54 protein-coding genes, 1 other RNA gene and 1 pseudogene (1 of these 56 running past the window's edge) are annotated in these 56,246 nt (G+C 60.2%); 27 read left to right on the plus strand and 29 right to left on the minus strand.

Annotated features, from left to right (window positions below):
- Positions 1-278: 278 nt before the first annotated feature.
- From OKC28_RS16035 to smpB, 4 genes are all read right to left on the minus strand, one after another.
- On the minus strand, positions 279-731 hold the full coding sequence (locus OKC28_RS16035; protein ID WP_270690303.1) for an antitoxin Xre/MbcA/ParS toxin-binding domain-containing protein: 453 nt from the start codon (positions 729-731) through the stop codon (positions 279-281).
- 216 nt (positions 732-947) lie between these two features.
- A complete protein-coding gene (locus OKC28_RS16040; protein WP_104452560.1) occupies positions 948-2,219 on the minus strand; it encodes an integrase domain-containing protein in 1,272 nt (423 codons plus the stop codon).
- Between the two features lie 172 nt (positions 2,220-2,391).
- Positions 2,392-2,751: a transfer-messenger RNA gene (gene ssrA, locus OKC28_RS16045) on the minus strand.
- A gap of 122 nt (positions 2,752-2,873) precedes the next feature.
- On the minus strand, positions 2,874-3,362 hold the full coding sequence (gene smpB, locus OKC28_RS16050) for an SsrA-binding protein SmpB (RefSeq protein ID WP_005312834.1): 489 nt from the start codon (positions 3,360-3,362) through the stop codon (positions 2,874-2,876).
- A gap of 343 nt (positions 3,363-3,705) precedes the next feature.
- On the opposite strand from smpB, the gene OKC28_RS16055 reads away from it, so the two are divergent.
- Both OKC28_RS16055 and OKC28_RS16060 read left to right on the plus strand, forming a co-directional pair.
- Positions 3,706-4,140, plus strand: coding sequence for an SRPBCC family protein (locus tag OKC28_RS16055; protein ID WP_005312837.1), 435 nt, complete (start codon positions 3,706-3,708; stop codon positions 4,138-4,140).
- The gene (locus tag OKC28_RS16060) at positions 4,133-4,492 is read left to right on the plus strand and encodes an RnfH family protein (protein ID WP_005312840.1); all 360 of its coding nucleotides are present in this window, start codon (positions 4,133-4,135) and stop codon (positions 4,490-4,492) included. The genes OKC28_RS16055 and OKC28_RS16060 overlap by 8 nt, the downstream gene beginning before the upstream one ends.
- Before the next feature lie 112 nt (positions 4,493-4,604).
- On the opposite strand, the gene OKC28_RS16065 is transcribed toward OKC28_RS16060, so the two are convergent.
- The 4 genes from OKC28_RS16065 to OKC28_RS16080 form a co-directional block, all read right to left on the minus strand.
- Positions 4,605-5,240: an NAD(P)H-binding protein gene (locus OKC28_RS16065; RefSeq protein ID WP_256688010.1), complete on the minus strand. Its 636-nt coding sequence runs from the start codon at positions 5,238-5,240 to the stop codon at positions 4,605-4,607.
- A 160-nt stretch (positions 5,241-5,400) separates the two neighbouring features.
- Positions 5,401-5,739, minus strand: coding sequence for an outer membrane protein assembly factor BamE (locus OKC28_RS16070; protein WP_011898937.1), 339 nt, complete (start codon positions 5,737-5,739; stop codon positions 5,401-5,403).
- Positions 5,740-5,859: 120 nt separating this feature from the next.
- Complete coding sequence (locus OKC28_RS16075) at positions 5,860-6,579, minus strand: DUF1566 domain-containing protein (RefSeq protein ID WP_256688011.1); 720 nt, start codon at positions 6,577-6,579, stop codon at positions 5,860-5,862.
- Between the two features lies 1 nt (position 6,580).
- Positions 6,581-9,583, minus strand: a complete 3,003-nt coding sequence (locus OKC28_RS16080) for a DUF1566 domain-containing protein (protein WP_256688012.1) — start codon at positions 9,581-9,583, stop codon at positions 6,581-6,583.
- A 221-nt stretch (positions 9,584-9,804) separates the two neighbouring features.
- On the opposite strand from OKC28_RS16080, the gene OKC28_RS16085 reads away from it, so the two are divergent.
- From OKC28_RS16085 to OKC28_RS16145, 13 genes are read left to right on the plus strand one after another with little or no spacing between them, the layout of a single operon-like run.
- Entirely contained in the window at positions 9,805-10,008 is a 204-nt protein-coding gene (locus tag OKC28_RS16085) for a Flp family type IVb pilin (RefSeq protein WP_005312855.1), read from the plus strand.
- On the plus strand, positions 10,005-10,421 hold the full coding sequence (locus OKC28_RS16090) for a prepilin peptidase (RefSeq protein ID WP_256688013.1): 417 nt from the start codon (positions 10,005-10,007) through the stop codon (positions 10,419-10,421). The genes OKC28_RS16085 and OKC28_RS16090 overlap by 4 nt, the downstream gene beginning before the upstream one ends.
- A gap of 8 nt (positions 10,422-10,429) precedes the next feature.
- Complete coding sequence (cpaB, locus tag OKC28_RS16095; protein WP_256688014.1) at positions 10,430-11,320, plus strand: Flp pilus assembly protein CpaB; 891 nt, start codon at positions 10,430-10,432, stop codon at positions 11,318-11,320.
- Between the two features lie 19 nt (positions 11,321-11,339).
- Positions 11,340-12,737: a type 4 pilus assembly secretin FlpC gene (gene flpC / locus OKC28_RS16100; RefSeq protein ID WP_256688015.1), complete on the plus strand. Its 1,398-nt coding sequence runs from the start codon at positions 11,340-11,342 to the stop codon at positions 12,735-12,737.
- A gap of 11 nt (positions 12,738-12,748) precedes the next feature.
- A complete protein-coding gene (locus OKC28_RS16105; RefSeq protein WP_099992327.1) occupies positions 12,749-13,297 on the plus strand; it encodes a pilus assembly protein FlpD in 549 nt (182 codons plus the stop codon).
- A 3-nt stretch (positions 13,298-13,300) separates the two neighbouring features.
- The gene (locus OKC28_RS16110) at positions 13,301-14,425 is read left to right on the plus strand and encodes an AAA family ATPase (protein ID WP_256688016.1); all 1,125 of its coding nucleotides are present in this window, start codon (positions 13,301-13,303) and stop codon (positions 14,423-14,425) included.
- On the plus strand, positions 14,425-15,738 hold the full coding sequence (locus OKC28_RS16115) for a CpaF family protein (RefSeq protein WP_270690319.1): 1,314 nt from the start codon (positions 14,425-14,427) through the stop codon (positions 15,736-15,738). Before OKC28_RS16110 ends, OKC28_RS16115 begins: the two co-directional genes overlap by 1 nt.
- Positions 15,735-16,616 (plus strand): type II secretion system F family protein, encoded by an 882-nt coding sequence (locus OKC28_RS16120; protein WP_256688018.1) that lies wholly within the window; start codon positions 15,735-15,737, stop codon positions 16,614-16,616. Before OKC28_RS16115 ends, OKC28_RS16120 begins: the two co-directional genes overlap by 4 nt.
- Before the next feature lie 3 nt (positions 16,617-16,619).
- Positions 16,620-17,504: a type II secretion system F family protein gene (locus tag OKC28_RS16125; RefSeq protein WP_270690321.1), complete on the plus strand. Its 885-nt coding sequence runs from the start codon at positions 16,620-16,622 to the stop codon at positions 17,502-17,504.
- Positions 17,505-17,523: 19 nt separating this feature from the next.
- Positions 17,524-18,288, plus strand: a complete 765-nt coding sequence (locus OKC28_RS16130) for a tetratricopeptide repeat protein (protein WP_270690323.1) — start codon at positions 17,524-17,526, stop codon at positions 18,286-18,288.
- Complete coding sequence (locus OKC28_RS16135; RefSeq protein ID WP_212539144.1) at positions 18,285-18,758, plus strand: TadE/TadG family type IV pilus assembly protein; 474 nt, start codon at positions 18,285-18,287, stop codon at positions 18,756-18,758. Before OKC28_RS16130 ends, OKC28_RS16135 begins: the two co-directional genes overlap by 4 nt.
- A complete protein-coding gene (locus OKC28_RS16140; protein WP_059167632.1) occupies positions 18,755-19,267 on the plus strand; it encodes a hypothetical protein in 513 nt (170 codons plus the stop codon). Before OKC28_RS16135 ends, OKC28_RS16140 begins: the two co-directional genes overlap by 4 nt.
- A complete protein-coding gene (locus tag OKC28_RS16145; RefSeq protein WP_212539146.1) occupies positions 19,268-20,650 on the plus strand; it encodes a vWA domain-containing protein in 1,383 nt (460 codons plus the stop codon).
- 53 nt (positions 20,651-20,703) lie between these two features.
- On the opposite strand, the gene yiaY is transcribed toward OKC28_RS16145, so the two are convergent.
- Entirely contained in the window at positions 20,704-21,855 is a 1,152-nt protein-coding gene (yiaY, locus tag OKC28_RS16150; RefSeq protein WP_270690327.1) for an L-threonine dehydrogenase, read from the minus strand.
- Positions 21,856-22,247: 392 nt separating this feature from the next.
- Here yiaY and udp point away from each other — a divergent pair, with 392 nt between their 5' ends.
- Positions 22,248-23,003, plus strand: a complete 756-nt coding sequence (gene udp / locus OKC28_RS16155; protein WP_059112604.1) for a uridine phosphorylase — start codon at positions 22,248-22,250, stop codon at positions 23,001-23,003.
- 140 nt (positions 23,004-23,143) lie between these two features.
- On the opposite strand, the gene OKC28_RS16160 is transcribed toward udp, so the two are convergent.
- Positions 23,144-23,872: an RluA family pseudouridine synthase gene (locus OKC28_RS16160; RefSeq protein ID WP_212539148.1), complete on the minus strand. Its 729-nt coding sequence runs from the start codon at positions 23,870-23,872 to the stop codon at positions 23,144-23,146.
- A gap of 164 nt (positions 23,873-24,036) precedes the next feature.
- Between OKC28_RS16160 and rihA the strand changes: the two genes are divergently transcribed.
- Positions 24,037-24,993, plus strand: coding sequence for a pyrimidine-specific ribonucleoside hydrolase RihA (gene rihA / locus OKC28_RS16165; RefSeq protein WP_442865763.1), 957 nt, complete (start codon positions 24,037-24,039; stop codon positions 24,991-24,993).
- A 33-nt stretch (positions 24,994-25,026) separates the two neighbouring features.
- Positions 25,027-25,497, plus strand: coding sequence for a hypothetical protein (locus OKC28_RS16170; RefSeq protein ID WP_021137959.1), 471 nt, complete (start codon positions 25,027-25,029; stop codon positions 25,495-25,497).
- Between the two features lie 211 nt (positions 25,498-25,708).
- Here OKC28_RS16170 and OKC28_RS16175 read toward each other — a convergent pair whose 3' ends face one another.
- The 3 genes from OKC28_RS16175 to OKC28_RS16185 all read right to left on the minus strand — a co-directional run bounded on the left by OKC28_RS16175 (position 25,709) and on the right by OKC28_RS16185 (position 28,332).
- Complete coding sequence (locus tag OKC28_RS16175) at positions 25,709-26,005, minus strand: winged helix-turn-helix domain-containing protein (RefSeq protein ID WP_005312935.1); 297 nt, start codon at positions 26,003-26,005, stop codon at positions 25,709-25,711.
- Positions 26,002-26,532: a DUF1523 family protein gene (locus OKC28_RS16180; RefSeq protein WP_005312938.1), complete on the minus strand. Its 531-nt coding sequence runs from the start codon at positions 26,530-26,532 to the stop codon at positions 26,002-26,004. Before OKC28_RS16180 ends, OKC28_RS16175 begins: the two co-directional genes overlap by 4 nt.
- A 177-nt stretch (positions 26,533-26,709) precedes the next feature.
- Positions 26,710-28,332 carry a methyl-accepting chemotaxis protein gene (locus OKC28_RS16185; protein WP_256688024.1) on the minus strand — a complete coding sequence of 541 codons (1,623 nt, stop codon included), beginning with the start codon at positions 28,330-28,332 and terminating at the stop codon, positions 26,710-26,712.
- Positions 28,333-28,497: 165 nt separating this feature from the next.
- Here OKC28_RS16185 and OKC28_RS16190 point away from each other — a divergent pair, with 165 nt between their 5' ends.
- Together OKC28_RS16190 and OKC28_RS16195 are read left to right on the plus strand one after the other, a co-directional pair.
- Positions 28,498-29,130: a LysE family translocator gene (locus OKC28_RS16190; RefSeq protein WP_021137956.1), complete on the plus strand. Its 633-nt coding sequence runs from the start codon at positions 28,498-28,500 to the stop codon at positions 29,128-29,130.
- A gap of 362 nt (positions 29,131-29,492) precedes the next feature.
- Positions 29,493-30,284: a DUF1460 domain-containing protein gene (locus tag OKC28_RS16195; RefSeq protein WP_256688025.1), complete on the plus strand. Its 792-nt coding sequence runs from the start codon at positions 29,493-29,495 to the stop codon at positions 30,282-30,284.
- Positions 30,285-30,465: 181 nt separating this feature from the next.
- Here OKC28_RS16195 and OKC28_RS16200 read toward each other — a convergent pair whose 3' ends face one another.
- From OKC28_RS16200 to asnS, 12 genes are all read right to left on the minus strand, one after another.
- The gene (locus OKC28_RS16200) at positions 30,466-31,674 is read right to left on the minus strand and encodes a cation:proton antiporter (RefSeq protein ID WP_256688026.1); all 1,209 of its coding nucleotides are present in this window, start codon (positions 31,672-31,674) and stop codon (positions 30,466-30,468) included.
- Positions 31,675-31,706: 32 nt separating this feature from the next.
- Entirely contained in the window at positions 31,707-32,810 is a 1,104-nt protein-coding gene (locus OKC28_RS16205) for a beta-N-acetylglucosaminidase domain-containing protein (protein WP_256688027.1), read from the minus strand.
- A gap of 41 nt (positions 32,811-32,851) precedes the next feature.
- A complete protein-coding gene (locus tag OKC28_RS16210; RefSeq protein ID WP_005312960.1) occupies positions 32,852-34,579 on the minus strand; it encodes a potassium/proton antiporter in 1,728 nt (575 codons plus the stop codon).
- A 279-nt stretch (positions 34,580-34,858) separates the two neighbouring features.
- Positions 34,859-35,005, minus strand: a complete 147-nt coding sequence (locus OKC28_RS16215) for a hypothetical protein (protein WP_017411705.1) — start codon at positions 35,003-35,005, stop codon at positions 34,859-34,861.
- On the minus strand, positions 35,002-35,691 hold the full coding sequence (locus tag OKC28_RS16220) for a M15 family metallopeptidase (RefSeq protein WP_256688028.1): 690 nt from the start codon (positions 35,689-35,691) through the stop codon (positions 35,002-35,004). The genes OKC28_RS16215 and OKC28_RS16220 overlap by 4 nt, the downstream gene beginning before the upstream one ends.
- Complete coding sequence (dapE, locus tag OKC28_RS16225) at positions 35,688-36,815, minus strand: succinyl-diaminopimelate desuccinylase (RefSeq protein ID WP_256688029.1); 1,128 nt, start codon at positions 36,813-36,815, stop codon at positions 35,688-35,690. The genes OKC28_RS16220 and dapE overlap by 4 nt, the downstream gene beginning before the upstream one ends.
- A gap of 18 nt (positions 36,816-36,833) precedes the next feature.
- Positions 36,834-37,184, minus strand: coding sequence for an ArsC family reductase (locus OKC28_RS16230; RefSeq protein ID WP_256688030.1), 351 nt, complete (start codon positions 37,182-37,184; stop codon positions 36,834-36,836).
- Between the two features lie 216 nt (positions 37,185-37,400).
- On the minus strand, positions 37,401-38,312 hold the full coding sequence (locus OKC28_RS16235) for a LysR family transcriptional regulator (RefSeq protein WP_011898932.1): 912 nt from the start codon (positions 38,310-38,312) through the stop codon (positions 37,401-37,403).
- A 315-nt stretch (positions 38,313-38,627) separates the two neighbouring features.
- A complete protein-coding gene (locus tag OKC28_RS16240) occupies positions 38,628-38,942 on the minus strand; it encodes a hypothetical protein (RefSeq protein ID WP_005312982.1) in 315 nt (104 codons plus the stop codon).
- Positions 38,943-39,301: 359 nt separating this feature from the next.
- On the minus strand, positions 39,302-39,958 hold the full coding sequence (locus OKC28_RS16245) for an adenine nucleotide alpha hydrolase (protein ID WP_256688031.1): 657 nt from the start codon (positions 39,956-39,958) through the stop codon (positions 39,302-39,304).
- 162 nt (positions 39,959-40,120) lie between these two features.
- Complete coding sequence (locus OKC28_RS16250) at positions 40,121-41,464, minus strand: anaerobic C4-dicarboxylate transporter (protein ID WP_017411707.1); 1,344 nt, start codon at positions 41,462-41,464, stop codon at positions 40,121-40,123.
- Positions 41,465-41,831: 367 nt separating this feature from the next.
- The gene (gene asnS, locus OKC28_RS16255; protein WP_059112591.1) at positions 41,832-43,232 is read right to left on the minus strand and encodes an asparagine--tRNA ligase; all 1,401 of its coding nucleotides are present in this window, start codon (positions 43,230-43,232) and stop codon (positions 41,832-41,834) included.
- Positions 43,233-43,426: 194 nt separating this feature from the next.
- Here asnS and OKC28_RS16260 point away from each other — a divergent pair, with 194 nt between their 5' ends.
- Positions 43,427-43,777, plus strand: coding sequence for a hypothetical protein (locus OKC28_RS16260; RefSeq protein ID WP_011898929.1), 351 nt, complete (start codon positions 43,427-43,429; stop codon positions 43,775-43,777).
- Here the strand turns inward: OKC28_RS16260 and OKC28_RS16265 are convergent.
- Both OKC28_RS16265 and bioA read right to left on the minus strand, forming a co-directional pair.
- Positions 43,774-44,586 (minus strand): HAMP domain-containing protein, encoded by an 813-nt coding sequence (locus tag OKC28_RS16265; RefSeq protein WP_005312995.1) that lies wholly within the window; start codon positions 44,584-44,586, stop codon positions 43,774-43,776. The genes OKC28_RS16260 and OKC28_RS16265 overlap by 4 nt on opposite strands.
- A 135-nt stretch (positions 44,587-44,721) precedes the next feature.
- The gene (gene bioA / locus OKC28_RS16270) at positions 44,722-45,996 is read right to left on the minus strand and encodes an adenosylmethionine--8-amino-7-oxononanoate transaminase (RefSeq protein ID WP_256688032.1); all 1,275 of its coding nucleotides are present in this window, start codon (positions 45,994-45,996) and stop codon (positions 44,722-44,724) included.
- A gap of 192 nt (positions 45,997-46,188) precedes the next feature.
- Here bioA and bioB point away from each other — a divergent pair, with 192 nt between their 5' ends.
- From bioB to htpX, 5 genes are all read left to right on the plus strand, one after another.
- Positions 46,189-47,289, plus strand: coding sequence for a biotin synthase BioB (gene bioB, locus OKC28_RS16275; protein ID WP_059167645.1), 1,101 nt, complete (start codon positions 46,189-46,191; stop codon positions 47,287-47,289).
- Complete coding sequence (bioF, locus tag OKC28_RS16280) at positions 47,286-48,503, plus strand: 8-amino-7-oxononanoate synthase (RefSeq protein WP_256688033.1); 1,218 nt, start codon at positions 47,286-47,288, stop codon at positions 48,501-48,503. Before bioB ends, bioF begins: the two co-directional genes overlap by 4 nt.
- The gene (bioC, locus tag OKC28_RS16285) at positions 48,496-49,308 is read left to right on the plus strand and encodes a malonyl-ACP O-methyltransferase BioC (protein WP_270690346.1); all 813 of its coding nucleotides are present in this window, start codon (positions 48,496-48,498) and stop codon (positions 49,306-49,308) included. The genes bioF and bioC overlap by 8 nt, the downstream gene beginning before the upstream one ends.
- A gap of 153 nt (positions 49,309-49,461) precedes the next feature.
- Complete coding sequence (bioD, locus tag OKC28_RS16290; RefSeq protein ID WP_096119200.1) at positions 49,462-50,142, plus strand: dethiobiotin synthase; 681 nt, start codon at positions 49,462-49,464, stop codon at positions 50,140-50,142.
- 114 nt (positions 50,143-50,256) lie between these two features.
- Positions 50,257-51,129: a protease HtpX gene (gene htpX / locus OKC28_RS16295; RefSeq protein ID WP_059112584.1), complete on the plus strand. Its 873-nt coding sequence runs from the start codon at positions 50,257-50,259 to the stop codon at positions 51,127-51,129.
- A 75-nt stretch (positions 51,130-51,204) separates the two neighbouring features.
- On the opposite strand, the gene OKC28_RS16300 is transcribed toward htpX, so the two are convergent.
- Both OKC28_RS16300 and OKC28_RS16305 read right to left on the minus strand, forming a co-directional pair.
- Positions 51,205-52,917 carry a methyl-accepting chemotaxis protein gene (locus OKC28_RS16300; protein WP_270690351.1) on the minus strand — a complete coding sequence of 571 codons (1,713 nt, stop codon included), beginning with the start codon at positions 52,915-52,917 and terminating at the stop codon, positions 51,205-51,207.
- Positions 52,918-53,127: 210 nt separating this feature from the next.
- Positions 53,128-54,935, minus strand: a pseudogene (locus tag OKC28_RS16305) (MOSC N-terminal beta barrel domain-containing protein).
- A 352-nt stretch (positions 54,936-55,287) separates the two neighbouring features.
- On the opposite strand from OKC28_RS16305, the gene OKC28_RS16310 reads away from it, so the two are divergent.
- Positions 55,288-56,246, plus strand: partial view of an NAD(P)-binding protein gene (locus OKC28_RS16310; protein ID WP_256688037.1) — the 5' portion only. The gene runs 688 nt beyond the window's last position; the window shows 959 of its 1,647 coding nt (coding positions 1-959); its start codon is at positions 55,288-55,290; the stop codon falls past the right edge of the window.

The raw sequence follows: 56,246 nt of genomic DNA on the forward strand, positions 1-56,246 counted from the left end.
AAAAAATCGGCTCAAACATGAAGAAATGAAATGACTGAGTCAGCCGAGAAGAATTTCCCCGCTTATTCGCACCTTCCTTAGCATATAAGTTGTATGCTCAATATTTAGAAGATGACATTTTTTTTGAAGAGTATGCTCATAATGAGTAATAATGATTTTTATAGATGTTTTTACGGAATGCAAGGGGGGACACCCCCCTTTAATTATAATAAGTCTGGATCTTTTCTCGCAACGCGAGGAAAAACTAAAATTATGGCAGCCAGATGTGTTGTCTTATATTAGTAGACACCATGTTCAATTCGTCCTACTAAGTCTACCACTGCTTGAACTCCTACTGATGTACTCAACAGTTCAGCTGGCATTTTCCCGCCAAGTCCCTTAGCTGGTTGATGTAGCCATGCTATGGATTTGGTATTATCATTTTCATTTAGGGAGCGAGCCGCATCCAGAGCCAATATAACACCATAAACCCTAGAACCTTGTTGAATAGTCAGAGGTGTATTTGTTCTGAGTTTACGTGAAATAGTATTCTTGCTAATGCCGGTGAGGCGGCATATCGTGCCAACATCTGTCATAACCATTTTAGCGAGCTGAGGAATAGTCTCTGGTGCTACGCCAGCAACAATCCATAGGTGAACTCTCAATAGCTCGCTCGGAATGTTAAGGGCATGTGCAAGTGATCTACTTGTGGTGATGTGAGGACTCATACCATCGTCTGCATAGGTTATCACGTAGCTCTCCTATTTCTATGAGCGATTCTACACCAAGATTTCACCTAGAATAGTTTTGTCGTCTAGAGTGGTGGCAGTCACAGTCAATACAATGTGTCGGTCTGCAAATCTCCATATCTTTGACTTTTGTGAGCTGAATATCGGTAGGTGGATAGGGCCTTCAATATTTCTTTACGTCCAAATTCCATATAGTCCGGGCAATTAGTCAGATGTGGGCTACTCGCCCACAACTGTCAATGCTCTAAAACCGCTAGCCAGAGAGAGGTTCCCTTGGCTAGCCTGTTCAATGTGGTTGCTCCACCACATCATCATTATCACTCGTTGCTCAAAGTAATCTGCACGATTATAGGCACGGCGGATCTCGTTCTCGTCTGCGTGAGACAGTGCTGCCTCGATGGCATCAGGGTTGAATCCCTGTTCGTTTAGAGTGGTGCTACCCAGCGAGCGCAAACCGTGGGCCACCAGTCGTCCGCCATAGCCCAGTCGCTTGAGGGCGGCATTCGCGCTCTGGTCGTTGATGTGGCCGAGTGGATCACGGTAGCCAGGGAACACGAAGGGGCGGTGGCCACTAATCGGTTTCATCCGTTCCAGCAGGGATATTGCTTGTGGTGTCAGAGGGACTCGGTGCGGACGTTCCTTCTTCATCCGATCTTCAGGGATGTTCCAGACTTTGGCATCGATATCGATCTCATCCCAGCGAGTACCTGCGGATTCGCCTGGGCGAACCAAGGTATGCAAGCTCCATTCAATTTGGCAGCGTGTTGTGAGGTCTAACCTCCCATTTGCAATGTCTGCCATCAGATGTGGCAACTCGGCTGGCTTGAGGGTCGGCATGTGCTTTTTGGTGGGTTTCTTGAATACCTTACGAATGGCAGAGCAAGGATTAGCCTGGAGAAGGCCATGATTGACGCTATAGTCGAGAATTTCGTTAATCCTCTGGCAGAGGCGACGTACAGTCTCATGTTTGCCATCTGCTTCAATTGGGCGAAGAATTTCAATAACTTTAGGCGCACGTATCTGGTCTATGGGCATTGAGCCAATGAAGGGCAACACATAGAGTTCAAGGGAGCGCCACGAATCGGTGGCATAGGCGTCTGTCACATTGTGGCGTTTCAATTCCAGCCATTTGCACGCCATGCGTTCGAACGTGTTGGCACTGGCTTCTTGCTTGGCTTGAGCTGTGGCGATCTGTTCTTCTTTATGGAGCTTGGGATCAATGCCTTGGGCCAGTAGGGTGCGGACTTCTCGCCGCCGCTCTCTAGCAGCGGCAAGGGAGACTTCTGGATAAGTACCAAATCCCATGTTGGTGCGCTTTTTATCGGCTGGTTTTTGGTACTTGAAAACCCATCTTTTCCCTCCGTTAGGCTTAACTCTCAGCTCTAACCCTTCCCCATCAGGCAAGGTTAACTCTTTGATGTCTGCTTTGGCTGTTTTCACTTTAGTGTCAGAAAGCCGGTTTGTTCCTGTCTTACGCGTCTTCTTGTCCATGCCGCCTCTTAGTACCACTGAATTTAGTACCATCGCCCTTGTGGTACTAGTAATGGTACTAAATGAGCTGGTTTCTGGCGACTTCCTCGGACTACTGAGGACAACAAAAAACCCGCAAAGCCTTTGGCAATGCGGGTTTCTGTACTTCTTCGTTCCCGGCCGGAACATGATTTGGTGGAGCTGGGGGGATTTGAACCCCCGTCCAAAATTACTACATCCTCGGTACTACATGCTTAGTCACTCTTTACATTCGCCAACCCGCTGCGGAGAGACACGCCACGAATTGACTAGCTCGATTGGTTTTAATGCTTCCGCCCCGAGCAGGACTTCCACACGATCCTGTGAAGGATGACCTTCCGATTCCCTAGGACACAGGCAAGCTAGGGTAGAAGGGCTCTATGCAGGTTATTAAGCTGCTAGTGCGTAGTTTTCGTCGTTTGCGACTATTTTTTTGCGGTTTGTTAACGAGGCCTACCGCACCTCGGCATGCACCTTGGGTTTCGTGAATCTTGTCGAATCCAGAATCAGCCCCAAGTTGTCAAAAGCGATTGTACGCAAAAATCCTGTCATGGCAAGGCGTTGATAGCAATCGACCGGCCTTGGCCGGTCGATTGCTGGTTTATTGGACGCCGCGCAAGCGCTGGCGGCGCACAATCAGCCGCGATGCTTGTTCTTCATGATGCGGGCTTTCTCCCGATCCCATTCGCGGGCCTTGGTGTCTTCCCGCTTGTCGTGTTCTTTCTTGCCTTTTACCAGGCCGATCTCGACCTTGACCCAGCACTCTTTCCAGTAAAGTGCCAGCGGCACTATGGTGTAGCCCTGACGTGCAGTCAGGCTCTCCAGCTTGTCGAGCTCATGGCGGCTCAGCAGGAGTTTGCGGGTGCGAGTCGGGTCACACACCACGTGGCTGGAGGCGGCATTCAGTGGCAAGAAGGTGGAGCCGAACAGGAAGGCTTCACCTTGCATGAAGATGACATAGGCTTCGCTGATATTGGCCTTGCCCGCCCGCAGGGATTTGACTTCCCACCCTTGCAGGGACAGACCGGCTTCCACACGTTCTTCGATGAAGTACTCGTGACGGGCGGTTCTGTTGAGTGCAATGGTGCTGGACCCGGCTTTGTTTTTACTGTTCTTTTTGCTCATGACGGGCGCCTTTGGCAATGATTAGGAAGGCGCATTATACGTGGGTGGCGGCGGCTGTAAAACGCGCAACCGCTCAAGTGGCGGCTTTGTGAGCAGTTTCGGCGGTGATTTTGGCCGGGAAGGTGATTTAGAGGTGGGTGGCGGCGGCGGTAAAACGCGCAACCGCTTGAGTGATGGCATTGTGAGCAGTTTCGGTGGCGATGTTGGCCGGGACGGTGATTTATAGGTGGGTGGCGGCGGTGGTAAAACGCACAACCGCTTGAGTGACGGCATTGTGAGCAGTTTCGGCGGTGATTTTAGCTGACAAGGTGATAAAATCGGCCCGATTGGATGAGGAAAACCCATGCCCCGTATTACTCGCAGTGCCCTGGTGATGTTCAGTGCCGAACAAATGTTCCGGCTGGTCAATGATGTTCACGCTTATCCGGAGTTTCTGCCCGGTTGTGTCGGCAGCCGCGTTCACGAAACCGGCAATGACTACATGACGGCCTCGGTGGATGTGGCCAAGGCGGGAATTGCCAAGACGTTTACCACTCGCAACCAGCTCGATGCCAACCGGCAGATCAAAATGGAGCTGGTGGACGGCCCCTTCAGCAAACTGGCTGGCTGGTGGACCTTTACGCCGCTGGATGTGGATGCCTGCAAGGTCGAGTTCGACCTCGATTTCGAATTCACGTCCAAGTTGATCGAGCTGGCATTTGGCCAGATTTTCCGCGATCTGGTGGGTTCCATGGTGCTCGCTTTCTCCAACCGCGCCAAGGTGGTGTACGGTGTCTGATTTACTCAATATCGAGGTGGTGTATGCCCTGCCCGAGCGCCAGACGGTGCTGCGCATCCGGGTTGCCCCCGAGACGAGCGTGCTGGCTGCCATCGAGCAGTCCGGCATCGTGACCAAGCACCCCGAGATCGACCTGTCGGTCAACAAGTTCGGTATCTACAGCCGTCCGGTCAAGGGTTCCGAGTTGCTGCAGGATGGGGATCGCATCGAGATCTACCGTCCGCTCATTGCCGATCCGAAAGAGATGCGCAAGAAGCGGGCAGAGAAGGCCAAAGAAGAAGGGCGCGCCGATGTGGTGACTGGCGGCCGGCCCAATACCAACCGCAAGCGAGGGGATGCAGACTCGGCCTGATGCCGAGCGCTGTGATCATAAAAGGCGCCTGGGCGCCTTTTTGATTTTTGCCGACCGCACTGCTGTCGGGTTGGCGAGTTCTTTAAATCGTCCCCGCCAGAGGGTGAAGAGGTTACATGGCGAGCAGGCGCTCGTTCTCCACCAGATCGATACCATGTTCCTGCTGGCTGAGCACTATCATGGCGTGAGCGACCTGGCTGGCGTCGATGGCGCGCCAGCGGCGCAGCTTGCCGATGAGCAGGGGACGCAGCAGCGGATAGAGTGCCTGAAAAAATTGCTCGGAACGGCGCGGTGGCTGGCGGTTGCCGAGCAGCATGGCGGGGCGCACTATGGCAAGCCGTGGCCAGGATTGTGCCAGCAAGGCCTGTTCCATCTGCCCCTTGGTGCGGGGATAGAGGGCCGGTGAGCGTGGGTTGGCTCCCAGACTCGAGACGACGATGAGGCGTTGACAGCCGTGACGGCGAGCGAGCTGGGCAAAAGCCAGCACATAGTCGTGGTCGACCCGACGAAATGCGTCGTCATAGCCTGCCTGCTTGCGGGTGGTGCCCAGGCAGCAGAAGGCGATATCAACAGGGGAGGGCAGGTCCAGATCCGTCAGTTGTTCGAAGTCGGCTGGCAGCCAGTGATGCCGGGGCCGGGGAGCACCCGCCTTGCGACAAAGGAGGGTCAGTGAGTGAGCGGGAGCGAGCTGACGGAGTAGCTCCCGGCCGATCAGACCGCTGGCTCCGGCGATCAGGATCTGGCTCATGCGTGCCTCCCTGGCTCAACTAGGGCCACCAAGATCTTGCCATCGCGCCGTCCGTGGGTATGGGGATTCTTGGGCTGGTGCATGGAGGCTTCCTCGCGAAGATGGGATGGCGGTGGCTAAATAAAACAAAACCGGCGCTGGGCCGGTTTTGTGAATGCGATCAGAGCGGGGTGTGGAAGGCCGCTGGTAATGGGAAGTCGCCGGTGACCGTGGCCAGCTTGTCGTTGGCGAAGGTCACAGTGAGCTCTTTGCGCTCTTTTTCGCCGCGCCCCGGCTGGAATTCATAGAGGTAATACCAGGTGTTCGGGTCAAAGCCATCGCGCAGCATGGCGGAGCCCAGCACGAACTCGACCTGTTCGCGGGTCATGCCCTGGCGCAGTTTGTCGACCTGTTTTTGTTCCACATAGTTGCCCTGGGGAATATCGATGCGATAGACCAGGCTGCAACCGGACAGGGTGAGGGCGGTCAGGGCCGCGGCAATCAGGTGTTTCATCCGCATATCGAGTTCAGATCATCCATTCAAGTCTTTTACGCTGGCCGAATCATACCTACTCCCTTGGCGGAAGTAAAAGCCATGGAAAAAATAGCCAGAGGGCGCCTGGCCCTCTGGCCGATGGGATTACTCCTCAATGGTGGGGATGGGGCGGACCAGCCGCAGCATGACGCTGGATGTTCCTATTCCGCCAACGTTGAAGGTTTCCCCGCTGCCGGCAAAGTTCAGAAAGTCGTATCCTTCCCCCCCCGAGCTGTCTGAACCAAAGGCGATGTTGGTCAGTGCCCAAAGTTGTTGTTCAGCTGCGCGGCATGCAGTTTTGACATCATCGGGAGCCTCGATCCACTGCTCGGTTACCTTATCCCACTTGGACGCTGCGTCAGCACACAGGGTTTCTTTATCTGCCGCTATCTGTGATTGGAGGGATGTCGCAGGGTAACCTTGTGCCGCATAAATGGCTGGCTGGCACTGGTTGTTGTAGAGGGTAAACAGTTCCTTGATGTCGGGGGCCCGCCAGGGTTGTGCGGGTGTACCAAGCCGGTCGTTGGCCTGTTTGATAACGCCCATCAAGGGATTGTCTTCAGCGTTGGCGCGGGTTGAAATAAACGCGGGTGTGCCTTCGCAGCCGGTGCCATCGGCACTGGCGTGCTGACCATAGGGACAATAGAGCCACTGCAGACCTGTGGCTCTGTCGTTGACCACGTTCAGCTTGCCCTCGGCCGTGTCGACCTGCTCGCTGACGAAACGGTTGTGATCGTCCTGATAGCCAGGCAGACACTCGCGAGCCTGGCTGGTGACCGGCAACAGGGTGGCGATCAGCAATAGGGGGGGGAAATAGCGGTGCATCTTATTCTCCTGTGACCTTGAAGCCATCGCTGACCAGCATGACGTAATGGGGTTGATACTGGCGGGCAATACTGCCTCTGAGGTCAGAGCCTGGCCTTACCTTGTAGGCATCCGGCCCGCCATCATCCAGGCTCCAGGTGCCGACCGGGCGACTCACTGGCATGACATCTGCCGTCCAGAAGCCGTAGAAGATACCTTCCAGCTCGTTCCATTTGCCGTAGGTGTATGTCAAGCCGGAATAGAGCGGGAAATAACGGGTATCGAGCGCTATGGGGTTCTCTTTGGTCAGGGTCATGATGCCGTAGAACTCCTGCTGGCTCGGGGCGCGCCAGTTATCCAGGCCGCACAGCTTGCTCTGATTGACCTGATTGACCTGACGTTTCAGGTTGCAACGGCTTCTATCGCTGGCCAGGGTGCCACTTTGCGGGTCATAGCAGCTGCCGTTGAAGGCGTTGTCACTCTGGATATCGGCATAGGCAAACAGGCTCTTGTCATCGTGCAGGGAGGATTCCCCATCCTTGTGCTGCACCTTGGTTTCCCATACCAGTCCGCTCAAGGCATCGACCACGCAGGCGAAGGGCAACTGTTTGTAGGAGAGGTCTTGCCGTGGCAGGGGTTGTCCCTGGCTGTCCAGCTTGATGTAGCGAGCGCCAAGCACCCCATCCTGATTGCTGTTGACGGCCTGACCGCTCAGGGGATCGCAGCGATTGTCCAGATCCCGTCCCCGCTTGCCGTCATCGTCTCCCATGCTGTGGGTGATGCGGGTATCGGCCACATGCAACTGGCCCGTCCGATAGTGGAGGGGGGCGCTGATGGTGCCGCCTTCGCTCATCACTCTTATCTGGTAGTCCTGATAGCGAGGGAGTCCCTTGAGGGTGATGCGAGTCTGCTGGCTGATGCCTTGCTGTTCGGCGTTTTCAATATGCTCAAACGGGGTTTTCCCCCAGCCAATCCGATACTGACTCGCCCCCTCCTGGGGTTGCCAGCCGAGGGTAACCCAGTGGCTGCCATCCTGATCACGGCCCTGCCCCAGAATGGCCAGGCCGATCACTTGATCTGACAACACCTCGCGCTGACAGACGGGGGAGAGGGGGCTGTTGGGGTAGGGGGTGACCCAGCTACCCGGTGTGCTGGTACCGGGATAGAGAAGTGCATCGCTTTCCGAGTTGCGGATCAGACCGGCCGCCGTCTTGATGATGTGGGAGATGTTCTTGTCTGGATTGGCATTCAACAGGGGGCCCAGCCCGCTATTGTCGGCGATGGCGGATTCCAGTTTGAACAGGTCCGGTATCTGATTGTTGCGGGACACGGTTGAATATTCATTGGCCATGTTGATCTCCAGCCAGCTCAGCAGTTGCTGGCGAAAATCAGTGCCTTCGATCAGGTTGACGGGCTGCTGCCAGAGCTCCCCCTCGGCCTGCAGGGCGACCATGGCTGCCAGCAGCTCAACCTGATGCCTCGGCAGTGCTTTGAGTTTTTGATCCAGCTCCGCCAGGGTCCAGGCTTGCCAGTCCAGGAAAGAGCCCATGCCGGCACTGAGTGTGGCTTTGAGCAGCAGGGCTTGCTGGGCCGTGCTGGTATAGCCCACTAGCAGGCGCGGGAATTCGCTGGCGGTGAGGATGCCGTCCCGGTTGCCGTCCTGCTTGACCAGTTCGCACAGGGATCCGAGTACGGATCGCAATTCCACCTCGCTCTTCTCATCCTGCACCACCAGGGTGAGGGTGTCCTGCATCAGGTCGTCGCTGGTCTCGCTCTCGCCAGGCTGGCAAGTGGTGAAGGTATTGTTGAGGTCCGGCAGTGCGAGGGTGAGGCTGTACTGGTTGCCCTGTTTGACGGGCAGACCGTCAAGTACCTGGTCATCCGGTGCCCTGACGGGGAGTCGCTGTGGCCGTATTGGGCGTTCCGGTTTGAAGTAGTTCTGGTTAAGGCCATCGTGATTGGGCTTGGCACCTATCTCCACCATGACGGTCGGCTCATCAAGCCGCGAAGGGAATATTCCCTGCAGGGTCAGTTGTCGATGAGGGTAGAAGGTGGCGTGCAGCTGATAGGCCGGGGTGCGGGTGTCGAGGGCCGCCATGGTTTTGACCGCAGCAGCCAGCATGGTCTCCGTATCGGCAGGCAGTGCCGTCCCTTGCTGGACGGCATAGTTCAACAGCCCTTCTTGCAGATCAGCATCTGGCTGAACTTGCCGGTAGGCGACCAGGTACTCGGCCAGCTGGGTGATCTCGCTGACAGGGAGGGGAATGTCGCCATCGAGTACCAGTTGCAGCAGTGCGGTCAGTTCGCGAGCGAAGCCGTGATTGAGTTGTGGATCGCTGACCAGCAGGGCAGTGACATCCTGCCTGCCTTCCCGTTTTTGCAGTGCCGTGGTGAGGCTCTGGTATGCCAGCAGCATAGGGGAGAGGTGCAGATGGGGTACCTCCTGCTCGGTGATGATGCCATCCCCATTCTGATCCTGCTTGAGCAGTTGCTCCAGCGAGGGCAGCTGACTGCTGAGGATAGGCGCACTCTGTTGACGGTTGCTGGCGGTCAACCTCAGTGGTTTATCCTGAGGCCACTGGCTCAGCTTGAGTTTGAACCCAAAGCTGCCGTCGGCCAGGGCGCTCTGAGTCACGCACACCTTGTCGGCGCAGAGCTGGATATCGAATTGGGCTCCCTGCTCGTGTGTGATGGAGAGCGCACCCGCCAGATCCAGGCTGGTGGGTTTGGTGGCGGGATCTGGTGCCTTGTCCGGTTGATCCGGCGGTGTAGGCGGGGTCACAGTACCTGTGTTGCCGCTTCCGCTGCTGCTCCCCGAACCCGTGCCGCTGCCGTTGTTCCCGGTGTTGTTGTCCGATGGCGGGGTCACGGGATCCGGGGGGGGAGGCGTGGTTTGACTGCTGCCGTTATTACCGCTGGTGTTGCCGTTGTTTCCTTCCTGATCCGGGGTACCCAGCTCGGCCTTGCATGCCAGCAAGGTTGCGCAGCAGAGGGCCAGGATCAGGGGTCGCGTTGTCCTGAACAAGATCGACTCCATTATTGTTGTATAGGTGAATAAGCTGCTGAACCAGTCTCTTCTTGCGAGTTGAACGATTAGTGCAGATTTTTTTGCTGTTAAAAGTGTCAAAAACGAAAATTCACTCTGCGAATTATTTCATTTGATGATAATGAAATTGATTCTCGTTTGTGATCTCAATATCATATTGTCGCTGTTTAATTTCAGGCATAAAAAACAGGGACAATAAAATGAAGATGCGAGTTTGGGATTACCTTGGGGACTATCTGAAGGATGACACCGGCGCCACGGCGATCGAATACGGCATTCTGGCGGCAGGGCTGGCGGCCGGGATCCTCGCCATCTTCGGCTCGGACGGGATCTTCATCACGGCCTTGAAGGAGAAGTTCACCGCCATAGTGGCGGGGTTGAACATGGATGCCGCGGGCAAGTGACAACGCTCGGGCAGTGGCTGGCCATATTGATGGCGTGCTGGTGTCTGGTCAGCGACCTGTTTGAGCGGCGTATCCCCAACCTGGCTGTGCTGGTACTGGCACTCTGGGCGCTTTGGCTGCTGCCGTTCAATCCGCTTTCGTTGACGCTGGCCCTGCTGACACTGCTGCTGGGGCTGTTTGCCTATCACAGGGGCTGGTGCGGGGCCGGTGACAGCAAGTTGCTGGCGGTCTGCCTCTATGGTGCATCCGGACGCTGGCCCGAGTTGCTGCTCTGGATGGCATTCTCGGGTGGCGTGCTCAGCCTCGTATGCCTGGCTTACGCCCGTTTCCGGCCATCTCCCGAGCCCGTCACAGTGCCTTATGGATTCGCCATTTTGTGGGCGGCGAGTCTGACCACTCCTCTATTTATGTAGTCACACCTATGAAGAAACTCTTCTCTCTTATCGCTGCACTGCTGGTGCTGGCGGCGACGCTGGCTGCCTTCTGGTCGGTTGAACCGGCGCCGCAGAAGACAGTTCCATCGCGAGACCTGACATCGGAATCGACAGCTTCCGACAGGGTCGCCCAGGTGCTGGTGGCCGCCCATAGGGTACAGGCCGGCTCCTTTATCCATCCCGAGGATCTGGTCTGGCAAACCCTGCCCGCCGCCGAGGAGATGAATCTGCCGGGGCTCTTCCTGTTCGGTTTTACCGATACCAAGGCACTCAAGGGAAGTCTGGTCACCCGTACCCTGGAGTCGGGGCAGATTGTCTCGTCTGATGACCTGGTGCGCCCGGAGCAGAGCCACTATCTCTCCGCCATGATGGCGCCGGGGATGCGGGCTGTGACCCTGGCACTGGGGCGGGAGGCGGCCAGCCATGGCCTGATCCGGCCCGGCAACCGGGTGGATGTGATCCTCACCAGCAAGCATGCCCGTCAGCACAATGCGCAAGGGGCAGAGGTGACCAGCAACCAGTCGGCGGAGATCATTCTGACCGATATCAAGTTGCTGGCCATCGATGCCCAGGTGACCGATATCGCCGCGCTCAACGGTACTGCTGCGGCGCAGGACAACTTCGATCAAGTGGCCGTGACCTTCGAGCTGGCCCCGCGGGCGGCAGCCCGGCTGTTGCTGGCCCATCGATTGGGAGAGCTGGCACTGGTGCTGCGCTCGGCCCAGGGTGCTCCTGCGGGCAGCGAGGCTGTTGCCCTGCCTGAAGGGAGCCTGATATGGGCCGAGCAGGTGGCCAGTGGCCAGAACCCGAGGGCCATTCCGGGTCACGGAGTCCGGATCAGTTATGGCGACGGCAACGACCGTAACCGCCAACCTTAATCAACCCAGAAAGGACACGATGTTGCGAACATTCGCCATGGTGCTCGCCCTGCTGCCGTTCTGGGCAGTGGCGGCAGAGAGCCTGACTCTCACCCCCGAGCAGTCCACCCTGCTCAATTTCGATGAACCCGTGCTGGATGCCTTCGTCGCCAACTCGGAGTTGGTGCGGGTACACAGCCCCTCCGATCAGCAATTGCTGATCTATGGTCGCAAGGTTGGCCGCACCGATCTGGTGGTCACTGCGCAGGATGGCCGCACCCTGGGTCACTACCGGGTGCAGGTGGTGGCGGATCTTGCCCCCCTCAAGCAACTGGCCAGGCAGCACTTTCCCCAGAGCCGACTCACCTTCAGCGAGTCTGGCGGCGCCATAGTGGTGGCGGGGGAGGTAACCAGTCCGCTGCAAGCCCACGAGATCCTGGCCATGGTGGAGGCGTTCGCCAAAGGCATTCAGCCTCAGGGAGTCCCCTCTGGCCCAGTCGCCCCCGCTCAGCCTCAGAGCGGCAATCAGGATGAGGGTGCGGCGGTCGCCGGTGGTGGCAGCGGGCAATATGCGAACGTCATCAACCAGTTGCGTCTGGCGGGCTCGGATCAGATCAACATATCGGTGCGCATCGTCGAGATGCAGCGCACCACCAGTGAACAGCTGGGATTGCGCTGGAGCGCCATGGGGGAGTACTTGCAGCTGGGTGTCTCGCCGGGCAACCGTTTCCCCAAACCCGCCGAGCGGGGCAGTTGGGGCGGCAAGAAGGATGTGGTCTACATCAACGCCATCATAGATGCACTGGTGGAGAACAGCCTGGTCAATGTGCTGGCCGAGCCGAACCTGACGGCCAAATCCGGTGAGGCCGCCACCTTCATGTCCGGTGGCGAGTTCCCCTTCCCGGTGGGCAATGGGGATAACGGGCCCGAGATCGAATTCAAGAAGTTCGGCATCTCGCTGGAGCTGACTCCCACCTTGCTCGACAATAGCCGCATCAGCCTGACGGTTTCACCCGAAGTGTCGACCCTGAGCCGCGAGAACAGCGTCTCCATCGCCGGGGTCGTGGTGCCGGGCATAGAAACCCGTCGCACCACCACCACCATAGAGCTGGCGGATGGCCAGAGCTTCGCCCTGGCGGGCCTGGTGCGCACCCATCGCAACCAGAGCAGCGAGGCCTTGCCCTTCCTCGGCGAGATCCCCGGGCTGGCTCCCTTCTTTGGCAGCAACAGCTTCAAGAACCAGGAGAGCGAACTGGTGATCATCGCCACCGCCCGTCTGGTGCAGCCCACCAGCGATCCCCTCTCCCTGTCGACGCCGCTGGATCATTATCGGGCGCCGAGCCGGTTCGAGCGCCTGTTCTTCACCGACATGGGGTCAACCGAGCGACCTGGCGCGCAAGCGACTCGCCTGTTTGGCAACTACGGCTACAGCTACTGAGGGAAGTGACCATGTTAAGAGAGACACTGTTGCTGGCCCTGGCGTTACCGCTGATGGCCTGCACCACCCAACCCCCTGCTGCCTCCCTCAAGGATCAGCTGCAGTTCCGGGTTGCCCCGTCGCAACTGCAACAACAGCTGCAATGGCAACTGGCCCCGCTGGCCAACCGGCTGGAGTCCGGATCCCTGCACCTGACGATCACGGGCCCGCAACCCGGGAGCCGGGAGCCAACTCCGGAAGCACTGCGCCAGCAGTTGGCCCAGTGGCTGGCGCTGGAGACCCGCCTCACCTTCATCCCGGCGACCCGGCAAGCGTATGAGGTCGAGCTTGACGCCACCTTGCAATCCGACACCTGCCGCTATGCCAGAGGCGTATCTTTGGCATCGCCCGGCGCTTGTCTGGTACTGCGCAACCAGTATCGCGCCCAGAGTCATGGGGAGCACTGGGCCCGCGGTGCCCGCTATGACGGCAGTGGCAGCGCCCTCGATGCCGGTGCCGTGCAGCGCCTCTATCAGGGCAAGGCCAAGTCGGCCAAGAAACAGCAGACGACAGGGGAGTAGTGAATGAGTGAACAAGCCAAACAACTGGTGGCTGTCACCCGCCAGCCGGCCCTGCATGCCGGGGTCGGCCTGGTGCTGGCCCAACTGGCCGAGGTCGAAGCCCGACAGATCCCGGGCTCCCTGGCCGAGGCCAGGGCCTACTGCCTGGCGCAAGGGGCCCCCGATATCCTGCTGGTGGAGGTGGAAAACCCACAGACGCTGGCGGCCGATCTGGCCGCCCTTGCCGAATGCTGTCCGCCCCAGATGCGGCTGGTCCTGCTGGGGGAGAGGGGGGACGTGACCCTGTTCCGCTGGCTTATTTCGGTGGGGGTGGATGATTACTATCCGGCGCCGCTGGATCCCGATGCCCTGCGTACCGGCCTGCTGCGTCTGCTGGGGGTGCCGCTGGTGACCTCATTGCGCAAGGGGCGGGTGATCTGCGTGGTCGGCGCTGCCGGTGGCGTGGGCACCAGCACAGTGGCTGCCAATCTGGCCATGGCGCTGGCCGACCAGCATCACCGTCAGGTTGCGTTGCTGGATCTCAACCTTCATCACAGTCGCCATCCCATCTTGCTGGGCAGCGACTATGCCCCGCCCGGTGAACAGTGGTGGCAGGCTACCGATCGACTCGATGGCACCCTGCTTGCCCACACTGCCCATCAGCTTGGGCCAAGGCTCTTCCTCTTCTATGACGAGGGGCAGGAGCTGGTGCTCGGTGCCGAGCAACTGGTGGCGGCGGTCAACGTGATGGCGGAGCACTACAGCACCCTCATTATCGATGTGCCGGATCTGCGCACCCATGGGCTGCGTGCCTTGCTGCAAGAGGCGGACGTAGTGCTCTGGTTGCACGATTTCAGTCTGGGGGCACTGCGGCTGCTGGGGCAATGCCCGCAAGGCGGGCAGGCCCAACGTCGCCTGCTGGTGGGCAACCACTGCCGTGGCAAGGAGGGGCGGGTGCCGGCGCAGGAGCTGGAGCGCGTCTGTGGTCAGCCCCACGCCGCCGTGCTGCCCTATGATCACGGCGCCTTTGTGCGTGCCGAGCGTGCCGGGCAGCCGCTCATCCAGCAAAAGAGCAAACTGGCCCGCGCCCTGACCTTGCTGGCGGGTGAGCTGGTGGGGGCTCAGGTCACAGGGCGAGGGCGGCGCTGATGTTCGGACAAGCCAACAGCCGACTGCCGTCGGTGCCAGGGGCACTGCTCACCCTGTCTGATGCCGCGCGTGAGGCCTTCTACGAGCTGGTCGAACCCTCGGTGGCCGCCACCTTGCCGCGCGCCGCGCTGCTCGAACGGGTCACCCGTGCCCTCGCGCAGCTCTCGACTCGCCGCATGCTGCCCTATAACCGTCAGGAGCTGACCCTGCTTGCCCGTCAGCTGGTGGACGAGATGGTGGGTGTGGGGCCGCTGCAACCCCTGCTCGATGACCCCGAGGTCTCGGACATTCTGGTCAATGGCCCGGACAAGGTCTATGTGGAGCGGCACGGCAAGTTGACCCTCTCCGGGGTGCGCTTTCGCGACCGCCAGCATGTGTTCAACGTGGCGCAGCGGATCGTCAATGCGGTGGGGCGGCGGGTGGATGAGTCCACCCCCATGGTAGATGCCCGACTGGCCGATGGCAGCCGGGTCAACGTCATTGCGCCGCCTGTCGCCCTGTGTGGCACCACCATCTCCATCCGCAAATTCCCAAGTAGCCGCCTGACCCTGGTCCATCTGGTGGAGAAGGGGGCCCTGTCCGGTGCCATGGCCCGCTTTTTGGGACTGGCGGCGCGCAGTCGCTTCAACGTGCTTATCTCGGGGGGGACGGGATCGGGCAAGACCACCTTGCTCAACGCCCTGAGCAAGCACATCAACGACGACGAGCGGATCATCACCATAGAGGATGCCGCCGAGCTCTCCCTCGAACAGCCCCACTGGGTTCCGCTGGAGACCCGCAACGAAAGTGCCGAGGGCAAGGGAGAGGTGAGCGTACGCGCCCTGGTGCGCAACGCCCTGCGGATGCGGCCGGATCGCATCATTCTGGGGGAGGTGCGCGGCGCCGAGGCGTTCGACATGTTGCAGGCGATGAACACCGGCCATGACGGCTCCCTCTGCACCCTGCACGCCAACACCCCGGAAGATGCCCTGTTGCGGCTGACCAACATGTTGCAAATGGGGGCTGAGCGGCTCTCCGAGCAGATCATCCAGGCCCAGATCGCCAGCGCCGTGGATCTGGTGGTGCAACTGGAGCGGATGCGTGACGGTCAGCGCCGTATCACCGCCATCAGTGAAGTTACCTCGCTGGAAGGGAGCCAGATCAGGATGCAGCCGCTGTTTCGCTTCGTGCTGGAATCCGAGCTGCACGGCAAGCTGCAGGGGCGTTTTATCGCCCATCCCCTCTCGGCCGGAGTCGAGGAGAAAGCCCGTCAGGCGGGTTTGCTGACGGAGCTGCATGACTGCATGGCGGGTGCCGGGGAGCCGGTGTCATGAGCACGCTCATTCTGGTGTGTCTGGGCTGGGGACTGGCTTGCCTGTTGCTCTGGCAATGGCAGAGCCGACGCGAAGCCTGGCAGCAGCAGTGCCAACGCTATGGCCAGCCCGCGCAACACAAGGGGACACGGCCTCTGCCCCACTGGTATCAGCAGATGGTGACCATGGTGGGCCAGGATCAGCTGACCCGCTGGACCTGGCAGGGCCCGGCGGGGGCGGCCCTTGCCTGCGTCTTGCTGGTGGCCAATGGCATGCCGTTCTGGCTGGCACTGCTGCTGGCGGTGGGCGGGGCGCTTTCCCTCGGGCTGGTGGTCTATCAGCAACTGCAACAGCGGGCGCTGGAGCGGTTTCGTACCCAGTTGCCCGAGGTGATTGACGGCATGATACGGGCGCTGCGGGTCGGGGCGCCATTGGCGGATATCTTCAAGCTGGTGGCCTGCCAGCAGCACGGCCTGATGGCCAGGTTGTTTGGTCAGATGCATGACGAGTTACAGGTGGGCCAGCCGGTGGCGCAGGTGATGCAACAGGCGGCGAACCGGGTCGCGGTGGCCGAGTTTCAGTTTCTGACCATAGTGCTCAGCCTGCAACAGGAAACGGGCGGCCGCCTCTCGGAGGTGCTGGCGCAACTGGTGGAGACACTGCGTGCCCGCCAGACCCTGGCGGCCAGCATCCAGACCATCACGGCCGAGAGTCGCAATGCCGCCAAGGTGCTGGCAGCGCTCCCCGTCATCATCTTGCTGGTGCTGTTCACGACCGGGCGGGAGCACTTCACCTACCTGATGACCACGGCCAGCGGCCAGTGGGTATTGGGATATGTCTCCATCAGCGTGGCGGTCGGGCTCTGGCTTATCCGTCGCTTCACGCGTCTGCAGGGGTAGCCCATGACTGTCATGCAACTTTTCGGATTGGCGCTGGTCTGTCTCGCGTCGGCGGCGGTCGTTGGCTGGCACGGTTACCGGCAACAGCAGCAGTGGCAGGCCCAGAGCCACCGCTATGGCCCTGCCCGTCAACGCAGGGATGCGGCGCGGGACTGGCTGGCCTGGTGCGGTCGCGGTTACCCGGTCGGCCCCCGGGAGCAGGCCCGCTTGCAGCAACTGCTGGCGCAGGGGGGGATCTTCTCCCGCCATGGCTTTGACCGGCTCAGGGCGGCCAAGTTATTGGGTGGGCTGGGAGGGGCGCTGGCGGCCTTGCTGTGGCGTCTGCTGGCTGCGCCCGCCGACGGTTTCACCCTGATGTGGGTGCTGGTGGCCTATGTGGTGGGGGCCGGTGTGCCCGAGCGCTGGCTGCAGTGGCGTGCCCGCAAGGTGAAGAGCGCACAGCAGAAGGTGGTGCCCGATGCCATCGACCTGCTGGTGATCAGCGTCGAGGCCGGGCTGGCGCTGGATCGGGCGCTGCTACGGGTGGGTCACTATTTGGGAGCGCTGGAGCCGGGCCTGGCCCGCCAGTTCCTGCGCACCCATGCGGAGATCCAGATGCGCGGCGATCAGGCAAGTTGTCTGGCGCGGCTTGCCTGGCGCACCGGTTTGCCCGAGCTGGACAGGCTCGCCAACACCTTGCAGATGGCCCAGCAGTACGGCTCGCCGCTGGCCGAGACAATGCGCACCATCAGTCAGGAAGCTCGCCAGATGCGGCGGCTGGCGCTGGAGGAACAGGCAGGCTCCTTGCCGGGCAAGATCACCCTCATCCAGATGGCGCTCATCATGCTGCCCATGCTGGTGCTGATCATTGCTCCCACCCTCAATTTGTTGATCAACAGCCTGCGCTGAGCAGGCCACAGGATTTGAAATGCGATCACGACTTCATTGTGTGTTGCTGCTGGCCCTGCTCGGGCTGGCAGCGTGCAGCAACCACGGCAATACCCGCCAACAAAGCCAGAGCAATGGTATGGCGGTGGCCAAGGCGGCGTTCGATTCTGCCCAGTATGACAAGGCAGAGCGGCTCTATCAGGCCTTGCTGGCTGACGATGCCACCCTGGAGGAGGCGCAGCTGATGCTGGCCCGTACCCGTTATCAGCAAGACAAGAAGCAGGCGGCGCGTGATGGCTTGCAGCAGTTGCTGGACAAGGAGGGCAAGCCGGGGGCTCAGGCCGCTCACTATCTTGGCAAGTTTCTGCTGGATGATGGCCTGAGCGCCGAGGCTGCACTGGCCTATCAGCAGGGACTGGCACTGGCCGGACTGAACCGGGACGAGCGCGCGCGACTCAGCAATGGCCTGGGGGTGGCCAGCTTGCAGCAGGGGGCATTTGGCAAGGGACGCCAGCAGTTTGAAGTGGCGGTGGCGGCGGCCCCCGACGAACCGGATTATCGCGCCAACCTGGCGCTGGGCTGGCTGATGGAGGACAACAAGGTGGCTGCCCGTCAGGCATTTGAGCCGCTGCTGCACTACCAGAACCTGCCCCCCAGGGTGGAGATGAATTATGTCCTGCTGCTGCTGGCGGAGGGCAATGAACCCCAGGCTCGCCTCATACTGTCGCGCTTTCTCAGCGCCAGCCAGCTGGAGCACGACATCAGGCTGCTCAAGGCGCAACTGGGGCGGGGGACGGGGGCGTGAGACGCGAGTTAGGTGTGGCCAGCATAGAGCTGGTGATCATATTGCCGCTGCTGCTGGCACTGCTGTTGCTGGTGGTGGATGTGCTGCGGGTGCATCTGCAATACAGCACCCTGGAGCATGGCTTGCGATCCGTGCTCCGTGAGCTGCAGGCCGAATCTGCGGCAGGGCGGATCCCGTCGGCTGACGGGATCCGCCTTCGCTTGCAACAACGGGGGCGAGGGGAGCTGGACGGCGTGACGGTGAGCGTCATCCCCCATGTGTCGCTGGAGGTCATGCTGGGCCAGGAGGAGGGGAGCCCGGATCCTGCCAGCGAGATCCGCCTGCCTGCGGATCCCGTGCTGGAGGTGACGGCCAGGGTCCGCCCCCGTCTACAGCTCACCCCGAGCTGGCTGATTGACGATCGCGAGCTCAACTATCAGAGCACCCTCTTGTTGCTCACCGACCGGCTACCGGCCGGAGGGGCAGGATGAGTCGCTGCTCCTGTTGCCACCGGCGCCCGGTGACGGGCCCTGGCGCCATGGGGGGCAGCATCAGCATAGAGGCGATGATGTTCATTCCCGTCTTGCTGGCCCTGCTCAGTTTTGGCAGCGAGGCACTGCAACTGCTGCGCCTCGAGCAGCGCCTGCACAATGTTGCCTACAACGTGACCCAGATAGTGACCCAGCAGGGGACGGGGCAAAACGCCGCCGCCGTGTCGCAGCTGGCCTTCTATCAGCGCTTCGTGCAGGGCCAGTTGTCCGCTCTGCAGGAGGGGCAGGCCGCCCTGACCATAGAACAGTACAACAGCGCCAATGGCGAACTGGTGCCCCTGCTGCAGGGCACTGGCTGCGCTGGCCAGGGCAATTGGCCGCAATTGCGGGTAGGCACCTTGATGCGGGTGACCCTCTGCTATCGCCTCGGGCAGGGGGAGGGCGGCATGTTCAGCCGGTTCTGGGCGGGCCGCACCCTGGTCACCCACTTTATTCAGGAGATCCATTGAATGGGACTGCCCTTGCGCCAGGGGGGCGGGCTCTCTCCCGCCTTTGCCCTTATGTTGACAGGCGTGCTGGCGCTGACCGGCGTTGTCATCGAACTGGTACGTGGCTACAGCGGCCAGAGCCTGCTCAGCGCCGCCGCCGATTCGGTGCTTTACTCTGCCGCCGACAGTGACACTGCCGCTGAGGATGCTGTTGCTCTGGTGCAGGCCAATCTGGCGGGCCGCCCCTTGCAGGTGGGCCCCCCCGGCTTGAGCCAGAGCGAACAGGGATCCCGGGTTATTCTGCAGGGGCATGTGCCCGCACTGATGGATCTCTCGGCCATTGGCGAAGGGGGCGACATGCCGGTGGCGGCGGCGGCCCGTGCCAGCAGTGCCCGTACCCGTATTGAGATTGCCCTGGTGCTGGATGTGTCCAACTCCATGTCCGGGGCGCCGATGAAAGCGATCAAGCAGGGGCTGACAGAGTTTGGCGAGGTGCTGTTTGGCCGCGAGCGGCGCAATCAGGACAGGGTCGTCAGCATCATCCCCGCCACCGGACTGGTCAATATCGGGGATCATCCTGAACTGTTTCATCCAGAGAGCCTGGCATTTCCCTTCGGGTTGCAGACGCTGGCCCATGAGCGAGGCTGGAGCAATTTGCTGACTCGAGAAGTGCCGGGACGCCAGCGCAAGGCCTTCTGTGCCCGCCTGCCTGAGCATGTGGACGGCATAGACCGGCTGGCGGAACTCACCCCGGGCTGGATCCGCAAGCTGGAGCAGGCTCCCGTTGGCGAGACGCAACCCAGGTTGCACTACAGCACCAAGCCGCCAGCCATCAAGCAGTATGAAGATGGCACTCCCCTGCGGGCATTCGCCCCGAGGGAGAACCCCCTGGAACGTTACCTGGAGAACCGGCGTGACAAGCTCGGCATCTTCGATGATGCCGACTGTGGGGTGAGCCCCATTCAGGCGCATCTGTCGACCCGGGCCGAGTACCGCCAGGCGCTCGATACCCTCTACGCCGCCTTCAACACCAATACGGCTGAGGGCGTGATGTGGGGCTGGCGCCTGCTGTCACCCCAGTGGCAGGGGCGCTGGGGCCAGGGGGCAGCCGAACTGCCGCGCCCTTACGGACAAGCGGACAACCGCAAAATCATGGTGCTGTTCTCGGACGGCGAACACATGGGGCCCGAGGCGGCGCTGCGTGATCGCAAGCAACTGCTGCTGTGCCGGGAGATGAAACGCAAGGGGATCCAGGTTTATACGGTGGCATTCGAGGGGGATGCCCGCTTCGTGGCGCAGTGTGCCAGCGACCGTTCGCAGGCCTACAAGGCGACCAGCGGCAACATTCGCACCGTGCTGACCCGATTGGCCAGCGCCATCAACGATGTGGTGCTGACGAAATAGTGCGAAAAAAGGGGCCAAATCAGGCCCCTTTTCCTATCCATTGGCAATGCGGTTTACATGGCTGCGCGGAAGATGGCGACTATCTCTTCGTGGCTCGCCTGTTTCGGGTTGGTGAAGCCGCAGGCATCTTTCAGGGCGTTGCTGGCCAGCACGTCGAAATCATCGGCCTTGACGCCGAGCTGCTCCAGACCGGCCGGGATCTTCACGTCCAGCGCCAGCTGCTTGATGGCGGCAATGGCGGCAGCTGCACCCTGTTCGTCGTTCATGGTGCTCACGTCAACGCCCATGTAGCGGGCCACATCTTTAAGGCGAGCGGCGCTTACCTGGGCGTTGTATGCCTGAACGTGGGGCAGCAGCACGGCGTTGCAGACCCCGTGGGGCAGGTCATAAAAGCCCCCCAGCTGGTGCGCCATGGCGTGCACATAACCCAGGCTTGCGTTGTTGAAGGCCATGCCGGCCAGGAACTGGGCATAGGCCATCTGCTCGCGGGCGTGCAGGTCATCACCCTGATTGACCGCGGTGCGCAGGTGTTTGGCGATGAGCTGGATCGCCATGATGGCGCTGGCATCGGTCACAGGGGTGGCGATGGTGGAGACATAGGCCTCGATGGCGTGGGTCAGCGCATCCATGCCGGTGGCGGCGGTGAGGCCGGCCGGTTTGGCCAGCATCAGCTCGGGATCGTTGACCGACATCAGCGGGGTGACGTGCTTGTCGATGATGGCCATTTTCACCTGGCGTGCTTCGTCGGTGATGATGCAAAAGCGGGTCATCTCGGAGGCTGTGCCGGCTGTGGTGTTGATGGCGATGAGCGGCAGCTGCGGTTTGGCGGAGCGATCCACCCCTTCGTAGTCCTGGATGCTGCCACCGTTGGCGGCCACCAGGGCGATGCCCTTGGCACAGTCATGGGGCGAGCCGCCCCCCAGCGAGATGACGCAGTCGCAGCCGTTGGCTTTGATCATCCTTAGACCCGATTCGACGTTGGTCATGGTGGGGTTCGGCTTGGTTTCATCGAAAACCAGGCTTTCAATACCATGTTCTGCCAGCAGGGCGGTGAGCTTGGCGACCACGCCTATCTGGTTGAGGATCTTGTCGGTGACGATGAGCGCCTTGCGATAGCCATAACCCTTGATATCGGCTGCCGCTTCTTGCAGACAGCCCGCTCCCATCAGGTTGATTGCGGGAATATAGAACTTGAATGTCGCCATGATGGACTCCGTATGATTAGCCATTAAGTGGTATGCGGACGTCAAAATAGCATCGTCAGTGGGGATGAGAAGGGGTCAATGGTATCCTGTTTGCAACTTTATGGACTCGATCACGTACCGATAAACCGGGGCGAGACAGGGATTGACAAGGCCGATTACCCCTTTCTTGGCAGAAAAACGTTTTTCAAGAAATTCATCAAGTTAGCAAACGTTTTGCGCTGAATTTGTCACTTTCAATGCGTGGAAGTGTGAGGTGCTTCAAGGAATTGGAAAGCGCTTTCGACCATAGTTGGCGCCTCCCCAGAGAGGGGAGTGAAGGTTTGAAAGTACCATCAAGAATCATCTTAACTTGCGCCCTGACCATGTCGGCCGGGAGCAACCAGGAGTCCACTATGTCTGATGTTTTTCACTTGGGTTTGAAGAAAGCTGATCTGCAAGGCGCCACCCTGGCGATCGTCCCCGGTGACCCCGAGCGCGTCAAGCGCATCGCAGAGCTGTTGGATAACCCGGTGCACCTGGCCAGCCATCGTGAGTTCACTACCTGGCGCGGCGAGATGGACGGCAAGGGCGTGATCATCTGCTCTACCGGTATCGGTGGCCCGTCCACCTCCATCGCAGTAGAAGAGCTGGCCCAGCTGGGTATCAATACCTTCCTGCGTATCGGCACCACAGGCGCCATCCAGCCGCACCTGAACGTGGGCGACGTGATCGTGACTACCGGTTCAGTGCGCCTTGACGGTGCCAGCCTGCACTTTGCACCGATGGAGTTCCCGGCTGTTGCCGACTTCGACTGCACCACGGCACTGGTCAACACTGCCAAAGAGATGGGCTCCAAGCTGCACATCGGTGTGACTGCTTCTTCTGATACCTTCTACCCGGGTCAGGAGCGTTACGACACCGTATCCGGCCGCGTAGTGAGCCGTTTCCAGGGTTCCATGAAAGAGTGGCAAGCCATGGGCGTGCTGAACTATGAGATGGAATCTGCCACCCTGCTGACCATGTGCACCAGCCAGGGCCTGCGTGCCGGTATGGTGGCTGGTGTTATCGTCAACCGTACCCAGCAGGAAATCCCGAACGCCGAAACCATGGCGAGAACCGAATCTGATGCCATCAAGATCGTGCTGGGCGCCGCCCGCAAGCTGATCTGATAGCCACACCGAGTGGGGGGTGGGGGCCGTTGCGAAAGCGCGGCCCCTATCTTTTATCTGCCGTTTGCCCCTGTCGTTCCTCTGTTCCCTCTCTTGTTGCCTTCGCCTGTTCTCACACCCCGTCTTGATGCCGCGTCTGGCTAGAAGGGGCTGGCACATCTGACCGCCATCGGCTCGCCGCTCACCGGATGAGTAAAATCCAGCTCGCTGGCATGCAGCATCAGCCGTGGCGTCAGCTCAGTACCTGGCAGTACAAGACCGCCGTAGAGATCGCAGCCGAGGATGGGGTGACCCAGCAGCTGGCAGTGGATGCGCAGTTGATGGGTGCGCCCCGTCTCCGGCACCAGCCGCACGCGTGTCAATGGCACGGTCTGACTTTGCATCTGTGGTTCCAGCCGCTTAATGATCTCATAGCGGGAGCGAGCAGGTTTGCCGCTGGCAGCGCAGATCTTCATCAGCGGGAAGAGAGCGGGATCCTTGGCGATGGGGGCATCGATCACCCCCTCATCGTCGGCCAGATGACCGCACAGCAGGGCACTGTAGGCCTTGCTCACCGCCCGCTGGCTGAATTGCTGGCAGAGCAGGGCGTTGATGGCCTTGTTTCTGGCCACCACCATGAGACCTGAGGTGCCAAAGTCGAGGCGGTGCACCAGGGTGCAGCCGGGATAATCTTGCACCAGCCGGTAGTGGACCGAGTCAAGGTTCTGCGGGTTCTTGCCCGACAGACTGAGCAGGCCGCTCGGCTTGTTGATCAGCAGCAGGTGCTCATCTTCAAACAGGATTTCGATGGCAGCCTCGCAGGGCGGGGCGATGAAGGTATCGACGATGACGGACATAGGGCACACGGGCTGGAAACGGGGGGCGATCATACTCGAACCGGCTGCGCGGGGCGAATCGGCTGCTTGCACCGTGCGATGCGAGGGGGGCATTCGTTCAACAGCTTGATAACGCAATGGTTTAAAACGCGAGAAGGACCCCGTTTTGTGACCCCTTCCCGAGTTCATCTGGGGCTTGCTTGTTAAGGTATGGCTCCCTGTCATGTTGTAAGGAGTCTGTCCATGGCGTTGCCCGTTATTCTTGTGATCCCGGCCACGATGATGCCATCGCCCTCATACTGGCGCTGGCGAGCCCCGAACTCAAGGTACTGGCGGTCACCACCAGTGCTGGCAATCAGACACAGGAGAAGACCCTCAACAATGCCCTGCGCATTCTCACTCTGCTGGGGCGTGACGACATCCCGGTGGCGGCGGGGGCGCCCAAACCGCTGATGCGCGAGCTCATCATAGCCGACAACGTCCACGGCGAGTCAGGCCTCGATGGCCCCACATTGCCGGATCCCGCCTTTGCACCCCAGGCCATGACGGGCCTCGAATTGATGGCCAAATCTCTGCGCGAGAGTCCGGAGCCGGTCACCCTGGTGCCGACCGGCCCGCTCACCAATATCGCCCTGCTGCTGGCGGCGTACCCCGAACTCAAGCCAAACATCGCCCGTATCGTACTGATGGGCGGCGCCGCGGGTGCGGGCAACTGGACCCCGGCGGCGGAATTCAACATTTATGTGGACCCGGAAGCCGCCGATATGGTGTTCAAGTCAGGTATTCCCATCACAATGTGTGGCCTCGATGTGACCCACGAGGCGCAGGTGATGGACGAGGATATAGCGCGGGTGCGCGCCATCGCCAATCCGGTGGCCCAGTGCGTGGCCGGGCTGCTCGACTTCTTCATGATCTACCACAGAGATCCCAAGTGGGGATTTGCTGGCGCGCCGCTGCACGACCCCTGTACCATTGCCTGGTTGCTGGCCCCCGAGCTGTTCCACGGGGTCGAGTGCCGGGTTGATATCGAAACCAGAGGTGAGCATACCGTGGGGATGACGGTGGTGGATCGCTATGGCCTGACCGGCAAACCGGCCAATGCGCTGGTGCTGCTGGGACTGGATCGCCCGGGTTTTATCGACTTGCTGGTCGAGCGACTGCGGTTTTTTGGCTGACGGCCATTGCACTATTGAGAGAAGGGACGGGAAATGTACAAAGCGTCGCTGGCACTGCTGGCTGGGTTGCAATTGACGGCCTGCTCCACGCCGTTCGAATCCATGTGGCAGGGGCTGGCGACCTGCGATCTCGACCATCTCTACCTCGACAGCGAGACCGGCGAGCCGGCCCACCCTCAGCTCAAGCACTTCACCCCCTACAAGGTGACGGACGGGTTTGCCTGGTACAAGACCCATGAAGAGTTGCATGGTCTGCCCATCAGTGGCTTTCTCATCCCCTCGTCCACTTTCGAAGTGCACGCCCTGTTTGTGGACACCCCCATCGCCAATGCACGCAGGCTGACCCACAATGCCTATGGCAGCGAGTTTGCCGACGAGCAGAAGCACAATGAGGGATTGGCCCCCTTGTTGCTGCGCGACCCCAACAACCCCAAGCGCTCCATCATCGACTGCACCCAGGCTGAGACCCAGGAACCGCTGCCGGAAGAGCCCTTCCCGGAGTAAGTCGTTTCCGCGTGCCGAGACCTGTGTCTGCCCGGGCAATATAAAAAGAGGCCAGTCTTGCGGCTGGCCTCTGTTGATCGTCACCGGTGCGATAGTGCCCCGTCAGTCGTTATGGATAACCCAGCGTTTGCTTGATGGCAGGCAGCTGGGCCTTGATCCAGGCTGGATTGGATAGATCCCCCCGTCACCGGTGCGATAGTGCCCCGTCAGTTTATGGATAACCCAGCGTTTGCTTGATGGCAGGCAACTGTGCCTTGATCCAGGCCGGATTGATGGGACCCCAGTCGCTGATGCGATAGTGCCCCTGCAGGTGGCGCGCCCCTTCCGTCTGCTCGAAGCCGCAGCTGATATCGAGATCAGCCAGTGCCGCCAGCGTGTCCTGGGCGGTGCGCCGCGGCATGCCGGTAGCCGCCATGATGGCCGGGATTGTGTCCGTGCCGCTGCTTATCAGCCAGGCAACGTAAAGCCGTCGGTAGAAACTGGTGCGAGTCTTGCTCGGCTCTGTCATATCTCGTCCTCGAGCCGGTCGAAGTAGCGCCAGGTCGCGATGGCGGCTTTGCCCATCACCAGTGCCCAGATACCGAACCAGAACCAGCGGAAGAAACTCCAGGTGGAGGCCTCAGGACCCGTACTCTCAATCTTGGTGACGTTGGGGAACATGGTGAACATGTTCACGCGCCAGCCGTAGGAGGTAATGATGGCCAGACGCTTCTCGAACTCCATGGACTTGGCTTTTGCCTGCACATCGGCCGCGTTGAACTTGAAGTAGAAAGGCCAGCCCCAGCCGGTATCTTCATTGCGAAATACCCGGATCTGTTCGCCCGGGCGTTCGGTATAGATGTAGTAGACATCCGTGGTGGGGCCGTCTGCCGGGTTTTTCTGGCTGATGGGGCCATCCTTGTCGGTGCGCTTCACTTCCACCCCTGTGATGGTGGCGATGGTGTGCTCCGGCAGGTAGTAGTCGAGCCAGATGGCGGAGACGAGGGCGATGAGGCCCAGGCCGATGAAGGCCGGTTTCTTGAAATGCAGCTTCATGGTGATCTCATGTGAGGGGAAGTGACGTGCCTCTACCATACTCACATTTGGTGCGACAGCCCAGCCCCCAATGAAGCCACATTATAAAAAAGCCGTTTAAAACAATAACAAATGTGTCCATTCATTAACACAAAGGCCCCGCTTGCGGGGCCTTTGTGTCGATCGCGCAAGCGGATGTCACAACTGGAACTGGGCCAGCTGTTTGCGCTGTTGCTCGGCGAGCTGTGACAGTTCGTGACTGGCGGCGGCACTCTGGCTGATGCCGGCCACACTCTGGTTCACTATTTCGTAAATATTGGTGATGTTGCGGTTGATGTCGGCGGTGACGCACGACTGCTCTTCGGCGGCGGTGGCCACCTGGGCATTGGCCCCATTGATCTGGTTGACCGCCTCCGTGATGCCACCGAGCAGCGCCTGCACCTCGCCGGAGAGCTGCTGGTTGTGCTCAAGGATGGTGAGGGTCTCCTGCATGCCGTTGTTGGCGGATTGGGACTGGCTCTGCAACTGCTCTATGATGGTCTGGATCTCCTTGGTGGAGTCCTGCGTGCGGGCCGCCAGCAGGCGTACCTCGTCGGCCACGACCGCGAAGCCGCGACCGGTTTCACCGGCGCGAGCAGCCTCGATGGCGGCATTCAGGGCCAGCAGGTTGGTCTGCTCCGAGATGCTCTGGATCACTTCGATCACCTTGCCGATCTGCTCGGACTGGGACTTGAGGCGCGCCACCACGGCGGCGGCGCTCTCCAGGCTGCCCGCCATGCGGCTGTTGGCAGCGATACTCTCCGCAAACAGAGCCAGCCCCTGTTCGACCCGGCTATTGGCATCCCGCGCCAGCCCATCTGCCAGGGCGGCGTTGTGGTTGACGTTGTCGGCCGTGCTGGCCAGCTCGGTCACGGCGGAGGCTACCTGTTCTGTCTCGCTGCGCTGCTGCTGGGCATTGGTCTCGGACTGGGTCATGACGGCGGCGAGCTCGGTGGCGGCAGAGGCCACGTTGCCGCTGATACCGGTCAGGGTATGGATTGTGCTGCCAAGCTGGGTCAGTGTCTGGTTGATATCTTTGGCCAGCTGGCTCAGTTCATTGCTGCCATCGGCGTTGGCCCGCACGTTGAAGCGCCCCTGGGCGACGGCGCGCATCACCTCCTGCAACTGGCCTATGGGGCGGACTATCTGGCCGGACAACCACCAGCCACCGAGCAGCGCCGCTATCAGGGTGGCACTCATCATCAGCAGGGTTCGCAACAGGGTGGCGTCGTAGTGCGCCTCTTCCTCGGCAATTTCGGTCTGGATCAGCTGGTTGATGCGCGCTGACATGGTGTCGATCTGCTTGATCAACTGCTCCCCCAGCTCACGAAAACGCAGCCGTGACTGCTCGTAGGTGGCAGCATCGCCACCTCCCTGATGTTTCTGGGCCAGCAGCGGCAACATGTTGTTGCGGGTGTGGCCGAGATAAGCCTGCAGGGCGGCGGCCACCTGGCTGTTGTCCTGCTCGGCACCTGTGATCACCAGTCGGGACAAGATGGTCCCTATTTCCTGTTCCGCCGCATTGAGATCGTTTGGCAACTGGGCGAAGCGCGCCGGATCGTACAGGCCATAGATGGCGTTGGTGCGCATCCGGTAGGTGGCGTGGATCAGGGCAGCGATGTCGTCCTTGTGGCGCGTCACGCTGGTGGTGGTCTGGTTCATGTCCGCAATGGCGCTGTCTATCTCCTGCTTGCTGATCCCGGCCATCAGGACCATCAAGAGGCTGGCGAGCAGGAGTGGAACAAGCACTTGAAGACGGATGGACAGGTTACTCAACGACATGGCAGGTCCTAACCCAAAAGAGGAGTGAGGCGGCATATTACACAGGCGCGACAACTATTGTCACAGGGTTTTTATTGCTGAAATCATGCTGAACGAAAAGGTTTTTTCTTGTGTTAAAAGAGTGTGATAGGCAAGATCTCAAGCTTGTTACCATGGAGGTGTAGTGTGTCCGACTGGATTGATCCCGCGATTCTGGCGCTGTTTGTGCCTACGTTCTTTTTTGTCTCTGTTACCCCCGGCATGTGCATGACGCTGGCGATGACCCTCGGCATGAGTCTGGGGGTGCGCCGTACCCTCCACATGATGTGGGGTGAACTGGTCGGGGTCGCGCTGGTCTCTGTGCTGTCGGTGATCGGGGTGGCGGCCGTCATGCTCAACTATCCGGCGCTCTTCTCTGCCTTCAAATACGTGGGTGGCGCCTATCTCATCTGGCTCGGCATTCAGATGTGGCAGGCCAAAGGCAAGATGGCCATACCGGCGGATCTGTCGGCCGGACAGGAGACACGCCCCCTTGGTCTGGCCATGCAGGGTTTTGTCACTGCCATCGCCAACCCCAAGGGGTGGGCCTTCATGGTCTCCCTGCTGCCTCCTTTCATCAACGCAGCCAAGCCGATGACGCCCCAGATCAGTGCCCTGGTGGCCCTGATCCTGGTGATCGAGTTCTCCTGTCTGCTGCTCTACGCGGGCGGTGGCCGTACCCTGCGCCACTTCCTCGCCAAGAGCGGCAACGTGACCCTGATGAACCGGATCGCCGGTTCCCTGATGTTCGGTGTCGGTGTCTGGCTGGCGCTCGGCTGAGTGCTTGTCGGCCAGTGAACGCAGTCATGTGATGGGGTAGGTAACGTGTCTCGTCAGGCAGTGACAGCAAGACCATGACGAGCAACGAAAACCAGGAACGAACGCCAACAGAGAAGCCCCGGCCCCATCGGGGCTTCTCTGTTTGGTAGCCATCGAGGTTATTTTCCACCAGCGGGTATTCATGCCAGCGTGAGTCTGTATCAGGCCAATATCTGGCGAGTCGGGTACATTTACTTACATTTTTTTGTTTTCAATCGCCCCTTAATTCATCAGTCTCGAATGGCATTAGATGCATATTGTCGACTCTGTTCGCGACAGGGGTACCCCCTGCTGCTCGTTTTTATGGTCAAGGATGGTACTCAATGGTGAAGGTAATAGGCGCCGCTTTGCTCGCTTTTTCTGGCGGGGTTGCGGCCGGCAACGGGAAAAACCTGGATTTTTACAATATAAAGGAGCAGCAACTCACCAGGATGTTTGCTCAACATCAGAATGTGGCACCGGGTCAGTCAATAAAGGATTTCTCGCAACTGTTTCTCGAGAATCCTTATGTTGCCAATCGGCTGGTGGGATCGAGCGGCCGGCAGGAAAAACTGGTGGTGGATTTTGGTGAGCTGGATTGCTTCACCTATCTGGATTACGTTGAGTCACTGCGACACTCAACGAGTGTGCATAATTTCATCGAGAATGTCATGTACACTCGTTATGTAAATGGTGAAGTCAACTACCTGACCAGAAAGCATTTTTTCTCTGATTGGGTCCATGGTGGCAATCAGGTGAAGGATGTGACCCATCTGGTCGGCAACTATGTGGTGACCGCCGCCAAAGTATTGAATCAAAAAGAAGATGGCAGTCACTATATTCCGGGGCTGGCGGTGAAGAACCGCGACATCACTTATATTCCTGGTGATCGCGTGGACGAAGACATGCTGAGCTTGCTGGAAGATGGCGATTATATCGGTATCTATACCAATATTGCCGGTCTGGATGTGACCCATACCGGTATTTTCATTCGGGGGGAAAATGGCCCCGTACTTCGCAATGCCTCTTCTGTTTCGACGAATATGAAGGTAGTGGATTCGCCTTTTATTGACTATGTGAAAAACAAGCCGGGTATTCTGGTTTACCGCGCAACAGAGGGCAATATCCGGTCATGATGAGGGCGGCCACAAGGGGACCAGGTCAGCCTCGATTGCCATGTCACCTTGAAATTCGCCGCTCATACATGTCTTGGTCTATCCACAATACCCCCGGTCCTGACTGGGGGTATTGTTTTATACCGCAATGGCGATGAGGTTGTTTATCCCCTCTGCCATACCTTTGGCCACTGTCGGGTATTTACGCCGTCTTGAAGCGCCTGACCCAGGGGTTGGCACTGATACCGTGCAAGATGACGCTCAGTATGATGGTGCAGAGCACAGTGGCTATGATGGGTTCTTGTCCCAGCAGCGCGGGCTCGTGTTGCAACACCATGACGGCAAAGACAATGCTGGCGAGCCCCCTTGGTCCGAACCAGCCGATAAAGAGCTTGAGCTCAAAGGATTGGCCCGTGCCCAGCAGGCTCAGCCAGACCGGCAGCATGCGCAGCAGGGTGAGGCTGGCGGCGGCATAGAGCCAGTATTGCCAGTGCAGCAGCATCGGCAGCATGGGCATCAGGGTGGCGCCGAACACCATCCAGATCACCACGGAGAGCAGGTCCCCATACCCTTCGCAGCTATCCATGTAAGCGTGTTTGTGCTCCCCCAGTCTGCGGCCCATCAAGAGCCCCCCGACGAAGGCGGCGATAAAACCGCTGCCCCCCAGGGTCTGGGCAAGCGCAAAGCAGAGCAGGGCCAGCCCCGGCATGGTGAGCTGGCGCCAGAGCGGCAGTTGCCAGCCGTTGAGGTAGGAGGTTTTCAGCAGCCGTATGGTGAGGCTGGTGAGCACCAGGGCCACCAGCAGGCCTATGCCTATCTCTTCCAGCAGCAAGGTCATGGCCAGCATGCCCGTGCCTGTGTGCTGTTCGGTGGGGGCGATGAGGGCGAGCAGCAGCAGCAGCACTGGCACGCAGATACCGTCGTTGAGGCCACTCTCCTGATTGAGCCCCTCCCTGATGGGCGCAGGCACGGCCGGATTGCTGACCACGGCCTTGCCGAGCGCCGCATCTGTGGGGGCAAGAATGGTGGAGAGGATGGCCAGCTCCAGCAGCGGCAGATCCGGGTAGAGCCAGAGGCCGAACAGGGTGCCCCCCAGCAGGGTGAGTGGCAGGCCGATGAGCAGCAATCGTATGGGGAGGGCGCGGTTGGCAGCCAATATCTGCCAGTTGGTGTTGGCAGCGTCATTGAACAGCACTATGACCAGGGTGAGCTCTGCCAGCAGCTTGATCCCCTCGCTATTGACCGAGAGTGACAGCAGACCGAGCCCGCCAGGTCCCAGCAGCCAGCCCATCAGCAGGAACAGCAAGGGGCCATTGATCAATCTGGATTCGAAGCGACCTGCGATCAGACTGTAGATCAGCAAGAAGGCGGCAAACACCGCCAGGTTCTGGTAGATCAGGGATGCGTCCATGCAGCCTCCTGTGGCATCTGGCGTGGCTTGTCTCAGTCGGTCAGGCAGTCAGGATCAAACACATATTCACCGGCCAGCCAGCGCAAGATTTCGTTTACACACACCTGATCCTGAAACGGCAGGTAACGGCGCTTGAGATGGGCGATCTGCTCCTGGGTGAGCAGGGCCAGCCCCATGTCCTGAAACAGCGGCAGGTCAGCCTCTATCATCGCCGAAATCTGCGGCCCGCAGGTGGCATTGAGGGAGGCGTGCAGCGCCTTGTCAGCATCATACTGCTTGCCGAGCCGGTAGCTCATGGGCAGGGTGGCGAGCGGCAGCACAGATAGCGCCGCCTGCTTCATGGGGTTGACTGCGTGGCCCGCGACCAGATCCACAAGTTCTGCCGGACGATTCTCGAAGGCGCGCAGGTGCAGGAAGCTGCTGGCCTTGCTGCCATCATTGACCGGGTAGTTGTCCCACAAAAAGGGTTTGCGCCCAAGCAGCTCGGTTACCTGTTTGAGGTGGGAGGCCGGGTATTCGCTGGAGCAGACCCTGGGGCCTGTCCAGAAAATCTCGAAACGGCGGTCGAGTTGCTGGCCTATATCCTCCAGATAGCGGGGGGGCATGGCGCCGAACACCTTTTCCAGCACGGGATCCGTGGAGTAGTAGCTGGGGCAGAAGATGAGACGGCCGGCCTTGCTGTGGGCCGCAATGTCGTGGGCTATGGTGAGCTGGTGGTGGGCCAGATCCGGGGTATCCCCCTTCATGTCGTCGAACAGCACAGCCAGTATGTCAGGCTGCAGCGCTTCGTCGATGAGGCGCACCTTCTCCAACAGGGCCGGGCGCTTGCGATCATAGTCGTGGTGGGCACCCATGGGGCTCAAGCCCACCCCGAAGGCGAGGCCGTTGTCGCGGCACTGGCGGGCCAGCTGGCGCAGAGCCTCGAGCTCGGCTTCAGGCCAGGGCAGGGCCCAGTGCTTGCGCAGATAGCCATCTTCTTTCGGGGCATAGATGTAGAAGCCGTAGCCGTGGCGTGGCAGCCATTGAGCGTAGCGGGCGCGGGCTTCCCAGCTCCAGCCCTTGCCAAAGAATCCCTCTATCAATCCCAGATTGGGAAAAGGGGGTTGCAGGCCAGACAACTCGGTTTGATAAGGCATAATGAACTCCCTGCTCGCAAAGGCGGGTCAGACGATGTGCGTCAGACCGGGTCTTCTTCCTGAAAGCGCACCCCTATCTTGCGGGGCTTGCCCTCTTCCATTTCGGCCACTGTCCAGATCAGGCCCTGCCATTCGACCTGATCGCCGACTACCAGATTATCGCCCAACTGGTCGGCAAGAAAATCGCCAAGTGTCTGATCCGCCACCTCGCTCACATCCAGCCCGTAGAGCGGAGCCAGGTCCACCATATTGGCGGCCGCCTCCAGCAGGAAATCACCGAAGAAGCGCGGGCCCAGATCCTGCTCAGGAGCCTGACTGAACAGCTGGCCGAGAGCTGGCAGATCTCGCTCGTGTCCTATGACGCAGAGGATGTCATTGGATTGCAGGCAGGTACTGCCCGAGGGGTGCAGCAGCTCCTGATCCCGGAACAGGGCGCAGATGCGGGTACCCTTGGGCATGCGCAGATCCCGCAGGGGCGAGCCGATACACCACTTCTCGGCGCTGAGGCGGTAGACGAAGGTCTCCCACTGGCTGTCCAGATCTATCTCAAGCCCGGATCGGTTGATGGGTGACGGCGGTGCCGGTACCTCAACCCTGGCCAGCTTTGATGCCAGCGGCAGCGAGCTGCCTTGCAGTATGAGGGAGACCAGCACCACGAAGAAGGCGACATTGAAGTAGAGCTGGGCGTTGGGCAGCCCGGCCATCATGGGGAAGACCGCCAGTATGATGGGCACGGCGCCGCGCAGCCCCACCCAGGAGATGAACCAGCGCTCGCGGGGGGCGAAGTTCTTGAACGGCAAGAGGCCAATCCAGACAGAGACGGGGCGGGCAAACAGTATCATCCAGGCGGCGAGTGCCAGCGCCGGCAGGGCGATGGGCAGCAGCTTGTGGGGGGAGGCCAGCAGCCCCAGCACCAGGAACATGCCGATCTGGCTGAGCCAGGTCAGGCCATCGAGTACCGACAGCGTGGTACTGCGACTGCGCAGGGAGAGGTTGCCGAGCAGCAGGCCGGTGAGATAGATGGCGAGGATGCCGCTGCCTCCGATGGCCGTGGTGAGGGCGAAGATGAGCAGGCCACCACTGACGGTCAGCAGGGGATAGAGGCCCGGAGCCAGCCTGGCGCTGTTGATGAGTTTCCACAACAGCCAGCCGCCGCCCAGACCTATGCCGGCACCGAGGCCAAACTGCTTGCCCAGTTGCAGCAGCAGGAAGAACCAGTCCAGCCCCTGTTGGTTGGTGGCAAGAATTTCGATCAGGGTGACGGTGAGAAACACCGCCATGGGGTCGTTGCTGCCGGACTCTATCTCCAGGGTGGCACTGACCCGCTCGTTGAGGCTGCGCCCGCCGAGCAAGGAGAAGACAGCTGCCGCATCGGTAGAACCGACGATGGCGCCGATCAGCATGCCCTGCATCAGGTTGAGGTCGAACAACCAGGCGGCGGCCAGACCGGTCAGCCCTGTGGTGATGGCCACGCCGACGGTTGCCAGCGAGAGCGCTGGCCAGAGTGCGACCCGAAAAGAAGAAACCCGGGTACGCATGCCGCCGTCGAGCAATATGATGGCGAGCGCCAGGTTGCCCACCAGATAGGCGACCGAGTAGTCAGCGAAGTGAATGCCCCCCGGCCCATCTTCCCCGGCCAGCATGCCGACCGCGAGAAATATCACCAAAATGGGGATGCCAAGGCGAGAGGAGAGCGCGCTCAACAGGACACTGGCTCCCACCAACAAGGCCGCGACTAAAAAGAAACTGTTGATGGTGACGGCATCCAATGGCGAACTCCTTCTGTCAAAATGCAAAACAGGCACATTATATGCAGTTTGTTGGGCGCGGTGTGGCTTAATTGTGCATTTATTTGCAGTTTTTTACATTTTCAGTGCTGCCCGGAACTGGGTTTTTACCTTGAAGATGGCGGGAGGGAAGGGAGAAAGAAGTCCTGTTCTATGTGAACGGGATCACTGAGCCATCATCAGGATGGGGAGGGGGAGTTTTGCCCTCGTGAAAAGCAGCAGGGGCGCCATAGTGGCGCCCCTGGCGGGCTGAGAGGACGATCAGTCGTCCTCGTCATCCTTGACTTCCCGTATCTTGTCCTTGTATTTGGGCAGCTGTTTCTCCAGCCGCTTCATGTCCTTGATGGCATTGAGAAACATGCCAAGCAGGAAGAGCAGTGGCAAACCAATCCACAGCCAGAGATTCATGGGGTTTTCCTTTCGTCAGGACAGGTGGTGACATAACGGGCCAAAATCTCGTCAAGATGGGCCAATATGGTTGACTTGCCTTCAATATCCGCCTGTTGCAGGCAAAGCGCCAGCGCATCCGGATCCAGCCGCTGCTCCCGGGATTCCAGCGCGAAGCTGATATGCCAGGGTTCGTAGGCGACACCGCTGCCGCTACCCACAGGTCTGGCATAAGGCAGGAAGAAGCCGAAGTCATTCATGTGGTTGGTCAGCCAGTCGCCGAGGTCGCTAAACCAGCCCCCGGCTTCATACTCCCAGGGCTCCAGCGCCAGCTTGGTACCGGCAGGCAGGCAGTCGGGATCATAGATGTCCAGATCCGTGCCCCAGTGATGGCGACTGGTACCGGGCAGGGCGCTCCAGCGCAGTATGGCGTGCAGCCGTTCGCACTCGCTCAGTTGCAGTGTGTCCATAGGCTGGTTGTCGGCATCCAGCAGGGGGCGCTCACCGCGCCACTTGCCATTCCAGATGGCGAGCTGACGCTCGAAGCTGCGCCAGCTGGAGGCCGCCTGCAGGTTGTGCCCTTCATGGGCAGCGGCCACCTGCATGTCGTTGAAGGCCGCTGCAGTGGCAGCGGTCAGGCGATGGGGTCCGCGTCCCACCAGAACAAGGTGACTCTCGTCGAGCCCCAGCAGTTGTTCCTGGGTCATGCCAGCAATCTCTCGAGTACCCCTTGGTACATCTCTGCCAGCAGATCCAGATCCTCGGCCTTCACGCACTCGTTCACCTTGTGGATGGTGGCATTGACGGGCCCGAGTTCGATCACTTCGGCCCCTGTGGGGGCGATAAAGCGCCCATCCGAGGTGCCGCCCGTGGTGAGCAGGGCCGGTTGCTGGCCGTTGACCGCCGCTACCGCCGCCACTGTGGCTTCCAGCAGGGCGCCGGTATCGGTCAGGAAGGGCTGGCCGGAGAGGGTCCATGTCAGCTCGTAGTCCAGACCGTGCTTGTCGAGCAGGGCCTGGACGCGTTCACGAATATCCATGTCGGTCAGTTGTGTGCTGAAGCGGAAGTTGAACTGAACCTGCAACTCCCCCGGAATGACGTTGGAGGCGCCGGTGCCGGCCTGGATATTGGCAATCTGGAAGCTGGTGGGGGGGAAGTAGGCGTTGCCTTCATCCCATACCGTCTCGGCGAGCTCAGTCAATGCCGGTGCCGCCTTGTGGATGGGGTTGTCCGCCAGATGGGGATAGGCCACATGCCCCTGCACGCCACGCACCAGCAGGTCCCCTGTGATGGAGCCACGTCGACCGTTCTTTACCACGTCCCCCACCACATGGGTGGAGGAGGGCTCGCCGACGATGCACCAGCGGATCTTTTCGTTGCGCGCTTCAAGGGTGTCGATGACACGCACTGTGCCATTGATGAAGGGGCCCTCTTCATCCGAGGTGATGAGAAAGGCGATGGACCCCTTGTGATCCGGATGCTCGGCCACGAAGCGTTCGACGGCCACCACCATGGCGGCGAGGGATCCCTTCATGTCGGCAGCGCCGCGACCGTAGAGCACGCCATCCTGGATGGTCGGTTCGAACGGCGGTGTGTGCCACTTCTCCAGCGGCCCGGCCGGTACCACGTCGGTGTGGCCGGCGAAGCAGAGCAGGGGGCCTTCGCTGCCACGGCGCGCCCAGAGGTTGGTGGTGTCTTCAAACACCATGGGTTCGATGACGAAGCCAAGACGCGCCAGGCGTTCGCTCATCAGGGTCTGACACCCTTCATCTTGCGGGGTAACGGAGGGGCGGCGGATCAGATCCTTGGCCAGTGCGATGACGTCCGACATCAGCGTTCCTTAAAAAGTTTAACGAGAGAAGAGGGATTGATAGTGATCAGCCTTGAAACCCAGGGTCAGCTCGCCGTCCCGATCCAGCAGCGGGCGCTTGATCATGGCGGGATGTTCCAGCAGCAGTGTGCGGGCTTTTGCGGTATCCAGCCCCTGTTTTGCTTCGTCCGGCAGGGCGCGGAAGGTTGTGCCACGGCTGTTGAGCAGAGCTTCCCAGCCAAGCTTTGCCAGCCAGCTATCCAGCGCGGCGGGATCCAGGCCATCGGCCCTGTGGTCGTGAAAGCGGTAGTCGATGCCAGCCTCGTCCAGCCACTTGCGGGCTTTCTTGATGGTGTCGCAGTTTTTGATGCCATAGAGGGTGGTGGCCATGGGGAGTCCTTGTCTGCGGGCGTGGGCCCTGAAAGCTGAACCTTGATATCTGAACGTGAAATCAAGGAAAGGCCCGATTCTGGCATTGTGGCGATCTCAAGGCAACGCTGGCGCTGCGACTCGGGGGATTTTACCAGGGGAGTCGCCAGCCAAAGGGCCAGAGTCAAACGCAGTGGCGAGGGGAAAAGAGCCCGGCGCACGGGGCGCCGGAGGGGATCATAGCTCGCAGAGGGATTGGCACCAGAGATGTAATTCTGACTCGAACCAGTTGAGCATGGCGTGGTTGTCGTCGCGGCGATGGCGGATGAGGCTGACCTCGAAGGTCGGCAGGGTAAAGCGGGTCTCGTACTCCACCAGATCCAGCAGCGGCATCAGCGGACGCAGTACCCTGGCTGGCGAGGTCAGCAGCAGGGGGGCATAGGGCAGTATGAAAGGCGCTGCCAGAAAACTCTGCACTATCAAGGGGGTATGGCGGGTCATGCCGTGCGCTGCGAGCAGGTCATCGACTATGCCCCCTTCGCTGCCACGGGGGGCGACCAGCAGATGCTGGGCCTTGGCGAAAGACTCTATGCAGAGCACCTGACCCTGAAAGGGGTGGCTGCTGTGGGCGGCACAGATCAGCTTGTCTTCAAACAGCGGGATGCGGCGAAAGCGACCGGGTACCTCGTCCTGCTTGCTGATCACCATGCTGACAACCCCTTCGTCGAGCTGGTCCTCGTAATCGGCATTGAGGGGCACCATGTGGATGCGCAGGTTGGGCGCTTGCTGTTGCAGGCGCCCCAGCAGGCTTGGCATCATCACATATTCCACATAGGTGTGGGCACCGATGCGCAGTACTCCCTCGAACTGGCTCGGGTCGTGCTGTTCGGGCTGGCTGAAGGTCTGCTCTATGTCGTGCAGTATTTCCCGCAGTGGCAGCAAGAGTGCCTGTGCCCTTGCGGTAGGCTCCATTCCCAGGGGGGTGCGGATCAGCAGGGGATCGTCATAGAGCAGCCGCAGGCGGGCAAGAGCCCGACTGACGGCAGGCTGGCTCATGGCGAGTCGCTCGGCGGCCTTGGTGGTGTTGCGTTCCTCCAGCAGGGCCTTGAGCACCACCAGCAGGTTGAGGTCGACGCCTCGTAAATTCATTCTGTGCATAATGGAATACTAATAAATCATTTCCTTAAGCAGGGCCTTCACTTTAGTCTCACTCCCCGTCGATGGTCAGCATGAAGCTTGGATAAATCAGCGATTTATACAAACCCATGTTGTCCTGTTACCTCTTTCGCGTGGTGCCGGGGGTGGCAAGATTCGACAGCCTGAACTCTTTACTCTGGTCATCCAGAGCGTTGCTTGCTTAGTACCCGCCTTTGAGGCGGGTTTTTTTTGCCTGCGGTTCAGGAAAGCGGGCCCGAAGAAGTACAAAACGCGCCAGCTGGCGCGTTATGGTGATGAATGTCTGGATCAGGGGGCAACAGGCCATTGGTAGTCAAACACCCTGGCACGCTCCCAGGGAGCGTCCGGCAGGCCGGAGGAGAGGCCGGTGTATTTGCCCACATCGTCCACCACTATGGTGGAGAGGATCGGCAACTGGTGTTCAGTGCAGTACATGCGGATGCGTTGCAGCAGGGTGCGCAGCTCATCCTGGCTATTCTCCAGCCCGGCCTGCCTGGCCAGTTTGGAGTAACGAATGGTAGTGCGTTCCTTTGCTGACTCGACGAGGATGTCCCATAGCTTGTAGTCGCAGGTTGTGGTGCCTGCAGTGGCTTGGTTTGTCATAACACTCTCCGGCGCGAAATGGTCGCTGTATGTCGATGGGCATCTTGGCCAGTTCACTGGCCCCTGACGTTGATCCAGAGCAAAAAAGCCTGAGGTTCCTCGCCAGAATGCTTGGCAAAGGGATTCTAAAGCTTTGCTATTAGTTTAAATTTCCATTTTTTATTGTTTTTTTGGAGTTTTGTTCTGGCGAAGTGAAGCTCCGTCATGGTTGGCGACCAGGAGCAAGGAAAAACGGTGCCGTCTATGTCTGTATCCTCCTGTTGCTGGTTCATATGGCCCTTGACCAAACCGCGACCGGATCAACGATTGAACCCGCTTGCTTGCCGCCAGCAGAAGAGCCTGCCTTCACCGCCGCTCGGCTACTCCTCCTCTTTTGCCAGGTAGGCCAGGTGTGCCTGCGCTGCCAGATGCCAGCCATCGAGCCCAAGAGGGGCGGCAAAGCCCGGGCCGTCAGTCACCATGGTGTGGTATTCCCCTTGTTCCCCACACAGATCGAACCCCTGCCTGTCTGCCAGCGCTTTCAATTCCGTGATGGCGGATGCGTTCAGCACTCGACCGACCCAGTCGGGTGCCAGCGTGCGGGTATCGACGCAGGAGAGGTGGGCGACGATGCCGCGCTCAAGCATGTCGCTCAGCAACGCTTCGCGAGATTGCTGCCAGAGCGGTGTGTGTACCTCAAGCCCCAGCGGGCGGCAGCGTTCGCGGATCCAGTTGCTGGCGCCCCCCACGCTGTCGATATCGCCGGTGACCACCCCATCGAGTTTCCAATCCTGCTGCAAGCTGGCCAGTGCCCTTTCGTAGCTCTGATCGAATGGCGCCTCTATGGTAACCAGCTGATGGGGCAGGCCCAGCGCCTCGGCCTGACGGAGCACCAGCGGCAAGGGATGAGCCAGAAAACGGGGCGCAGGGGGGGCAAAGGTGACCAGTGCCACCACCTGATGCCCCTGCTCACGGGCATGACAGAGGGCCTGCATGGCATCTTTGCCGCCGCTCCAGAGCAGGATGACGCGAGACATAGGGGGAGATTCCGATGGTGAAAGAGGGAGCATGCTACCCAGTGGCGGGGTCGCAGGTAAAGCCGTGGCGTGAAATCGTAACGGGAATAGGCAGGGGGAGAAAAGATCAGGCCCCCGAAGTTGGGGGCCTGTGTGGCAATGGCGCGATAAACGCCGCTGCGATTAGAGCAGTATGCTGGTCAGTACGTAACCCAGGGCGCAGGAGCTGCTCACCCCGATCAGCCCCGGAATGATGAAGCTGTGGTTGATGATGAACTTGCCGATGCGGGTGGTGCCGGAACGGTCGAAACCGATGCAGGCCAGATCGCTCGGGTAGGTCGGCAGCACGAAGTAACCGTAGCTGGCTGGCAGGAAGGCGATCAGCAGCTTGGGCTCCACCCCCAGCGCCAGACCCATGGGGGCGATGGCGGTCAGGGCGGCAGCCTGGCTGTTGACCAGCTTGGAGATGAGGAACAGCACCAGGGCGTAGGTCCAGGGCTGGGCCTGTACCACGTGGGACAGGGTTTCTTTCAGCAGCGGCATGTGGGCCTGGAAGAAGGTTTCGCTCATCCATGCCACCCCGAACACGGAGAAGATGGCGACCATGCCGGCCTTGAATACAGCCCCGTTGGCGATCTCGCCCGGTTTGACCTTGCAGCGCATCAGAATGATGGCACCGGCGATCAGCATCATCATCTGGATCACCAGGTTCATGGAGAGAGGGCCTGTCTTGTCCTTGATTGTGAAGACGGGGCGCAGCCCTTCGTTGGCGCCAAGCAATACCACGGCAGCGATGGCGGCGAAGAAGATCCAGGTAGACCAGTAGGCCTCTTTCGGGAACTTGGTGTTGAGCAGGGTTTCACCGCCGCCATAGATGAAAGCATGTTGCTCCGGATCCTTGATCCTGGCCTGAAACTCTTCATCCTTGTCCAGATCCTTGCCGCGACGCAGGCTCCACAGGGCCGCCATCATCACGCCGGTCAATGAGGAGGGGATGGCAATCATCAGGATATCCAGCAGGCCGTAAGCCTCACCGATACCGTGTCCGGCTGCCAATATGGAGACCATGGAGACCACGGCGACCGAGACTGGCGAGGCGCAAATCGCCATCTGGGAGGCGACGGAGGCGACCGCCATCGGCCGTTCCGGGCGGATGTTCTTTTGCAGCGCTATGTCGGAGATGATGGGGAACATGGTGTAAACCACGTGGCCGGTACCGCACAGGAAGGTGAGGGTCCAGGTGGTGAGCGGGGCCAGTATGGTGATGTATTGCGGGTGACGGCGCAGCAGACGCTCGGCCACCTGCATCATCAGGTTGAGGCCGCCGGCGGTCTGCAGGGTGGCGGCGCAGCCGATCACCGCGAGTATGGTCAGCATGACTTGCACCGGCGGTTCGCCCGGCGCCAGGCCGAACACGAAGGTCAGCAGGAACAGACCTATGCCACTGATGAGACCCAGTCCCATGCCCCCAAATCGGGTACCCAGCAACAAGCAGCCGAGTACCACCATAAATTCCATCAAGATCATTCCATTACCTCGCGTGATTTAATCCATATCTGTGCTGTGTTGAGCTCATGGACCGGGATTGTCTGTTTTTATTTAGCCCTAAAGGGTTAGTGGGTATTGTGCCCTTCTCAAAGGGGCAAAAAATTGAGGTACTTCAATAACTCATCGGTTTTTGATTTAACTGCATAAAAACCACGTATTAACATGATTGTTATTTGAAGGGGTTCTGGTTGGTATCATACGGGACTGGTATCTTGAGGGGCAGTGCAGCAAGGCTGCAGCCATAAGGGGAAGTGTGATTAATTGTGGTGGCTGCGAGGGGTAAACGCCGTGGGGCGGGCAACAAAAAGCCGACCCTGAGGTCGGCTTTGTCGGCAAGTAGTAGTAATCAGAACTCGGCGGTACGGGGTGTACGGGGGAAGGGGATAACGTCACGGACGTTGCCCATACCGGTCACGTAGACCACCAGACGTTCGAAACCGAGGCCGAAACCGGCGTGCGGGACTGTGCCGAAGCGGCGCAGATCGCGATACCACCAGTAATCTTCCTTGTTCAGACCCATTTCGGCCATGCGCTGATCGAGTACCTCGAGGCGCTCTTCACGCTGGGCACCGCCGATGATCTCGCCGATCCCGGGGGCCAGTACGTCCATGGCGGCAACAGTCTTGCCGTCATCGTTGAGACGCATGTAGAAGGCTTTGATGTCTTTCGGGTAGTTCTTCACCACTACAGGAGACTTGAAGTGCTCCTCGGCCAGATAGCGCTCGTGCTCGGAGGAGAGATCGATGCCCCAGGAGACAGGGAACTCGAACTTCTTGCCACAGTTTTTCAGCACTTCGATGGCATCTGTGTAGTCGATCTGGGCAAAGTCGGAGGAGACGAAGCGTTCCAGACGACCGATGGCATCCTTGTCGACGTGCTGGGCAAAGAACTCCAGATCGTCACGGCGCTCGGCCAGTACTGCATTGAAGACGTACTTGAGCATGGCTTCGGCCAGAGCGGCGTTATCGTCCAGGTTGGCGAAGGCAATTTCCGGCTCAACCATCCAGAACTCGGCCAAATGGCGGCTGGTGTTGGAATTCTCGGCGCGGAAGGTGGGCCCGAAGGTGTAGACCTTGGAGAGGGCACAGGCGTAGGTTTCGACGTTGAGCTGACCGGACACGGTCAGGAAGGTCTCTTTGCCGAAGAAGTCCTTGTCGTAATCGACCTTGCCAGCGTCGGTGCGCGGCAGGTTTTCCAGATCCAGGGTGGAGACGCGGAACATCTCGCCGGCACCTTCGGTGTCAGAGGCGGTGATGAGCGGAGCCGCAATCCACAGATAACCCTCTTCATGGAAGAAGCGGTGGATGGCCTGGGCCAGGCAGTTGCGCACCCGGGTCACGGCGCCGACTATGTTGGTGCGCGGACGCAGGTGGGCCTGTTCACGCAGGTACTCTATGCTGTGGCGCTTGGCGGCCATGGGGTAGGTGTCCGGATCTTCGACCCAGCCTACGACCTTGACGTCGGTGGCTTGCAGTTCGAAAGCCTGACCGCTGCCCTGGGAGGCGGCAACCACACCGGTCACTTCCACGGAGCAAGCTGTGGTCAGACGCAGCACTTCATTCTCATAATTGGCCAGGGTATTGGGGACAACTGCCTGTACCGGATGGAAACAGGAGCCGTCGGATACGGCCAAAAATGAGATCCCCGCCTTGGAATCACGGCGAGTCCGGATCCACCCTTTTACTGTCTGGGTGGTGCCAACCGCATATTTACCGGTCAGCACATCTACTACGGATGCGTGCGTCATCGAAATATTGTCTCCAGCTTGTTCTTGCAGCGCTATTTGCAACACTAGGGGTCTGGCCCGGGCATTCACTGGCCCATCATGGCAGACTAAGCCGACAATCTTACCCGCGCGGGTTTGATAAACAAGCAAAAATGTCGGACTCTGGAGGGGATTTATGCCCGGATCACCTCATGGCCGGGCCAGTGGGGCAGGGGATGGACGTGAAAGAGCGGCGACAGGGACCGGACTGGTTGACCAGAGGGCTGCAGGGCTTGGTGATCCTCTGCTGGGCGGGCTTTATCGTGCTGCTCTCCCTCTATCACTATGCGCGCCCGGAAGTGGCGTACGGTTTTCTGGTCTACGGGGGGATAGCAGTTCGCGATTATTGGGATCCCGTACTGACTCCCTGGCTGGTTTATTGGCTCTGGGGTTGTTGCCTGTTGACCCTGGCGGTGTTTTTGCTGGAGCGTAAACGCAGCCGACGACGGGAGGACTCGCTGCACGTCAATCTGACCATACTGCTGCTGATCTTCATCGCCAGTTTGCTGTTCTACTACGCAGGCTAATCCTGTTTTTTGTCCGGCTTCGCCTGCGCGGCAGGGCGCTTGCCGAGCTGGCGTTCCACGCTGTCGAGCATCTGGTTGTAAGCCAGTGCCACCCGGCCAATCTCGTCCCCTTCATCCCCTTCCAATCGGTGACCGAAGTCATGCAGGTCGGTGGCCTCTTCCATGGAACGGGTCAGCTGGTTGAGGGGGCGAACTATCCAGGTGCGAATGACCCAGAGGGTCAACAGCAGCCCCAGCCCGAAGATACCGGTGAGAATAAGTGCCGACGTGAGAATGTTCTGCTCGACCCGGGTAAAGAGGGTGTCGAGGGAGTAGTCAAAGCGCACCGCCCCCAGCACAGTGTTCTCCGGTACCAGATGGCAACTGGTGCAGTCTGTGCCGCGAAAATCTTTCTTGGCCAACAGGGGTCGGGTTACCACCAGCTTGCTGTGCATGCCGTCGTGCACCACCTCCAGGCTGCCTTTGCCCGCCAGCGCCAGTCGATCGTACTCATCCTTGCCCTGCTCTGTCTCGCGGCCCGGCCCGTATTGCTTGCTGATGGCATCACCGCGGACGATGCGGGCATCTTCCACATGGGCGTGATCGAGAAACTTGTTTCGCAGTGTGTCGCGAGCGTCCATCTTGCCGGTCAGCATCAGCATGTTGAGGCCGTCGAAATAGGCTTCGGTCTGCTCGCGGCTCTGCTCCTTGATTAGCGTCAGTATGAGGTCGCGCTCACGCACCGCCTGATAGGCCGCAGAGAAGACCAGCACCATGGAAAAGATGAACAGCAGGAAGAAGTTGATTTTGGCAGCAATGGAGAGGCGCATGGGAGCAGTACATCTGTTGGGTAAAACCCGCGCAGTCTACTCGTCATGGTCGCCCGGGTCTGGTGTCTTGCTCACATTCTGATAAAAAAGAGTCAAAAGGCCCTGCATTCTCATGCAGGGCCTTTTCATGCCGGCTTAGAACTCGCCGCTGGCGATGGCTTCATGGATGGCATGGGTCAGCACACTCAATTGTACCGGTGTGATGACGAAGGGGGGCATCAGGTAGATGAGTTTGCCAAATGGCCGGATCCAGGCTCCCAACTCCACAAACTTGCGCTGGATACGGGCCACATCTACCCGTTCCTTCATCTCCACCACGCCGATGGCGCCAAGCACTCTCACATCGGCAACCAAAGGATTCAGGGTCAGCCGCACCAGCTCGGTTTTGAGCTGGTGCTCGATGGCCTGCACCCGTTCCTGCCACGGCGAGGCCAGCAGCAGATCGATGGAGGCACAGGCCACGGCGCAGGCCAGCGGATTGCCCATAAAGGTGGGCCCGTGCATAAAGACCCCCGCTTTCCCATCGCAAATCGTGCAGGCGACATGTTCTGTGGTGAGGGTGGCCGAGAGGGTCATGTAACCGCCGGTGAGCGCCTTGCCAAGGCACATGATGTCGGGGCTGATGCCAGCCCAGTCACAGGCAAACAGCTGGCCTGTGCGACCAAACCCGGTGGCAATCTCGTCGGCAATCAGCAGCAGGCCGAACTCGTCGCACAAAGCGCGTACCCATTGCAGATAGCGGGGGTGGTAGAAGCGCATGCCGCCCGCTCCCTGCACTATGGGTTCGAGGATGATGGCTGCGATCTCTTCATGATGGTCAGCGACGAGCGTGGCGAGATCCACCACACACTCTTCGTCCCACTGGGCGTGGAAACGGCAGCTGGGGGCCGGGGCAAAGTAGTGCTCGGGCAGGAAGCCTTGGTAGAGCTCGTGCATGCCGCCATCCGGGTCACAAACGCTCATGGCACCGAAGGTGTCGCCGTGATAGCCGCCGCGCAGTGTGACGAACTTGGCTCTGGGGGTGCCTTTGGCGTGCCAGTACTGCTGGGCCATCTTGAGCGCCACTTCCACCGCCACCGATCCCGAGTCGGCCAGAAACACCCGATCCAGACCGGCCGGTGTGATCTCCACCAGCTTGCGGCACAGCTCGACCGCCGGGGCATGGGTCAGGCCGCCAAACATGACATGGGACATCTTGCCGAGCTGGGCGGTGGCGGCCGCGTCGAGTTCAGGCACCTGATAGCCGTGGATACAGGCCCACCAGGAGCTCATGCCATCCACCAGTTCGCGACCATCGGCGAGAGTGATGGTGACTCCTTTGGCGCTGGCCACTTCATAGCAGGGCAGGGGATGGGTGAGAGAAGTATAGGGGTGCCAGATGTGGTTCAGGTCGAATTCTTGATTGGTCATTTTATGTTCTGTTGTCAATTAGTTTGATCTGGTCGGTGTTGACAGTCTACGCGCGCTCTCTACACTAGCCAACAATTTCAGCCACTTGGCTCCTCACTCGCTGGATGGCGCGGGGGCAAAGTGGCGGGTCCGGGGCTCGGCCATCCAGGATGGCGGGCGCAGGATCCCACTTATAACAACCGGAAGCCATGTATGAATGCTTACACAGCGGGCGGCCACGCCCTTCGTCACGACTGGACCCTCGCCGAGGTTCAGGCCCTGTTTGCCCTGCCATTCAATGATCTGCTGTTCCAGGCACAGACGATACACCGCGCCCATTTCGATCCCAACGAGGTGCAAGTGAGCACCTTGCTCTCCATCAAGACAGGTGCCTGCCCGGAGGATTGCAAATACTGCCCCCAGAGTGCCCGCTATCACACAGGGCTCGAGACTGAGCGGCTGATGGAGGTGGAGAAGGTACTGGAGCGGGCCCGTGAGGCCAGGGCCAACGGTTCGTCGCGCTTTTGCATGGGGGCCGCCTGGCGCAACCCCAAAGAGAGGGACATGCCCTACATACTGCGGATGATTGAAGAGGTGCGAGGTCTGGGCATGGAGACCTGCATGACCTTGGGGATGCTCACCGCGGATCAGGCCGCCCGCCTCGGTGCCGCAGGTCTTGACTACTACAACCACAACCTCGACACCTCGCCGGAGTTCTATGGCGAGATCATCTCCACCCGCACCTATCAGGACAGGCTCGATACCCTGGAGCATGTGCGCGGCGCCGGCATGAAGGTCTGCTCCGGCGGCATAGTCGGTATGGGTGAGCAGGCCAAGGATCGGGCGGGCCTCTTGATGGCGCTCGCCAACCTGCCGCGCCACCCGGAGAGCGTGCCCATCAACATGCTGGTGAAGGTGAAGGGGACGCCGCTTGAAAACGAAGCGAATCTCGATTCGTTCGAATTCATCCGCACCATAGCCGTGGCACGGATCATGATGCCCGCCTCCCATGTGCGCCTCTCCGCCGGGCGGGAGAAGATGAACGAGCAGATGCAGGCCATGTGCTTTATGGCAGGGGCCAACTCCATCTTCTACGGCTGCAAACTGCTGACCACGCCAAACCCGGACGAGAACAGCGACATGCAGCTGTTCAAACGGCTCGGCATTCGCCCCGCCCAGCGGGCCCAGAAGCCGGATCAGGTTCAGACATTGGAACTGGAAGCCGAGCTGCTGGCCGAGGTGAGCCGCCAGAACGCGCCGGATGAGATGTTTTACGATGCTACCCGTCCCCGTGCAGGGGTTGCGCGGTCATGAATGGCCTGGCGGTAAAAGGCCCCTTTGCATTGGGCGCGGCTCTGGCCGAGCGAGAGTTGGCAGCGCTGCTTCGCCGCCGCACTGCCACCGATGGCAGCGTGGGGGGGAGGCTGCAGGTCGCGGGGCGCGACTACCTCAATTTTTCCGCCAACGACTATCTGGGACTGGCCGATCATCCTGCCATCAAGGCCGCCTTCAAAGAGGGGATTGACTGCTATGGCACGGGATCTGGCGCCTCGCCCCTGGTGACCGGCTACAGCCGTGCTCACCAACAGCTGGAAGAGACGCTCGCTGACTGGTTGGGGGTGGAGGCGGTGCTGCTGTTCAACTGCGGTTTTTCTGCCAATCAGGCTGTGCTGAAGGCCTTGCTCGGCAAGGAGCATCTGCTGTGGCAGGACAGGCTCAACCACGCCTCCCTGCAGGAGATGGGCAGCCAGCTCCCCTGCAAGATGAAGCGCTTCGGTCACAACGATATGACTGCTCTCGAGTGCCAACTCGAACCAAACCGGGGCTTGATCGTCTCGGAGGGGGTGTTCAGCATGGATGGGGATCAGGGCCCCTGGCCTGAGCTTGCCCGTCTGGCCGCCCAGAGCGGCAACTGGCTGATGATCGACGATGCCCACGGCCTCGGAGTGCTGGGGCCGGAGGGGCGCGGGACTCTGGCGGCGCAAGGGGTGGCTCCGGCATCCGTACACATCCAGATGGGCACTTTCGGCAAGGCGCTTGGGGTCGCCGGCGCCTTTGTCGGCGGCAGTCGCGAGCTGGTGGATTATCTGGTCAACTTTGCCCGTCACTATGTCTACAGCACCCATATGCCCGCCGCCCAGGCGTGCGCGGTAAGCAAGAGCATCGCGCTGGTGCGCGCTGCCGACGAGTCCCGCGCCCATCTTGCTCGCCTTATCACCCGCTTTCGGCAGGGCACCGCCGCCCTTGGCTGGCAACTTGGGGCAAGTGACACCCCCATACAGCCGCTGCTGGTGGGGGAAAGCAGTGCTGCCTTGCAACTGGCTGCGCGGCTGCGGGATCGTGGCGTCTGGGTGAGCGCCATCCGCCCGCCCACTGTGCCGGCGGGCACGGCGCGGCTGCGCATCACGTTAAGCGCGGCTCACAGCGAACAGGATGTGGACCGCCTGCTCGAGGCCCTCGGCCCTTGCACCCTGACGGCCAGCAGGCGCGAGTCTGCCGCAGAGCAGAGAGGTGCTCGCCATGCATGAGCGCTTTCAGCAGGTTGACAAGGCGCAGCTCGCCCGCCGTTTCGGGGCGGCGGCCCGCCACTACGATGCCCATGCGCGTTTTCAGCAGGAAGTCGGTCTGGCGCTATTGGATCGTATGCCAGGGGAGCCAGTGACTCCCGCTTCCTTGTCAACATCTCTCATATCCGGGCTGGATCTGGGTTGTGGTACCGGATTTTTCCTGCCCCACCTCGCCAGTCGTTGCCACCAGTTGCATGGACTGGATCTTGCCCCCGGCATGTTGCAGCAGGCGGCTCTGCGTGGCAGCGGTGCGCAACTTGTGTGCGGCGATGCCGAGCGTCTGCCGTTTGCCGACGGGAGCCTGGACTGGGTCTTCTCCAGCCTCGCCCTGCAGTGGTGTGAACGACCGGCGCAGGCGTTTGCCGAACTCCACAGGGTACTCAAACCCGGTGGACAACTGCTGTTCTCGACCCTGCTTGTCGATTCGCTCTGGCAGTTGCGTGAGGCCTGGCGCACGGTTGACGACCATCCCCATGTCAATCGCTTCCTCAGCCTGCCACAATTGCAAGATGCCGTTGCCGCAGGGGGCTTCACAGCGCCTTGCCTTGAGAGTCTGGCCTGGGCGCTCTCCTATCACGAGTTGAGCGGTCTGCTGCGCGACCTCAAGGGCATAGGAGCCAGCCAGCTCAACGATGCGTGTCAATCAGGTCTGAGCAGTCGGCTGCGCTTGCAGCGCCTGACGGAGGCTTATGAAGCCTACCGTCAGCCGGATGGCCTGCTGGCCGCCAGCTATCAGGTGTGCCTGGGGCGCCTGATCCGCCGATAAGCTGGCCTGAGTTGCTCCTTGCCGGGTCTGTCCGGGGGACGCTATGTGCGAACAAGTCGGGCTGAACTCATCTTCTGTCCCGGATACTTGATATGCAGGTGATCTGCCCCTATAAACGGCGGGCTGTCGCCTGATTTGTGTTGAGGAGTCATCATGGTTAAATCCTTCTTTATCACCGGCACAGATACCGATGTGGGCAAGACGCTGGTCGCCCGCACCCTGCTGCTGGAGTTTGTCGCCCATGGCATTCAGTGCGCGGGTTACAAGCCGATCTCCGCTGGCTGCGCTCGCACCCCGGATGGGTTGCGCAACCTGGATGCCGTCTTGCTGCAAGAGGCGGCCAACCTGTCGCTGCCTTACGATATGGTCAATCCGTATGCCTTTGAACCGCCCATTGCGCCCCATATCGCCGCCAGCGAGGCCCGTGATGCCATTACCCTGAAGGGACTGTCTGACGGTCTGCGCCAGATAGAGCAGGCTGGGGCCGAGCTTGTCGTGGTAGAGGGGGCGGGCGGCTGGTTTCTGCCGCTGGATCGCAAGCATCTGCTGTCGGATTGGGTCAAGCAGGAGAACATGCCGGTGATCATGGTGGTGGGGGCCAAGCTGGGTTGTCTCAACCATGCGCTGCTCACCTTTGCCGCCATTCGAAATGACAATCTGCCGGTGGCAGGCTGGGTCATGAATCGGCTGTACGGATCCATGAGTCACTACCAGGAAAACCTGGACACCTTGAGGGGCTTGCTCCCCGCGCCATTTTTGGGTGAAATACCCTTTGTAAACAATCCACTTGAGGCTGATTTGCGCGGGCGTCTCGATATATCCCCTCTGCTCTGAACCCGACATTCAGCGAACATTCATCGAATCTATCTATTATGCGGAACAGGTGTGATACCGACCGGCTGTGAACCGGCACGGAAGGCACCTATCCATATCTCACAAGGAGTCTATATGAAGCGAATTATGCTATTCCTGGTGACCAACCTGGCCGTCATGCTGGTGCTGGGGGTGGTACTCAATATCCTGTTCTCGGTTCTGGGGATCAACAAGTCCAGCATTTCCGGTCTGTTGATGTTCTGTGCCGTGTTCGGTTTTGGGGGTTCCTTTATCTCCTTGCTGATGTCCAAGTGGATGGCCAAGCGCAGCTATGGCGTCCAGGTCATCGAGCAACCCCGTAACGAGACAGAGCACTGGCTGGTCAGCACAGTTGCCCGTCAGGCCCGTGAAGCGGGTATCAAGATGCCGGAAGTGGGGATCTACGACTCGCCGGAGATGAACGCGTTCGCTACCGGTGCCCGTCGTGACGATTCCCTGGTCGCCGTTTCGTCCGGCCTGCTCTACAGCATGAGCCGCGACGAGGCGGAAGCCGTGCTGGCTCACGAGGTGAGCCATGTGGCCAACGGCGACATGGTGACTCTGACCCTGATCCAGGGGGTGGTAAACACCTTCGTGATGTTCTTCGCCCGCATCGTGGCCGGTGTCATCAGCAACTTCTTCAGCTCCAACAACGACGAAGAGAGCAGCAGCTCCGGTGGTTTTGCCTACATGATCACAGTGTTCGTGCTGGAGATGGCATTCGGTGTGCTGGCCTCCATCATCGTCATGTGGTTCAGCCGTCAGCGCGAGTTCCGTGCCGACGCAGGTGCCGCCAAGCTGGCGGGTCGTGACAAGATGATTGCTGCGCTCGAGCGCCTCTCTCGCGGTGCCGAGCCACAGATGGAAGGCTCCATGATGGCGTTTGGCATCAACGGCAAGCGCTCCATGAGCGAGCTGTTCATGAGCCACCCGCCCATCGAACAGCGCATCGCCGCCCTGCGTGGTTGATGCCATCCGGTCTTGAAAAAGGCCTTGCCAAACAAACGGCTGCCCTTGGGCAGCCGTTTTGCTTTTCAGCGTTCTTTAAAGCTTGAAGCGACCCATCTCCTGGCGCAGCAGCCGTGACAGCTGTTTGAGCTTGGCGGCCTCCTGCGATACATGACGGGCCGCATCCCCCGACTGTTCGGAGAGGGAGGTGATGTGGCCGACGGTGGAAACCACCTCGTTGGCGGCGGTGGATTGCTCGCGCAGTGTGTGGCTTATCTCCCCCATCAATCCGGTCAGGTTGGCTGCATGACTCTTGATGCTGGTGATGGCCTCGCCGGTCTGGTTGGCCAGACTCACGCCGCGAGAGACGTTGTTGACCGTATTTTCCATGCTGCGGATGGAGGCATCCGCCCCGCTCTGGATCTTGCTGATCATGCCGGTGATCTGCTGGGTTGAGGCCGCCGAACGACTGGCGAGATTGCGCACCTCGTCTGCCACCACCGCAAAGCCCCGCCCCTGTTCTCCCGCCCGCGCAGCCTCTATGGCGGCGTTGAGGGCCAGCAGGTTGGTCTGATCGGCGATGCCGCGGATCACCTCTATGATGTCCGAAATCTGCTGTGTGTGGCTGTTGAGCTCGGAGAGGCTGCTGGCCGCATCCCCCACTGTGCTGGAGATGTTCTCTATGCTGTCCAGGGTCTGCTTGATGACGCCGGAACCTTCTTCCAGGGTGTTGGCCGACACCTTGCTCAATTCGTCGGCATGGGTGGCGTTGTCGGAGAGGTGGCTGATGCTCACTACCAGCTCTTCGATGGCGGCTGCCATTGTCTGGGTACTTGTCTGTTGGGAGGTGGCAAACTGGGCTGTCTGCTCCGCTATCTGGGCTATGCTGTCGGCCGATCCTGACAGCTCCTCGCTGGAGTGGGAGACCTGGGCGATGATCCCCTTGAGGGTTGACTGCATGGTGGCCAGCAGGCCGATCAGGCTCTCTTGTGCGCCAACGGGTACCTGGATCTGACGGGAAAAATCCCCTTGCGCCAGACTGTTGAGATCGCTTCTGAGCTGGCTGACCGAGGTGCCGGTCAAGTCGAGCAGGGCCCGATAGGTGCGCCACAGGAAGAACATCAATACCAGGCCCAGGGCGATAAACAGATAGCGCAACATGGCAGACTGGTTGGTGGCATCGTCTACCGCCTGCTGGGTACGGGTCTCCATCATGACGTAGAAGTCATCGATGGGGGCCATGATGCGCCCCTTGTTCTGGTGATAGGCCTTGTCATGCATCATGGCGATGGCTTTTTGCTGGTTGGCCGCGAGATCCCCCTCCTGCTGTTGTACCAGCTTGAAGGCGGCGACTTCGGTACTGACCAGGGCATCCGAGTTGTTCTTGGCCTCGTTGAGTTTGGCCAGCTCACCATCGGTAAAGCCGGCATCCTTCATCAGATCGATGAGGCCACGCCGCAGCGAAGTGTCGGGTCTGGGGTTTTGACCACTGGCCGCCACGAAATCCCAATAGATGCGGTTGTAGCCTTCCGGTCTGTTCTGTTCGCCGTTGCGTATGGCCAGGATCCGCATGTACTGCTGCTCATAGGCGGGATCCTTGGTGATCAAATAGGTGCGGCCGAGCCGGGTCAGATCGTCGGAGGATTGCCTTAGCTCATCGGCCAGCAGATAGGATTGGTAGCGTTGTTGATAACTCTGCTCGAGTTTTGTCCCTGACCAGGTGTAGGCAAAAAATACCAGCGATAGCAGGATCAGGGTGACAACGGAGAGCAAGAGATTGAGTTGAAAGGCAGGTCTGTTCTGTTCCATGGTTTGAGCGTCCTTATTCTCACCAGAATAACCCCCTTTGTCACACGGCGAAGGCCGGTACTTCTGAAGGTTTTTATTGTTCTGCAGTGAGTATAGGGGGCCGGAGAGGCAGCATGGCTCGGGTATGCCGAGAAAAGGGGCGGGGGTAAAAACAGCGGGGAAAATAAGGGCCGGGAGGCGCTTAACCCATGATGCTCCCGGCCCGCACTATTATCGCGGCCCGATCACCAGATCGGTCAAGGGCACGGCGCAGCAGGTGAGGATCTTGCCTTCAGCCCGCTCGGCTGCCGTGATGGCCGGGGCATCCGGGTGATCCACTTCTCCCGAGACGAGGGTCTGCTTGCAACTGCCGCAGATGCCGGCGCGGCAGCTCCAGGGCAGCTCCACTCCCTGCTTGTGGGCCTGATCCAGTATGGTGCCCTGATTGTTGCCGGCAAAGGCCTCTTCACCGATACGCAGTTGCACCGCCTGATGGGGCGAGCCACCGAGAGAATGGCGCCGCCAAAGCTCTCCTGCCTGATGCGGTCCGCAGCCACGCCGAGTGCGCACAATCTGGCGGCCGCATCGGCCATAAACCCGTGAGGACCGCAGATAAATACCTCGCGCCCGGTCAACCCCTTGACCTGGGCCAGATGATCATCGCACAGCCGCCCTTTGAGCCCCTGCCAGTGAGTATCCGGCTGGCTCAGGATCAGGGTCAGTTGCATGCCTGCCTGGCTCAGGGCGTGCAGCTCGGCGGCGGCCGGTATGTCGGCCTCGCTGCGGCACAAATGCATAAAGTGCACGTCGCCGAGTTCGTGTCTGAGATGCAGGGTGCGGGCTATCGATAGCATGGGGGTGACGCCCGAGCCGGCCGAGAGCAGCAGCAGGCTGCGCTCGGTGCCGAGGTGAAACTCGCCCGCCGGTGCTGCCGCCAGCAGGGTATCCCCCACCCGCAGCTGGTGGTGCAGCCAGGGGGAGATGCGCCCTTCACCCAGGCGCTTGACGCTGATGCTGTAGCGCTCCGGCAGATCCGGGCTTGAGCTCAGGGTATAGCGCCGTTGCAGTCGCTCGCCCTTGATATCCAGACTGATGGGCAGGTGCTGGCCCGGCAGGTAGTCGGGCAGCGGCTCGCCGTCGGCGGCTTCGAACCAGAATGTTTCCAGATCCCGCGCCAGCGGCTCGCGGGCGACGCAGACCAGCTCCCGCTTCTTCGGCGCCGCATTGGGATAGACCACAGCCCTGGCGGTTTCCAGCACCTCTATCTCGCTGCCCGCCTCAATCCAGCCCTCGTTGAGGGCCACCAGATTCTGGCCGAAATAGACATCCCCATCCTCGCCACGCCGGTAACGGGTGAGGGTAGCCAGCGGCTCCTTCAGGGCGTTGAAGCGATCCGTGCCCGCTTCCACAGTAGTCATGATGCAGCGGCTGCACGGCTTGGCCACACTGAACTCCACCTCGCCGATGCGGATGCGCACCCAGCTGTCCTCCTCGAACGGCCGGGTACCGGTTGCCACCAGGTTGGTACGGAACTGGCTCATCTGGTGCAGGGCATCGGAGCGCAGGTTGAGATCATCGAGCGAAGCCTGACTGATGAGCAGCAGCGGATAACCGTCGGCGAAGCTGACCCGGGTGCCGGTTTTTTCCCGGAAACGATCCGATTGCTCGCCGAGCCAGAGCAAGGCGACCGGCTCACCCGCGACCTTGCTCAGCCAGAGATCGGCGCTGATATCGGTATGCAGGGCGGTGAAGCTGTCGCGCCAGACGCCGGTAGTCCGAGGTGTGCGGGAAAAATCCTGTTCTCGCAGCGTGAGCGGTTCAAATCCCGGATAGCGCAACTGCAAGCCGCCCTCTATGGGGGTTGCCACTACTTGCTGTAGCTGGGGATGGGTACGGGCTGTGATAAAGGTGCTGTCCGGTTTGACCACCATATAGCGGCGATCTCCCTGCAATCCCTCTTCGGTCACCAGAGCGCGAGTCAGTGGCATGCCTGCCGTTGATTTGATGGGGTAGAGATGAATGCTGTCGAGTATTGGCATGTCCTGATCCTGTGAAGTGCCCTGTGTCAACAAGGGGAAGAGCGCTGTGACTGTCGTGGCAGCCATCCCTGCAGTGTGCTGCGCCGATTGTCGAAGGTGCGACATGGTCAACCCAATCACATCTTCAATCGGGCAAGATGTTACAGGGGTCACGTTCTGTTCTCCATACCCCATAAAGTGCAACATTATTTGATCCTGATCCGTCAATCAGTACAAAAATCAGTCCACTATCGAACCAGCTTCCAGTTTCTAACGCTTTCGCTTCTTCCCTCTCCGGCCACCGCCCGCTTCGGCTAAACGGTATCAAGTGCCATCGGATGGGGCCTGTCACACAAAAAGAAGAAAGCAATGTATGAGCAAACAACTGGATATGACCCCACAGCCGGATCTCTCCCAGAAAACGGGAACAGGCCCGGTCCGTACCCGGCTGCCCGTCTGGCGGCCGGCCCTGCCACCCTGCAACCACGCCTGCCCGGCTGGCGAGAACATCCAGGCCTGGCTCTCCCTCGCCGAAGCGGGCCGCTTTGAAGCAGCCTGGCAGCGACTTATCGAAGAAAATCCCCTGCCTGCCGTCCATGGCCGGGTCTGCTATCACCCCTGCGAGAGCGCCTGCAACCGCTCTCAGGTGGATGATGCCGTCTCCATTCACGCCATCGAGCGTTTCCTTGGCGACGAGGCGCTGGCCAAAGGCTGGCTGCCCGCGCCGCCAGCGCCTGCCAGCGGCAAGAAGGTGCTGGTGATCGGCGCCGGTCCCTCCGGCCTCTCCTGTGCCTGGCACCTCAACCGGCTTGGCCATCAGGTTGAGATCCGCGAAGCGGGGCCGCTGGCTGGCGGCATGCTGCGCTTTGGCATCCCCGCCTACCGGCTGCCTCGCGACGTGCTGGATCGGGAAGTGGCCCGCATTCTTGCTGCCGGAGTGAAGCTGACTCTCAACCACAAGGTGGAAGACGTGCTCAAGGCGCGCGATCAAGGGGGCTTTGACGCCGTCTTTATGGCCATCGGCGCCCATCTGGCCAAGCGGGTCGATATTCCGGCCCGGGAAGCGGGCAAGATCCTCGATGCGGTGAGCTTCCTCGAACAGGCCAGTCTGGCCGAAGAGCAGGGCTTGCCGCCGCCCAAACTGGGACGGCGCGTAGCGATTTATGGGGGTGGCAATACCGCCATGGATGCGGCCCGTACCGCCCGTCGCCTCGGTGTTGAAGAGGCGATGATCATCTACCGGCGCGACCGGGACCATATGCCGGCTCATGCCTTCGAAGCCCTTGAGGCCGAGGAGGAGGGGATCAAGATCAACTGGCTGCGCAGCATCCG

Origin of the sequence: Aeromonas sp. D3, assembly GCF_027705025.1 — a bacterium.
In the GTDB taxonomy this organism is placed as follows: Bacteria; Pseudomonadota; Gammaproteobacteria; order Enterobacterales; family Aeromonadaceae; genus Aeromonas; species Aeromonas salmonicida.

Excerpts from the sequence above, each read along its gene's own strand:
- OKC28_RS16040 (WP_104452560.1), bottom strand. The coding sequence starts at position 2,219 with ATGGACAAGAAGACGCGTAAGACAGGAACAAACCGGCTTTCTGACACT.
- smpB (WP_005312834.1), bottom strand. The coding sequence starts at position 3,362 with ATGAGCAAAAAGAACAGTAAAAACAAAGCCGGGTCCAGCACCATTGCA.
- OKC28_RS16055 (WP_005312837.1), top strand. The coding sequence starts at position 3,706 with ATGCCCCGTATTACTCGCAGTGCCCTGGTGATGTTCAGTGCCGAACAA.
- OKC28_RS16065 (WP_256688010.1), bottom strand. The coding sequence starts at position 5,240 with ATGAGCCAGATCCTGATCGCCGGAGCCAGCGGTCTGATCGGCCGGGAG.
- OKC28_RS16070 (WP_011898937.1), bottom strand. The coding sequence starts at position 5,739 with ATGCGGATGAAACACCTGATTGCCGCGGCCCTGACCGCCCTCACCCTG.
- OKC28_RS16075 (WP_256688011.1), bottom strand. The coding sequence starts at position 6,579 with ATGCACCGCTATTTCCCCCCCCTATTGCTGATCGCCACCCTGTTGCCG.
- OKC28_RS16085 (WP_005312855.1), top strand. The coding sequence starts at position 9,805 with ATGAAGATGCGAGTTTGGGATTACCTTGGGGACTATCTGAAGGATGAC.
- cpaB (WP_256688014.1), top strand. The coding sequence starts at position 10,430 with ATGAAGAAACTCTTCTCTCTTATCGCTGCACTGCTGGTGCTGGCGGCG.
- flpC (WP_256688015.1), top strand. The coding sequence starts at position 11,340 with ATGTTGCGAACATTCGCCATGGTGCTCGCCCTGCTGCCGTTCTGGGCA.
- OKC28_RS16105 (WP_099992327.1), top strand. The coding sequence starts at position 12,749 with ATGTTAAGAGAGACACTGTTGCTGGCCCTGGCGTTACCGCTGATGGCC.
- OKC28_RS16110 (WP_256688016.1), top strand. The coding sequence starts at position 13,301 with ATGAGTGAACAAGCCAAACAACTGGTGGCTGTCACCCGCCAGCCGGCC.
- OKC28_RS16115 (WP_270690319.1), top strand. The coding sequence starts at position 14,425 with ATGTTCGGACAAGCCAACAGCCGACTGCCGTCGGTGCCAGGGGCACTG.
- OKC28_RS16120 (WP_256688018.1), top strand. The coding sequence starts at position 15,735 with ATGAGCACGCTCATTCTGGTGTGTCTGGGCTGGGGACTGGCTTGCCTG.
- OKC28_RS16125 (WP_270690321.1), top strand. The coding sequence starts at position 16,620 with ATGACTGTCATGCAACTTTTCGGATTGGCGCTGGTCTGTCTCGCGTCG.
- OKC28_RS16130 (WP_270690323.1), top strand. The coding sequence starts at position 17,524 with ATGCGATCACGACTTCATTGTGTGTTGCTGCTGGCCCTGCTCGGGCTG.
- OKC28_RS16140 (WP_059167632.1), top strand. The coding sequence starts at position 18,755 with ATGAGTCGCTGCTCCTGTTGCCACCGGCGCCCGGTGACGGGCCCTGGC.
- OKC28_RS16145 (WP_212539146.1), top strand. The coding sequence starts at position 19,268 with ATGGGACTGCCCTTGCGCCAGGGGGGCGGGCTCTCTCCCGCCTTTGCC.
- yiaY (WP_270690327.1), bottom strand. The coding sequence starts at position 21,855 with ATGGCGACATTCAAGTTCTATATTCCCGCAATCAACCTGATGGGAGCG.
- udp (WP_059112604.1), top strand. The coding sequence starts at position 22,248 with ATGTCTGATGTTTTTCACTTGGGTTTGAAGAAAGCTGATCTGCAAGGC.
- OKC28_RS16160 (WP_212539148.1), bottom strand. The coding sequence starts at position 23,872 with ATGATCGCCCCCCGTTTCCAGCCCGTGTGCCCTATGTCCGTCATCGTC.
- OKC28_RS16170 (WP_021137959.1), top strand. The coding sequence starts at position 25,027 with ATGTACAAAGCGTCGCTGGCACTGCTGGCTGGGTTGCAATTGACGGCC.
- OKC28_RS16175 (WP_005312935.1), bottom strand. The coding sequence starts at position 26,005 with ATGACAGAGCCGAGCAAGACTCGCACCAGTTTCTACCGACGGCTTTAC.
- OKC28_RS16180 (WP_005312938.1), bottom strand. The coding sequence starts at position 26,532 with ATGAAGCTGCATTTCAAGAAACCGGCCTTCATCGGCCTGGGCCTCATC.
- OKC28_RS16185 (WP_256688024.1), bottom strand. The coding sequence starts at position 28,332 with ATGTCGTTGAGTAACCTGTCCATCCGTCTTCAAGTGCTTGTTCCACTC.
- OKC28_RS16195 (WP_256688025.1), top strand. The coding sequence starts at position 29,493 with ATGGTGAAGGTAATAGGCGCCGCTTTGCTCGCTTTTTCTGGCGGGGTT.
- OKC28_RS16200 (WP_256688026.1), bottom strand. The coding sequence starts at position 31,674 with ATGGACGCATCCCTGATCTACCAGAACCTGGCGGTGTTTGCCGCCTTC.
- OKC28_RS16205 (WP_256688027.1), bottom strand. The coding sequence starts at position 32,810 with ATGCCTTATCAAACCGAGTTGTCTGGCCTGCAACCCCCTTTTCCCAAT.
- OKC28_RS16215 (WP_017411705.1), bottom strand. The coding sequence starts at position 35,005 with ATGAATCTCTGGCTGTGGATTGGTTTGCCACTGCTCTTCCTGCTTGGC.
- OKC28_RS16220 (WP_256688028.1), bottom strand. The coding sequence starts at position 35,691 with ATGACCCAGGAACAACTGCTGGGGCTCGACGAGAGTCACCTTGTTCTG.
- dapE (WP_256688029.1), bottom strand. The coding sequence starts at position 36,815 with ATGTCGGACGTCATCGCACTGGCCAAGGATCTGATCCGCCGCCCCTCC.
- OKC28_RS16230 (WP_256688030.1), bottom strand. The coding sequence starts at position 37,184 with ATGGCCACCACCCTCTATGGCATCAAAAACTGCGACACCATCAAGAAA.
- OKC28_RS16235 (WP_011898932.1), bottom strand. The coding sequence starts at position 38,312 with ATGAATTTACGAGGCGTCGACCTCAACCTGCTGGTGGTGCTCAAGGCC.
- OKC28_RS16240 (WP_005312982.1), bottom strand. The coding sequence starts at position 38,942 with ATGACAAACCAAGCCACTGCAGGCACCACAACCTGCGACTACAAGCTA.
- OKC28_RS16245 (WP_256688031.1), bottom strand. The coding sequence starts at position 39,958 with ATGTCTCGCGTCATCCTGCTCTGGAGCGGCGGCAAAGATGCCATGCAG.
- OKC28_RS16250 (WP_017411707.1), bottom strand. The coding sequence starts at position 41,464 with ATGATCTTGATGGAATTTATGGTGGTACTCGGCTGCTTGTTGCTGGGT.
- asnS (WP_059112591.1), bottom strand. The coding sequence starts at position 43,232 with ATGACGCACGCATCCGTAGTAGATGTGCTGACCGGTAAATATGCGGTT.
- OKC28_RS16260 (WP_011898929.1), top strand. The coding sequence starts at position 43,427 with ATGGACGTGAAAGAGCGGCGACAGGGACCGGACTGGTTGACCAGAGGG.
- OKC28_RS16265 (WP_005312995.1), bottom strand. The coding sequence starts at position 44,586 with ATGCGCCTCTCCATTGCTGCCAAAATCAACTTCTTCCTGCTGTTCATC.
- bioA (WP_256688032.1), bottom strand. The coding sequence starts at position 45,996 with ATGACCAATCAAGAATTCGACCTGAACCACATCTGGCACCCCTATACT.
- bioB (WP_059167645.1), top strand. The coding sequence starts at position 46,189 with ATGAATGCTTACACAGCGGGCGGCCACGCCCTTCGTCACGACTGGACC.
- bioF (WP_256688033.1), top strand. The coding sequence starts at position 47,286 with ATGAATGGCCTGGCGGTAAAAGGCCCCTTTGCATTGGGCGCGGCTCTG.
- bioC (WP_270690346.1), top strand. The coding sequence starts at position 48,496 with ATGCATGAGCGCTTTCAGCAGGTTGACAAGGCGCAGCTCGCCCGCCGT.
- bioD (WP_096119200.1), top strand. The coding sequence starts at position 49,462 with ATGGTTAAATCCTTCTTTATCACCGGCACAGATACCGATGTGGGCAAG.
- htpX (WP_059112584.1), top strand. The coding sequence starts at position 50,257 with ATGAAGCGAATTATGCTATTCCTGGTGACCAACCTGGCCGTCATGCTG.
- OKC28_RS16300 (WP_270690351.1), bottom strand. The coding sequence starts at position 52,917 with ATGGAACAGAACAGACCTGCCTTTCAACTCAATCTCTTGCTCTCCGTT.